The following is a 57,671-nucleotide window of genomic DNA, read 5'->3' on the forward strand; positions in this document are numbered from 1 at the left end:
CTCGCCGCCGGTAACGCCGGGATCGAAGCGGCCACCAACGAAGTGATCAAGGCGTCGGAGCTGACCATCCTGATCCTGGTGTACCTGTGCGTGGCCACCATGTGCATGATCACCTTCCGTTCCTGGGCGGCGACCCTGTGCATCGTGCTGCCGTTGGTGCTGACCTCGGTACTGGGCAACGCGCTGATGGCGTTCATGGGGATCGGCGTCAAGGTCGCGACCTTGCCGGTGGTGGCCCTGGGCGTGGGGATTGGCGTGGACTACGGCATCTACATCTACAGTCGCCTGGAAAGCTTCCTGCGCGCCGGCCTGCCACTGCAAGAGGCCTACTACCAGACGCTCAAGTCCACCGGCAAGGCCGTGCTGTTTACTGGCCTGTGCCTGGCGATCGGCGTGTGCACCTGGATCTTCTCGGCGATCAAGTTCCAGGCCGACATGGGCCTGATGCTGACCTTCATGCTGCTGTGGAACATGTTTGGCGCGCTGTGGCTGCTGCCGGCGCTGGCCCGCTTCCTGATCAAGCCCGAGAAACTGGCGGGGCAGAAGGGCAATTCGCTGTTTGCCCACTGAGCCCTGGGGTGAGGGCGTCTGGCCCTCACCCCAAGGTGGACCTTCAGGCCGGTATCACGGGTTCGCTCGCGGTAGCGGCGCGATCGCCAGGAAAATCTGGTCGACGGGAGGCGTGATCAGTACATAGACAATGTTGGTGACCGGTTCGCTGCCGGGGTCCCGGAGGTTGCGCAAGTAGGCTTGGACGTGTTCCTTGAGCAAATCCTTCTGGGTGAATTTGCGCTGTTCGGGCAGCTTCAAATGCGCCCGGGTGTAACGGGCGGGCGGGGCGTCGGCCGTGGCGTAGTGGAAGTGCGCGTACCACAACACCGCCGGCGGTTTTTTCGCCTTGTCGTAAACCGCGTATTCGGTGAAGAAGTCGCCGCTGAGGGTCGGACGTTGCGGGTCGGCCAGGCTCGTCAGGTTGATGTCGATTTCTTGATGCTCCCACAGGTAGTTGAGGCTCTCCGGTGTCGGCCATTGGCGCTTGTAGGCTTCACTGCACACGCGTTGAGCCTGCCGGTTCATATCCCGGGCCTGCGCGAGGTATTCGTCGACCAGGTCCTGGGCCGATAGCTTGTCGAGGTGATCGCGCTGTATTTCCTCGGCCAGTGCCGTGAGTTTTCTCGCATGGCCAGTGAGCAGTTCATCCCAGTCGCCCGGATTGACCTGCTGACGGGTGAGGGGCGAGTCGAGTTTTTGCTGGTCGGTCGCAATCGTGTGATCAATGCCTTTGCGCTGTTCGATCAGCGCCTGGCCAAGGCTTTTGAGGGTGGCGAGTGAGCGGCTCTGTGGTTCGGTTGGCACCGGGGCGGCAGGTTCGTCTTCGGTGGCTGCCCAGCCGTCTTCGTGTCGGCTGAAGGCGCTGACGGTTTCACCGGTCAGCGTATCGGTGATGGTGAAACGTTCCTCGGCGCCTTGTGCACCGGCAGGCTTGAGTTCGCCGATGAGGTATTGCTTCCTACGGGTTTTGAAGACACGTTTTGTCGGCAGTTTGGGGCGCAGGTTTTTTGACAGGGGCAGCTCCACGTCCAGCGCTTCCTGCTTGCGCACCACGGCTTCCAGCTCGTTTTGTGCAAGCGCCTTGGCATATTCGAGACCTTTGAGCAGGCGCTCGGACTCCGGGCGCAGTCGACGCGGGTTGATGACCTTGAGTGCGCGGATGGCCTCTTCATAGCGGTTGTACTGCTTGAGGACCGTCTCGTAGACATCCCGTTGTTCGGCCAGCGGGTATTCGGCGCTGCTGCGCACTTCAACGTGAGACAGCAGCACCTCGAACAGGTCGATGTGCTCAAGGCGCCTGATGTAGAGGTCTTCTTCGGGCGGCGGCACGGTATCGGTCATTTCCACGCTGACAGCGGCGAGATAATTCAGCGCATTGAGTTTCAGGTTGTCGGAAAAAAAATGCTGTGGGAAGGCGATTTCATCCAGCAGTTTTTGACGTACCACCCGCCCGGCCCGCGAGTCCTGTTCCAGCCGTTGAAGGGTGTTCTCCATGGCTGCCGAGACCTCGCCCATGTGCTGGCGGACGTTGGCCGACTCAATGGCGTTGCTGATGTATTCGTTGTAGACGGTGCGGTCGCCCAGCAAATTGTCGATAAACATCCTGCGCGCCATCTCTGCCATCGGCTCCCCCGCGCGGGAGAAGCGCATGGCGTTGAGCCGGCCCAATAGCAAGGTGTGAATGAACAGCTGTTGATCCCAGATGGTGTTGAGGATTTTCTCGCGGTCGCGCACGTGCGCACCCGCCCCACCGACTTTTTCCAGTTCCTGGCCCAGCGTGACCATTTCCAGGCGCGGGGGGAGCGACTGGGCAAACAAGACTTCCAGGTTTTGCAGCAGAATCTCGAATTCGCTACGCAGCGTCTGGTGCCTGAGGGTTTCCTGCAGGTGGCGTGCTTCCAGCCCCGGCCTTTGTGCATCAGTCGCCTTTTTCAGCAGCTCTGCCGTCAGTTGGACGATCTTGCGTTGATGCTTCAGGGCATCCAATGCGTTTTGTGTGGGTTTAAGCGATGCATCGAATGGCTCCAGCAGTTGCGGGACTTCTTGGCTGAGTGCCTGTACGCGCGCGAGCACCTGCTCTTTCTTGCGCCGGTTTTGCGCTTGCAGTTCGTCCTTTCTGCCGCCGCCCAACAGCTTCAGCCCAGGGTCGAGGGTCCAGCGGCCCCTCCCGTCGGTCTTGAGCTTGATACCGGGGTGGTCTGGATGCTCAGGGTGAATGATGAACACCTCGCCAAAGCCCGGAACAATACTGACCCTGAACAACAAGCCGCCGACGGAGGCATGCCATCGGCCGTCAATGCTATACAACCCCGCGTGGGGGCCGATCTTGACCGGCTCTGGTGCGGGCGTGGGCCAGGCGATGTTGACGGATCGCAGTTTGTCCAACAGCCTGGCCGAGGCGCTGTCGCTGGCCAGGGAATGGTCAAAATCCATCAGCGTGCGGCCACCCCCCGGTGGTTCCGCGGGCAGGCCGACAATGCCGCGCGCAACCACTGCTGTTCGCGTTGTTGCCGGGCCGGGCAGCGGGTGCCTGAAGGGCTCGAGGGTCAGGGCTTGTGCATCGAACGGTGGGGTGTCGGCAACGGGAGCCGGGGTGCCATGATGGACCATCAGCAGGCTGATGTTGAGCAACAGGTCGACCCACGCCAGCTCCCTCGCGGTGGGGTTGTCACTTTCCAGCGCCGGCAGGTCTTGGGTGAGGCCTTGCGCCAGTTGCAGGAGCCAACCGACTGCCGCCAAAGGCCCGCGCACGGCCATCAACAGCGTATTGAACCCCAGTTGCATACCTTCCAGGATCAGCGCCCAGCGGCTTTCGCGGTTGGACGTCGACTCACGCTCGGCCTGGTCCAACACCTGTCGGGTCTCACAACCAAACAGGTACTCCATGAGGTTGCCGTGGTTGAGTGACTGAAGCAGTTCGTCACCGCTTTCGTCGCCAGCCCCCGCCAGTTCTGCGGGCGTGGGTACCCTGGGCAGGCTGTCGAACTCCGAACCCATGCCGACACGCACGATGTGGGGTTGCGTAAAACCGCCATGGCTGTAGATCGCCCTGGCAGCGTCCGGTAACCAGGCCAGGACGCTGTCCTGCAGGGGGCCGGGCTGCACGATGGCTGCGAGCAATTGCTCGCGGCGGGCGAATTCGCGCAGTGAGTCGGGATAGGCTGGACGATAAAGCACGTGCGGCCCCAACTGGGTGTCGAGAGGCTCGATGATGAACATGTTTTGCACGACATCCGCCGTCGCCCCCGGCTTGCGCAGAAACGCCAGCGGGCGAATGACGATGGCGTTGCCGTCGATGCGACGCGCCATGGGGTCGGGATCGAGCACCGCGTTCACATATTGGACGCCTCGGGACGTCAGGCCCGCTTCGCCTTTGATTTTGTGCTCCAGCGCCCGGATTTTCAGGTGGACGGGCCGTTGCTGCTGGAACAGCCGCTGGCGTTTTTGCGCCGCCTCGGTGTCGCTCATCAGCGCCTGGCGCAGGTAGTTGGGGTAATTCTTACCGATGTCGACACGCTGGATCAGTTGGAGGATGTAGTCGGCGGTCAGCCAGGCTTCCACTTCCCGGCCCCAGCGGTGGCTTAGGGTCATGCGCCCTTTGGGTCTTCCCGAGAGGTTCTTCAGGGCCAGGTCCACCAGGGTCATGGAGACCGGCTCGATGTAACCGCCCTCCAGGCTGCCCACCGGGACATGAAAGGTCAGCTCCACGTCATCGGCGGCGTACCCGGCAGACAATGTCTCCTGGCTGCAGGTACGCACGCCGCCCAGGGCCTCGGCGCGGTCCAGGCACAGTTGGTGGTTCAAGTGCTGGGTCGCGTAGCTGCGCAGTGTTTCCAGGCCGTCGAAGTCGGCGTCGCCCAAGGTCAGGCGCCGGATCCCGGCTTGTTCGATCAGGCATTGGCGATAGGCCAGGCGGTCGGCGGCGCTGACGCGTTGCAGCCAGTCGGGCAGGGCGGTCTGGAGGGGCGACAGATTGGCCAGGGGCGTGGCGGCGGCGGTGAATAATCGGCCGGGGTTTACGGTGGTGGCGAACAACTGCTCGAGGGCGGTCACCGTAGACCTGGCGGGAAGTTCAATCGTGGCCAGGTCATCCAGTTGCTGGTTCAGTACCAGCGCGGCTTGTATCTCGAAGATATTGCCGTCGGGTTCATACTGCCGCCAGGTGATCTTGTCGGCCAGGAAACGTTGTTGCATGCGCTCGCCCCAGGCTTGGCCGAAGGCATCCAGGTCGGAGTATGAGTCGATCTTGCCGTCGAGGCTGCACAGCAACACCTGCGTTCGGCTGACGATCAGGATCTCGCTGGCTTGCAGCGTGAGTCGGGCGCCTGCCCGTTCCAGCTCCGTCTCCAGGGTATAGGCGCGTACTGCGTTCTCGGGCCAAGGGCGTGCGGCGCGGGTGGCTCTGTCGGGATAGCGGCTCAAGGTGCTGAGGATGTTCAGTGGTTGGGCTGCGTCACCGGCCTGGCGCGTGGCGGATTCGAGCAGCGAGCCTTGCAGCACATCGGCCAGCCATTTCCAGCGACTAACGCCGGCGTCACTGTCCTGGCTCCAATAGGTTGCCAATGCCTGTTGAAAATCGATGAACAGAAGCGTGGGCAGTTCGTTGATGACCCCTTCGATGACCTCCAGGTCATAGTCGCGACTGCGCCCATTGATGGGATAGGTCAGGCGGTTGCCGGTGACTCCGCTCAAGTAGCTGTCCAGGCCCAGGCGTGTCGATACATCGGGAAAGCTGCCATCAGCCAGGTAGCCCAGCGCGACCTCCAGCAAGGGGAGCAGGGTGCGACCGCCACCTTCACGGGGCACGGCTAATCGAAGGTCTGCGAGTGGGTAGGTCAGCGGCGGGTATTTTTCCTTGAGGTTGGTGGCGAGCAGTTGCGCGGTGACTGAGCGCAATGTCGGGCAGGTGCGGAACTGGGCTTCAACCGCTTGTCGGATCGGCTGTGCGGCAGGTGGGGTGTTTGGGGCAGGCATGGGAGTTCCTTTTCCGTTGAATGAAGACGCGCCCATGCACGTTAATGTGCCGTGTTCGGGGGAGGTGGTAGCCCGTTAGGGGGGAGGCGGCTTGCTAAGGGGGGCACGGTGGCGCGCGCATCCGGAGTGGCTGCGATGGCGACGTGTTTTGGCGGGCAAGCCGTAATGCCTTTGTAGGAGCGAGGGGGACGCCTAGTTCTTGCTCGCGAAAAACGTCAACGATAACGCGTGTTTCCTGAATCAACGCGGCGCCTGTGAGTTTTTCGCGAGCAAGAACTAGGCGTCCCCCTCGCTCCTACAGAAGGCGATGTTCGTTTTACTGACTGGCATCAGGGCAAACCGGCTCCTTGGGGCGGCTGGGTTAGAGCTTCAGGAACAGTTTTTCATCCAGTGGGGCTTTTATCTGGCTGCGCACGATGCTCTCGATGCGTTTGTTGTCCTGGCCGGCCTGGTTGATGAGGTCTTGTTGCGTCAGGAAGCGCTGTTCCGGGATCTTCAGGTGCGCCGCGCTGTGGTCGGCGCGTGGCGTGGTGGGGGTGGGGTAATGGAAGTGCGCATACCAGAGCACCTTGGGCCCATTTTTCTCGCGCACGGCATATTCGGTAAGGAAGTCACCGCCCTTGAGTTTTTTGCCACGGTTGACCAGGCCGATATCGACGCGTCCATGTGTCCACAGGTACTCGACGTTTTGTGCGCGGGGGGCCTGGCGCAGGTAGCCGTCACAGCGATGGGCAATGGCACGCCGGCGCATCTCCTTGGCTGCGTCCTGCCATTGCTGCACCCACGCCGCGGTTTCGCTGCGGGCGCCATGGCCGGCCTGAGCTTCCTGCGCAACTTGTTCCAGGCGTTGGGCCTGGGCTTCGAGCATGTCGCTCCAGTCGCTGGGGTTGACCGACTCTCGGCGCGTCGGGTCATCGAGTTTCTTTTTCTGGAACTGGATCGAGCGCTCGATGCCGGCCTGCTCGTCCATCAGCTTGCGAGCATTGCCGATCAAGGCTGATAACGGTTTAGGCGAGGGCACGGGCGCCGGTTTTATCGGTTCGGCCCGCACGATCTGCACCCACTCGCCCTCGGCCGGGTGCCAGCTGTAACTGGTCAACGCCTGGCCGTTGCGGCTGTCGAGGACATCGATGATCGGAATGTCCTGCCCGGCTTGCGCAGCCCTCAAGGTGCCGACCAGGGTCTGCTTGTCACGGGTCTTGAATACCCTTTTGTTGTTCGACTTGCGCGGCCGTTCCTGGCGCGCCCCCGCCACGGGCGGCAGGTGTTGCTCTTCGCGGATCAGATCGGCCAACTCGGCTTGGGCCTGGTCGATCACCCCTTGCAGGTAGTCGACGAACAACTTGCCGTACACCGGCCGCACGCTGACGGGGTCGACGTCCTGGAGTGCCTGGGTGTTGGTCAATTCGGCCCGGTATTGATCGATCAGGTGGCTGAGGACCGCGATACGTTCATCAGTGGTATAGTCTTCGTGCTGTTGCAGTTCGATATGGGAGGTCGCCACGCTATTGAGGTCTGCCCGGTTGAAGCGCGCCAGGAAGAAGGCAACCTCGGGAGACTGTGTGTCGACGCTGCGGTCGATGCTCAATTCGCGCAACGCGCTGAGGCGTTCCAGGTTGGCGTTGAATGGCTGGCCGGCCGGTGGCTGGCGCGTAGCCTTGATAAAGGCTTCGGCCTGTTTCTTGCTCGCGGGCGAATCGTTTTTCCACTCATCGAGTGCCTGGTTATACGCCTCGTTGGCCTTGATCAACCGTGTCAGGCGCTCAACCCGGTGGGCCAGGCTGTCGATGAACTCCGCGTAGGCCCCCGGTTCATTGTTGCGGGTGCGCTCGATCAGGCTGGTCAACGGTTCGCCGCTGATGGCGTGCGAGAGCTCATCGCCGACGTACAGGTAGTCGGTAGTATTGGCGCGCAGTGTTTCAGCGATCGCCTGGTATTCTTCGGCGCGCTTTTCCTTGAAGACGTTGAAGTCCTGGGCCGGGGTCTCGGCGGTGAGCACCTGGATCGCATGCTTGCGGTGGGCGATCAGGGTGTCGACGCTTTTTTGGTAGTCCTCCAGGCGAAGGCGTAACAAGGCGTCCAGGCCCTGGTTCTTCATGCGTTCCTGCTGGTAACGCGCGGTAAAGTCAGCTTTGCGCTCACCGTGGTTGGCCAGGCTCCATAGGGTCTTGAGGGTTTTGCCCGACGTTTGTAGGGCCTCTTGGGTTTCCTTGACACGCTTGCCTGCGGTTTCCATGGCACTCACCGCAGGCTTCATGCGGAACACTTCGTTCACGTACGTTGCGAGCTTCGCCTCGCTCAGTGCGTTGTTGCGCTCCAGCGTGGCTTTCATCCTCGCACTGGACTTGGGCATGCCGCCCTTGAGCTTGGGACGTATATCGAACTGCCATAGCCGCTGGGCATCGCGTGTCAGCGGCGGGCCGGTACGGGCCTTGTCCTGTTCATCGATCACGAAGACGCCGTCCAGGTCCCTCGCCACGCGGAACCAGCGGTTTTCAATACGTGCGTGCAATTTGTTGTCAATGAGGTACAGGCCCTCGGTCTCTCCGCTGCTGATGGGGGGCTCCGGCGTGGTTGGGCCGGGCACGCTGAACGAATCGATCAATGCGCGTTGGGCGGGGCTCAGTTGACGCGGGCTGGAAAAAGCAAAGTCGAAGGGGTGGTGACTGTCGGCAAGGCCATCGCCTGTCATTGTGGTGTCCTGCGTGACCACTGCCGGTGCCGACGAGGGTCCCCCGGCGGTACGGCGCAAGGCAATCGACACGTCCGGTCGCTGCGCAAATGGCAGGTGACCTACCGGCCGCTCCGGCGCCGTGTGTGTGTGGCTCAGTAAGGTGCTGACATTTACCAGCAGGTCGACCAGCGCTTGTGCCGGGTCGGGGTGACTGGGGTCGCTGGCTTGCTTGATATCGTTTTCAACGCTGGCCAGTTGTACCAACCAGCCCGCCATGGCGCCTGGGCCGCGCAGCACCGGGAGCAGTGTGTTGAATAACAACCAGCCCAGTTCTTTATGGGACGCCCAGCGGCTCTGGGCGTCGGAGACGGACTGGCCCTCGGCGAGCGTGACCAGGCTTCGCGCATTGGTACTGAACAGGTGTTGCATCAGCTGGCCGTCGAGCAACGCCTTGTCCAGTGCCTCGGCCGCGGCGTAGCCGTCGACGGCCAACGCCGTCGGCGCGGGCGTGTCGGGCGCATCGAACTCGTTGAACAGGCTGTAGTGCGTAATGTGCGGGGTCTTGAAACCATCGTTGGCGTAGATCGCACGGGTCTTGTCATCGGGCAGCCAGGCCAGGATGCTGTGTTGCAGCGGGCCAGGTGCCTGGACCGCAGCCAGCAGAGCGTCACGGCTGGCAAACTCCAGCAAGGGCGGTGCCAGCAGCGGGCGATACAGCAAGTGCGGGCCGCGTGTCGGGTCCTTGGGCTCGAGCAGGAACATATTGGCGACCACGTCCGGCGTCGCTCCGGGTTTGTGCAGGAAGGCCAGCGGCCGGACGGTGACGGGCTGCCCGTCGACTGTACGCGGGCCGCTGCCGGGCCGCGTCACCGCTTCGACCAGCCGGTAACCCCCGTCGGTTACGCCGGCTTCGCCCTTGAGCTTGAGTTCCAGGGCCTGCAGGGCCAGTTGCACAGGCACCTGCTCGGTAAACAAGGCGCTACGCTGCCGCGCCTGCTCGGTATCACTGAGTAGTTGCTGATTGAGCAGGGCCGGATAGTGTTGGCCGATATCGACGCTGCTGATCAGGTCCTTGAGCCTCTGCGGCATCTGCACGTCGTTCACCCGTTGCCCGCGCAGGCGAATCTCCATGGCGCCCTTGGGCAGGCCAGCAAGATTTTCCAGGGCCATGTCCACCAGGTTCATCTTGATCGGTTCGATATAACCGCTGCCGAGGTCGCCGACCGGCACGTTGAACGTGATCTCCAGGTCTTTGGCGGTATAGCCCTTGGGCGCCAAATGTGCGTTGAGCTGTTGCTCGGCATAGGTGCGCAGGTCGGGGATGTCGGTGAGGAAGGAGCGCCCCTGGTGGCGCTGCACACTGCTGGCCAGCGCCAGGGTCTGGCGTTGGTAGGTGAAACGGTCGGCGTCGCTGGCCTGGGTCAGCCATGGCGGCATCTTGCGTTGCATCTGCTCAAGCCGCGCCGCCGACGCCGTGTCACTGAACCAGTGCGAGGTGTCGCTGGCCTGGGTAAAGACCTGCTCCAGGTTGGTCACGTTGGTTTTGGCCGGCAGCTGTATCGCGTCCAGGTTCTGCAACTGTTGATCGAGCATGATGGCGGCCTGGGTATCGAACACGGTGCCATCCGACTCGGTGCGTTTCCAGGTCAGGTGATCGAACGTGAACCTTGCGCTGAGTTGGCGCTCCCAGGCTGTGGCGAAGGCTTCCAGGGAGGTATAAGGCGTGACGACGCCCTGGGCCGTCGCGTGCAGCACCAGGGTGCGTTCGCCCACCTGGCGTGTAATCAAAAGGTCCGGGCTGCTCACCGTAGATGCAGTGCCTTGATGCGTCAGGGTCGTGTCCACCCGGAATACCTTGGCGGCGCCCGCGCCGTACAGGGTGTTGCGTTCGCCCGCATCGGGGTAGCGGGTGATCTGGTCGAGGGTTTCGCGTTGCTGCGGGTCCAGGCCGGGTTGCTGGAGGCCGGCGATGCGCAGGGTGTTTTTCAATGTATCGCTGAGCCACAGCCAGCGGCTGGTGGCGCCAAAGGCCGGCTGGCCCCAGTACTGGCTCAACGCTTCGGCATAGGCAGGCTTGAGGTTGGGGCGCAGGCTGCGGATCGCCAGCTCGAGCGAATGGCTGTCCAGTGGGGCAGGGCTGCCGGTGTCGGACTTGACCCACTGGCGCGGGCCGGAAAAGTCCAGCTCGGCGCCGTTGGCCAGATGCTCAAGGGCAAGGTCCAGCAGGGGTGTCGGCCGGTCTGGCGAGGAACCGGCCAGGGCGGTGTTGGCGCTGTCGATTTTCAGCGCGTCGTCGAGCAGTTTGGCGACCACTGAACGCACGGTGGGGCGCGTGGCGAACTGGTTGGCCACCACCTTGGCGGGCGTGTCGGGCGGTGTGGGGGCTGGATGAGCGGCTGCGAGCTTGCCTTGCAGGCTCAGGGGCACTTTACCCCGCCCTGGGGAGAATAAGCGGGCGGTTCTTGTGGGTGTCGCGGGCTCGGGCGCCGGTGTAGCAGGTTGACGGCTGGCCGATGGCTCAGGTTCGATCGGCAACGAAAACGTGAACAGGCGGGGGTTGTTTCTGACCGATTGCATACAGGCACTTCCTTGGCTGGGGGAGACAAAAACAGGCTGGGAAAAATACCCGCCCGTTGCACGCCCAGCTTCGGCAATGCGTTATGAACTGTTTCCAGGTGCCGCGGGAACTCGGGCCCACGCCTTGAGTGGTGCGGGGCAGAGGCGTCTGTTTCGACGTATTTGTAACGCGCCCGGTAGCGAAACCGGCACCGTCCTGGGGCCCCTGGGCTATCATTGGCGTTTTCCCGTAGATGATTGACCTGCCATGACTGCCGAAAAACTGCCCGACGTCCTAGCCACCAGCGACATGCTTGAAATCGACGGGCTGCACGCCTTCGACTTCACGCTCAATGATGAGACATTGCAGATCATCGCCATGGACGGGCGTGCGGAAAAACGCTGGAGCTTCAGCCGGCAACAGGTGGAGACCGCCACCTTCGATGAGACCTTGCAAAGCTGGACCCTGATCGGTGACTCCGGCGAGCACCGCCTGGTCTGCATGAGCGCGGTCACCGGCAACAATAACGATGAGGATGAAGCGGATGATGATGCGTAAATTCTGGCCCCTGCTGATGGCGGGCAGTGTCGGTGCGATGTCGGTGCAGGCCGCGCCCGCCGACACCTATGAACTGCTGGTGGGCAGCTACACGGCGGGCAGCAGCGAAGGGATCTACCGCCTGCAATTCGATAGCCGTACTGGCCAGTTCAATGGCAAGCCGGTGCTGGCCGCGAAGGCCGCCAACCCGTCGTGGCTGACGCTCTCCAAAGACCAGAAGCACCTGTTTGTGGTCAACGAGAACGGTCCTGGCCAGAAAGACCCGGTTGGCCGCGTCAGCAGCTACAGCATCGACCCGCAGAGCCATCAGCTGACCCTGATCAACCAGGTGCAGAGCCTGGGCAACGAACCAACGCATTCCAGCGTCGCCGTGGATGGCCGCTACCTGTTCGTCGCCAACTATTCGGTCCTCGAAGATCCGGGCGGCAGCCTGGCGATCCTGCCGGTCGACGCGGGCGGCAAGCTGTCGGCACCGGTGCAACTGAGCGGGCACCCGGCCAGCCGTGTGAACCCCGAGCGCCAGGCCTCCAACCATGTGCATTCGGTGGTGTCATCGCCGGATGGCAAATATGTGTTTGTCCAGGACCTGGGCGCCGACAAGGTGTTTGCCTACCACTATGACCCCAAGGCCAACCACGAACTGCCATTGACCCCGGCGACCCCTGCGTCGGTGCCACTGCCACCCGGCAGCGGCCCGCGACACTTGCTGTTCAGCGCGGACGGCAAGCACGCCTGGCTGACCACCGAGATGAGCGCCCAGGTCGCGGTATTCGATTACAACGACGGTAAGCTCACCCAGACCCAACTGGTGGATTTCGCCGCCGGGCAACCGGTGTCGGACAAAGCGGGTGCCGCGCTGCACGCGTCCAGCGACGGCAAGTTCCTGTACGTGAGCAACCGGGGGACGGCCAATCAGGTGCTGGTGTTCAGCATCGACCCGACCACCGCGCACCTCAAGGAATTGCAGCGCCGCTCCGTGGAAGGCGACCACCCGCGTGAGTTCAGCCTGGACCCGAGCGGCAGGTTCCTGCTGATCGCCAACCAGAAAAGCAATGAAATCGTGGTGGTTGAACGCGACCCCAAGACCGGCCTGCTGGGTAAAACCGTGCAGAAATTGCCGATCGATGCCCCCAGCGACCTCAAGTTCCTGGTGCGTCAATAAGCCACAGGCCCCGCACCGCGGGGCCTGACCCTTTGTATTAATTCGATTAATAGCGGCTACTGTTTCAAAGCATTTCTAAGGCTTAGCCCTCGGGCGTAAGTTTGGTTCCAAGGCCTTCCCCGGCCACTCAACCAAACGAACACAAGGGTTACCGACATGAACTTCAATCTCTTCTCGATCATCGCCGCTTCCGCCGTTTCCGCCACCGTGGCCCTGCCAGCGGCCGCCAGCGTGGAACTCACCGGCAAAAAATCCAGCACCAGCGCCTACACCCAGAAATACCTGCAACAAAGCGCCAACTTCTATGCCGCCCTGGATCACAAAACCCAGCAGTGAGCGCTGATTGACCCTGCACACAAGCAGACGCCAAACCACTGGAACGTAGCCACTTGCGTTCGAGTGGTTTGGCGTTTGTGCGTCGGGAGGAAAAAAATAGAGGTAATGGCACAATGACATGTGTTTAAATTTGACGCTGAAATATTGACTCCTTTCTTCCTGGAATCGACAGCATGGCACTCCGACTGGCAGCAGTAATCCTGTTCCTCTATTCCGCCCCGATCCTGTCCTCCGTGCAGCTGGTGGACAACGAGCCGGAGATCGCCCGTGAGCGATTATTGAACTTGGTGGAAGGCTAAGCCTTCGCCATCACCCCGATAAACAGCGGCGATTGCAGGAGCGCGTCCAACCAGCGCTGCAACCCGCTGTAGGGGGTACCGGCAAACCATTCTCGATCGACATGCGCAAATTGCCGTACAAACGGCAGCAAGGCCATGTCCGCCAGGCTCGGATGGTCTGCGAGCAAATAGGCGCGATGCGCCAGCAACCCCTCCAGTTTCTGCAAGAACACTTCGCCCTCGGCCCGATGCGCTTCCATCGGTTGCTCCGGGTAGCGCTCGGCGTACTTGTATCGATTCAAGTGATGCTTGAATACCTGATCGTTCTCGGCAATCAGTGCCAGCACCGCCGGATCACCCTGCAGCAACCAGTCCTCCGGGTCGTGCTGCGCCAACGCCCATTGCATGATCGCCAGGCTTTCATCGATCACCTGAGCGTCCACACTCAACACTGGCACCGTGCCTTTTGGGGACAGTGCCAGCATTTCAGCGGGCTTGGCTTTCAGGCTGACTTCGATGATGCGTACGGGCACGCCGGAATAACCCAAGGCCAGGCGCGCGCGCATCGCATACGGGCAGCGCCGGAATGAATACAGCAGCGCTTCGCTCACTTGACCTCCAGGGTGCTCAGGCCGTTGCCCTGGCGCTTGACCTGGATCTGCACCGGGATGCGTTCGTGCATTTCCTGCACGTGGGAGATCACCGCCACCTTGCGGCCCTGGGCCTGCAAGCCGTCCAGGGCGTCCATCGCCAGTTGCAGCGACTCAGGGTCGAGGCTGCCGAAGCCTTCGTCGATAAACAGCGATTCGATCTTCAACGTACTCGACGCCATCGACGCCAGGCCCAATGCCAGTGCCAGCGACACCAGGAATGTCTCGCCGCCGGACAGCGAATGCACCGAGCGCAGTTCGTCGCCCATTTCGGTGTCCATCACCAGTAGCCCGAGCATGCTGCCACCGCGCTTGAGGCGGTAGCGGCGCACCAGCTGGCGCAATTGCACGTTGGCATGGTGCACGAGCAAGTCCAGGTTATAGGCCTGGGCGATCTTGCGGAACGTGTCACCGGTGGCCGAGCCGATCAGCGCATTCAGGCGCGCCCAGCGTTGCCACTCGTCATAGGCTCTGGCGATTTGCTCGGCCAGGGCGTGGTTGGCGTCCTGGCGACGTTGGTCGTCGGCTTGGCGCGCACGCAACTCGGCGCACTGTTTTTCGCCCTCGGCCAATTGCTGGTTGAGGGCGGCCAGGGCGCTGTCGAGCGCTTCGGCTTCCAGGTTGCCGTTGTGCAAGGCCAGGTGTTCGGCCAGGCGTTGCTCGCGCTCTTGCAGCAAAACCTTGGCTTGTTCGACGGCTTTTTCGCTGTGTTGCACCTGCTGGCGCAGTTCGCTGACCTGCTTGTCGTCGAACGCCAGCAGGCGGGCCAGGCCGTGGTCATCCAGTTCGGGGTGCAGGGCGCGCCATTCGTTGGTGCGGGCGTCGAGGGTGTGCTGTTCGGCTTCGAAGGATTGCTGGCGCTCCTGCTGGGCCTTGAGGTCGGCGGCCAGTTGGATCAGTTGGTTGCGGATGTCCTGCAACTGCTGGTTGGCGTCGGCCTCGCTCTGGCGTGACTGCACCACCACCTGTTCCAGCTGCTGCTGCCAGTGTTCGGCGCTGGTGTGCTCGCCCAGCAGCGCGGTGAGCGTCGCCTGGGCGGCCTGCTGTTGCTCGCTCAACTCGGTGACCTGCTGATGCAAGACGTCGAGCTGCTGTTGGCGATGCTGCTGGTGCGTGTGTTCTTTCTCGATGGCCTGCTGGCGTTCCTGCTGCTCGGCCAGCTCGTCATGTTGATGACCAAGCTGCTCAAGGCGCTGGCTGACCTGCTGGTCCAATTGCATGAAGGTCGCGGCCGGGTCGCTGCGCAAGCCTTCCAGGGTGTCGGCGGGCAGCAGGCTGGCGAAGGCGTTGAGTTCTTCGTCGAGGCGCTCGCGGTCGTTGGACAGCTCGCGCTGCTGGTCGACCAGCAATTGGCGTGCCTGCTGGCTCGCGTCCTGGGCGGCTTGCAGTTGTTGCTGCAAGCGCCCGGCGTTTTGCTGCAGGTTGAGCAGGGCGCCCTGGCGCTGTTCGTCCTGGGTGATGCTTTGGGTCAGTTGGCTGAGTTGCTGGGCCAACCAATGGCTGCGTTTGGCTTCGTCCTGATTGAACAGCGAGGCCGCCAGTGGGTGCGCGTCCAGGCTGGGCTGGAGCGCGTGCTGTTGGGTTGCCAGGTGTTCCTGTTGTTGCAGGAATTCTTTTTGCTGGGCGATCAGGCCGCCCACTTCGCCACGTAGCTCGGTGAGTTTTTCCTTGAGGGTGTCGACGGCTTTCTGCGCCGTGGCCTCTTCGCTTTCATCATGGCGACCCAGGCTTTGCAGCAGGGCCTCGGGCTGGTGATACGGATGCTCATGGCTGCCGCACACCGGGCAGGGCTGGCCGTCCTGCAATTGCTCGCGCAATTCCTCGACGCTGGCACTGCGCGCCAGGCGCTGGCGTTCCAGCAGTTGCTTGGTCACCGTCAGGGTTTGTTCGGCGACGGCCAGTTCGGCCTTGGTTTGCAGGCCGGTCTGGTTCAGTTGTTCGCGCTGCTGCTGGGCATCTGCGAGTTTTTGCGTCAGGGCTGCGGCTTGCTGGTCCAGCTGTTGTTGGCTGTCCCACAGGCGAGTCAGGTCTTCGAAGGCGCGTTGCTGCTTGCGATTGTCTTGCAGCAGGCTGGCCAGCAATTGGATCTGCTCGGCCACGGCGTGCGGCTCGGCACCGGCTTCCTGGTACAGCAGGTCGAGCGCGTCACGTTGTTGGGCGAACTTTTCCGCGGCGGTCGTGGCGCGCTGTTCCAGTTGCGGCAGTTCGGACTGGCCTTTCTTCAGGCGATTACCGATCAGCATCAGCTGTTGCAGGCGGTCGCGGTAGGCGCCCCAGGCCTCGCTGAGCGGGGCGAGGGCGCTGCTGCGTTCAAGTTCGGCGGCCAGGCGTTGCAAGCGCTCGGCAACGTGGGTGTGCTTGTCCTGCAAGCCCTTGAGCAGCGCCTGGCCTTCGGCGCAGGCGGTTTCGTGTTGCTGTTTGTCCTCGGTGCGCTTGGCCAGGTCTCTGGTCAAGTGGGCGAGGGTGCTTTGTGCTTCAAAGGCCTGGCGCAGCAACGGCACGGCGTCGCCCTGGGCCTTGAGGGCTTCGGCCAGTGCCGCCTGGGCCGATATCTGCTGTTGTTGGGCCTGGGCCTGGCGGGTATGCAACTCGGCCTGTTGCTCGATGTGCGCCTGAATCTGCGCGGCCAGCGGCGCCAGCAAGGTGAGGAGTTCTGCCCTGCGCGCAAACTGATGGCGTTGCGGTGCCAGTTGATCGAGGCGGCTCAGGTCCTGGCGCTGCGTGGCCTGGTTGTCCCACTCCGCTTGCGCACGCTGGAGCTGCTCGGTGGCACTGCGCTGGCGCTCCTGCCATTCGCGCAGTTCCTTGAGCCAGGTGTGCTGCAATTCCAGCTGTTTGAGCTGGTTTTGTTGGGTTTTGAGCTGTTGCTGCGCGTCGGCCAGTTGCTGGTCGAGTTCGGCGCGGGCTTCAGGCGCCAGGGGCACCACGCCAGTGGCCTGGTCTTGCAGCTGCTTGTGCGCGTCCTTGGCGTCCTTGGCCTTGTCGAAGGCCCGACGGCCCAACTGGGTGTAGAGCGCGGTGTCGGTGAGTTTTTCCAGCAGCTCGCTGCGCTCGTTGTCGTTGGCCTTGAGGAACGCACTGAACTCGCTTTGCGCCAGCAACACCGCGCGGGTGAATTGCTCGAAATTCAGGCCCAGGGCCAGTTCCAGCTGGGTCTTGTATTCGGTTTTCTGGCTGGCCAGCAGTTGGTCGCTGTCCAGGTCGATCAGGCTTTGCCGGCTGTTTTGCAGCTTGCCGCTGGCTTTGTCACGTGCGCGGTTGGCTTCCCAGCGCGCGCGGTAGCGACGGCCATTGACGCCGACGAAGTCCACCTCGGCATAACCGCCGCCGGTGCCGCGACGGATCAGGGTACGCGGGTCACCGATGGAGATATCGGTATCAGCGTCGGGCATCTTGGCCTGGCCGGTATCGCCCAGGCGCGGCACCGCGCCGAACAGCGCCAGGCACAGGGCATCGAGCAGGGTACTTTTACCGGCGCCGGTTGGCCCGGTGATGGCGAACAGCCCGGCGCTGGCCAGGGGCTCGGCGGTAAAGTCGATCTCGAACGGGCCGGCCAGGGAGGCGAGGTTTTTCAGGCGGATGGCGAGGATCTTCATGGCTGTTCGCCCTCCTGTTGTACTTCCTGGAGCAGCACGGCGAAATCCTTCAAGGTCTGTTCATCCACTTCACTGCCGTAGCTGTCCTGCCAGGCGCGACTGAACAGCTCCTGGGGAGTGAGCTGGTCGAGTTCGATCAGGTGTTGATCGTCCGTGTCGTCGCTGCCGCGTTTGCCGGCGTATTCGGCAGCGATGCGCACCAGGCGCACGGCCTTGCCTTGCAGGGCGGTTTCGATTTGCTGGCGCAGGTCGGGTTGCGGCTCGTCCAGGCGTACCCGCACCTCCAGCCAGGGATGGCGCTGGGTTTCGGCCAACAGGTCGATGTCGGGCAGCTCGGCCAGTTGCTTGAGGATGTCGGCCAGGGGCGCCGCTTCCAGGCGTTGCAGGTTGACCGAACGCGGGATCAGGAGCGGCTCGACGCTGACCAGTCGTTCGCCCTGGAACGTCACGTCGAGAATCTGGTGCTTGTAGCCAATTTCGGAAAACGACAGTGGAATCGGCGAGCCGCTGTAGCGAATGCGCTCTTCGCCATTCACCTTTTGCGGCTTGTGCAAATGGCCGAGGGCGACATAGCCGACACTTTTATCGAACAGTTTGGCCGGCAGCGCCTCGGCATTGCCGATGATCAGGCTGCGCTCGGAGTCTTCCGACACCGAGCCGCCGGCCATGTGCGCATGGCTGATGGCAATCAGCGCCTGGCCTTTTTTGCGTTTGGCGTTGGCGGCGGCGATCAGCCATTCATGGACCTGGCCGATGCCGTGCAGGTAGTCGTCGCCCAGGTGCGCCCCGGTGACTTCCGCCGGGCGCAGGAACGGCAGCGCCAGGCACCACGCGGCAACCTTGCCCTTGGCATTCGGCAGGGGAATCAGCAGGCGTTCGGCGTCCAGTTGGCCGTCGTCCAGCCATAGCACGCGGCCCAGGGCATGGGTGTGCAAGCGCCGCATCAACGGGGCGGGCAGTTCGATCCGCGAGCCGGAGTCGTGGTTGCCGGCGATCATTACTATGGTGAGGTCGGGGTTTTGTTCGTGGGCGCTGATGATGAAGTCGTACAGACGCTCCTGGGCCTTGAGCGGTGGGTTGACCGTGTCGAAGATGTCGCCGGCGATCAACAGCGCATCAGGTTGGTGGGCATGGAGCTGGCGCAGCAGCCACTCAAGGAAACAGGCATGTTCGAAGTCGCGTTCCTGGCCGTGCAGGTTTTGCCCAAGGTGCCAGTCGGAGGTGTGGAACAGACGCAAGGCGAACTCCGCGGAGAAGATGAAAAGGAGGGGAGTTTACCTGTATTGCGAACACGCTGCTTCAGACGACGCATAACCCCCCTTTGGCAATCAGGCAGTTGTGACAAGCGGGCAGCCGTGGCGAGCAGGCTTGCCCTGCGTTGGGCCGCGAAGCGGCCCCTGACAAAGACACCTGCGCTGTGTCAGGCGCGCCTCAGTGGCTGGTTTTGGGGCCGCTTCGCAGCCCAACGCAGGGCAAGCCTGCTCGCCACAGCAGCCCTGTCTGCCGGGCGTTCAGCGTCGAGCCAACCCATCGCAATCAGGGGCAAGTCGAATCGTCGCACGGCCCCTCCCATATTTTGATTTGTGGAGTGTCAGGGATGCAGCGGGGCTTATTTGGGATACAGCGGCGGCAAGCTGGTGGTATCCGTCGCGGGGTCCTGCTCACGCTCGGCCATCGGGATGGCTTTCACCGCACGCCACAGGTCTTCGCCGACCCAATAGTGACCGCTCTCGCTGTAGAGCGCGCCGTTCAACCCATCCAGCGCATCCGACAGCGGCACGAACCGCGCCGCCATGTCGGCCAGGGTTTCCGGCTGTTGCCGCGCCCACGCATCCAGCGCCTGGCGGGTGGCCTGGGGGTCGTTGGCCTGGGCGGCGCGCTTGAGGTCGTCGAGCAGGGTGCGCGGGCTCGGGCCGGTCTGGGCGGCGCGCAATACGGCCGGCTGCCAGCGTGCCCGCCACCACAGGCCGAAGCCGAGCAGGGTGGTGCAAGCCAGGATCAAGGTGCTCAGTTGCCACAGCCACAGGCGGCTATCGTCGGGGGCGGTGATGATGGTGGGGGTGGCGGGGGTGTCCACCACCAGGCTCGGGTTGTTCGCGACTTGCAGGGTGCGGGCCGGCAGGCTGGTGCGTTCCAGGTGATCTTCGTGGGTGTTCCACCACACCACTTCCACCGGTGGCAGCTCAAGGGCGCCGACGTGGGTGGGCACCAGCGCTTCGCGGTCTTCGCGGCTGCCGATCAGGCCGCGGTCGTTGTTCTGGTTGGCGAGCACCGGTTGGTCCGGGTAGCGGCGCAGGCCGTTGATGTCGGTGCTGGGCAGGGCCGGCAGCTGCGCGCTGGACAAGCCTTCGGCCTTGAGCGTGAGGCTGCGGGTCAGGGAGTCGCCGACCTGCACGTGGGTCGGCTCGGGGTTCCAGTTTTCGCTCAAGGTCAGGCTGCGTGCCGGTAACCAGGGGGCGTCGGCCGGGTAGAGTTCCGGCTTCGGCTTGACCGTCAGTTGCAGCGGCGCGGAGCTGACGTGAATCAGCTTGCCGGGCTTGGTGCCTTGCAAGCTGTTCTCTTGCTGTGGACGCGACTCCACCAACGTGGCGCTGAAGGTCTGCGTGGGTATCGCCAGGTTGCCGCTATGCTGCGGGTAGATGGCATAGCGGGTTTCGATCACACCGTGGCGAATGCTGTTGATGACCTTTTCGTAGGTGCGTGACTCGCCCAGTTGCTCGATGCGCGCATCGGGGATCTGCAACGGCGTGAGGCTGCTGTCGTCGTACAGCGACACCGAGTGGTAGACGCGCAGTGTTAACAGGGCCTGGGCCTGGACGTACACGGTGGACTGGTCGAGGTTGGCTTCGACAAAGACCGGCGCGAGTTCGGCATTGGTGTCCTGGCTGCTGGTTTCCACGACTTGCAGGGTAATGGGCTGGGTCTTGTATTCACCCACTTGCAACGGTGGAATCACCACGTTGCCGTTTTCCTTGGGCAGCAGGGTAATGATCCAGCGCGTGGTGGCGTGATTGTCGCCACCCAAGGTGGTGAGCTGGTTGATCTGCCGGGTGCCGCTGACTTCGAACTGCGCATCCAGGGGGGACAGGTCCGGCTTGCCGAACTGGGTGACGTCGCTGGATTCCACCGTCAGTTCTACCGTTTCCCCGGAGTTGAGGCGGCTGCGGTCGACGCTGGCGACCAGGCTCGCCGCCTGGGCGTGGCCTGCCGATAACGCGAGCAGAAGCAGAAGGGTGGTGCGGCGGCTCATCGAGTCTTGTCCTGATGCTGTTGCTGTTCGTACCAGAATTTGCGCCGCAGCAGTTCGCCGGGGTTGTCCGGGATCTCCTGCAGCCATTGTTCCAGGGCCTGGCGGCGTTCACCGTCAAGGCTGGTGTCCGTGGGGCGCAAGGGCGGGGTGGTGGTCTGCTCATCCCCCAGCTCGCTGCCCGGCACGTCATTGCCACCGGCCTGCGGCGTGGCGCCGGCCTGGGTATCATGGGTGCCGGTTTCACCCTGGGCAGGGGATGACTCCTCGCCTCCTGTGGCACTTTGCCCAGTGGCGCCCGGTTGCGCAGTTTGGCCGGGTTGGGTGGTTTCGTCATCCTCGTTTTTTGCCGGCTGAGTCGGCTCGGGCTGGGCCTGTTGCTGGATCAGGCTCTCCACCAGGGCTTTGTTCTTCAGGGCCGGTTGCAGGTCGGGCTGGGCTTCCAGCGCCTGTTCATAGGCGTCGATAGCCGCTTCCAGTTCGCCGGACTTGGCCAGGGCATTGCCGCGATTGTAGTGGGAATAGGCGTCGCTGCCCTCGGCGAAACGCTTGATGGCCTCGGCGTAGTTACCGGCCTCGTACAGCGCCACGCCTTGCCATTGTGGGTCTTCGAAACGCTCGGCGGCTTCGGCGGGGTGCTTTTTCTTCAGCAGGTACTGGCCTTGCTGGTCAGGGCGCAGCCAGAGGTCCTGGAATTCGAACGCGTAGCTGGGCTGCGGCGCGCCCAACAGCAGCAACGGCAGGCAGAACAGCCAGCCCCGGCGCCCGGCGCAGGCGGCCAGCAGCAACAGCGGCAGAAGCAGCCAGTAGCCCTGGTCGGCCCAGGTGTCGAGGTGCAGCAGTTGGCCGTCGTTGCGCAGGGCTTGGGGCGTGTCGAGTACGCCAAGTTGGCGCAGGTCCTTGTCGTCCAGGCGCGCGGCGCGGTAACGGCCGCCCATCTCGCTGGCGAACGCCTTGAGCGTCGGGCTGTCGAGGCGCGGCACCAGGATCGCGCCCTGTTCGTCCTTGAGGAACTCGCCGCTTTCCTGGGTCACCGGCGTGCCTTCGCGGCTGCCAACGCCGAGGATCGACAGGCTGGGCGCCTGGCTGCCTTGCAGCAGCAAGCGAATGCCCTGGCGTTCCTGTTTGGACAGCGAGGAGCCAATCAGCAACAGGCGCCCCTGGCCGAGACCGCCTTGCTTGAGCAGGCCCAGGGCTTTGTCCACGGCCAGGTCGGCGCGATGGCCGGGCTCGGGCATCAGCGAGGGGCGCAGGGCTTCGAGCAGGTTGCGGCTGGTGGCCAGGTCGTCCGACAGCGGCACCAGTATGTGCGCACTGCCGGCATACACGACGATGGCGGTTTGCGCGTCGCTGCGCGCCTGCAACAAGTCATACAGTTTGCGCCGAGCCTGTTCCAGGCGGCTGGGCGGGCTGTCGGTGGCGAGCATCTCCGGGGTCAGTTCCAGCAGCACCACCAGCGGGTCGGACGGTTTCTGACTGGTTTGTTCCACCCGTTGCCAGCTGGGGCCGAGCAAGGCGAGAAGCGCGAGCAGCCAGGCGATGCCGAGGATCACCCAGGGCGATTTGCTTTCGCGCCCGTTGCCGCCGCTGAGCAGCACGGCGTGGAAGGCCGGTGGCAGGATCATCTGCCAGCGCCCGGCGCGTTTTTGCCGATGCCACAGTTGCCACAGCAACCAGCCGAGCAGCGGCAGCAGCAACAGCCACCAGGGACGGAACCAGTGCGGCCACAAGTCGATCATCGACGCCTCCGCAAACGCAGGCGGTTCAGGCGCTGGCGCCATTCAGGGTGCTGTTGCAGGAAATGGCCCTTGGTGGAGAGTTTGTTGAACAAGCGTTGCAAGGCGTTGTTGGGCCAGCGTTCCTGGATCACCAGCAACAGGCTGAGGATCAGCGCCAATGCCAGGGGGGCGCTGTAGAGCGCCTGGGCGGGGCGGGCCTGGGTGGGTTGTTGCTCGACCGGTTCGAGTTGATCGAGGGTGTCCTTGATCGCTTGCAGTTCCTCGCCGTCGCGCGCGCGGAAGTAGCGCCCGCCGGTGGCCTCGGCGATTGCCTTGAGCGCCGGTTCGTCGAGGTCCAGGCTCGGGTTGACGCCCAGGATCCCCAGGGAGCCGGTTTGTTCGGGGTCGGCACCGATGCCGATGGGGTAGATCTTCACGCCTTCCTCAGCCGCCAGGCGCGCGGCGGTCAGCGGGTCGATCTGCCCGGCATTGTTGGCGCCGTCGGTGACCAGGATCAGCACGCGGCTTTGCGCCGGACGCTGGCGCAGGCGTTTCAGGGCCAGGCCGATGGCGTCGCCGATGGCGGTGTTCTTGCCGGCGATGCCGATGCGCGCTTCATCCAGCCAGGTGCGTACGGTGCGGCGGTCGAAGGTCAGCGGCGCTTGCAGGTAGGCTTGGCTGCCGAACAGGATCAGGCCCACGCGGTCACCTTCGCGCGCTTCTAGGAAGTCGCCGAGCAGGTGCTGGACCAGGCTCAGGCGGCTGACGTCCTCGTCCTGCCAGTGCATGTCGGGAAAGTCCATGGAACCGGACACGTCCACCGCCACCAGTAGATCGCGGCCACTGGCGGCAATCGGCAGCGGTTCGCCGAGCCACTCGGGCCGGGCGGCGGCCGTCAGCAGCAGCAGCCACAGCAGCACGAACGGGGCCTGCTGGCGCCAGCCGGGCAGGTTGACCCGCGCGCGGCGGCGGGCGAGGCCTTCGAGGTCGCTGAGGTAGCTGACTTTCAACGCCGGCTCGCCGCTGTCGGCCGCCGGCAATATAAGCCGCATCACCCAGGGCAATGGCAACAGGGCGAAGATCCACGGCCAGGCGAACTCAAACATGTTTGCGAATCCAGGTGTCGACGGCTTGGGTCAGGCCCGCGATGGCTTTGTCATCGAGTTTGCATTCGGGTTTATAGGCGCCTTCCACCAGCACCATCCAGCGCGTGAGGCCGGCGGCGGGGCAGCGGTTATCGAGGAACGCCAGCCATTTGCGGCCGTTGAGGGTGTGGCTCTGGCTGTAGGGATAGTCGTTGCGGCACAAGCGCTTGAGCAGGCCATTGAGCTGCTGCAGCCAGGCGCCGGCGGGGGCGCCGTCATAGGGTTTGGGCATCAGGGCGAGTTCCGCCAGGGCCGCGATGCGCAGCGGGTCGAGCGGTTGTTCGGCGCGAGCCAAGGGGCGCCGCGCGGGCACAAAGCGGCGCAACGACCACAGGCCCCAGCCCAGCAGCGGGATGATCAGCAGCAACAGCCACCAGCCGGGCGCGGGTGGCCAGAAGCCAATGCTCGGCGGGGCGATCAAAGGTTGCAGTTGGTCGAGGCTGCTCATTGCTTTTTAACCGGGCGTTGCGGGTTGAGGTATTCGCGCAGTTGCTCGACCATTTCACTCTGGGTGCTCAACGGCATCAACAGTATTCGCAGTTTCTGCGCGAGCAATTCCCAGCGGGCGATGCGCGCTTCGGCCTGGGCCTTGTAGGCTTGGCGCAAGTCGAAATTCAATGTGTCCAGTTCCAACTGTGCGCCTCTTTGCGCGAAACGCAGCAGCCCGGCGGCGGGCAGGGCATGGTCCAGCGGGTCGGAGATCGGCATCAGCAGCAAGTCGCAATGGCGTGACAGCAGGCTCAGTTGTTGTTCTGCACCTTCGGTGAGGGCGCGTTCATCACAGATCACGATCACCAGGCTGCCCGGGCGCAGGACTTCACGCCCACGGCGCAGGGCCATGCCCAGGGCGTCGGCTTCGGGGCGGCTCTCGGTGTTGAGGCTCTGGTTGACCCGCACCAGGCGGTTGAGCAATTGCAGCAGGCTTTGCTTGCTGCGCCGGGGTTTGATTTCGTAGTGCTCGTTGTCACCGAACACCAGCCCGCCGACGCGGTCGTTATGCCCCAGGGCTGCCCAGCCGATCAGGCTGGCGGCCTGGGCCGCCAGCACCGACTTGAACATCTGCCCCGAACCGAAAAACAGCCGGCAGCTTTGCTCCACCATGATAAAGATCGGGCGTTCGCGTTCTTCGTGGAACAGCTTGGTATGCGGTTCCTGGGTGCGCGCGGTCACACGCCAGTCGATGGTGCGCACGTCGTCCCCGGCCTGGTACACGCGCACCTGGTCGAAGTCGACGCCGCGCCCGCGCAGCTTGGAGTGGTGCAGGCCAATCAGCGGGCTGCGCTGGCTCGGCGTGGAAAACAGCTGCACTTCGCGCACGCGGTGGCGCATCTCAATCAATTCGCTGAGGGTGACGCGGATTCCATCGCTGGCGTTCATCGACTTCAAGCGACGGCAACGACGTCGAGAATGCGTTGTACCACGCGGTCCTGGTCGATCCCGGCGGCTTCGGCTTCGAAGGACAGGATGATGCGGTGGCGCAGCACGTCGAACAGCACCGCCTGGATATCCTCCGGGCTGACAAAGTCACGCCCGGCCAGCCAGGCATGGGCACGGGCGCAGCGGTCGAGGGCGATGGAGCCGCGCGGGCTGGCGCCGTAGGCGATCCATTCGGCCATCTCCGGGTCGAACTTGGCCGGGGTGCGCGTGGCCATGACCAACTGCACCAGGTATTCCTCCACCGCATCGGCCATGTACAGGCCGAGGATTTCCTTGCGCGCGGCAAAGATCGCCTGCTGGCTGACGCGGCGTTCAGGCTTGGTTTCGCCGTTGAGCGCTTCGCCCCGCGCCTGTTGCAGGATGCGCCGCTCCACGGCGGCGTCCGGGAAGCCGATCTTGACATGCATCAGGAAACGGTCGAGCTGGGCTTCGGGCAACGGGTAGGTGCCTTCCTGCTCGATGGGGTTCTGCGTGGCCATCACCAGAAACAGCGGCGACAACTCATAGGTGCTGCGCCCGACACTGACCTGGCGCTCGGCCATGGCCTCCAGCAAGGCGGATTGCACCTTGGCCGGGGCACGGTTGATTTCGTCGGCCAGCACCAGGTTGTGGAAGATCGGCCCCTGTTGGAACACGAAGCTGCCGGTTTCCGGGCGATAGATCTCGGTGCCGGTGATATCGGCCGGCAACAGGTCGGGAGTGAACTGGATGCGATGGAACTGCGCTTCGATGCCTTCGGCCAGCTCTTTGATCGCCTTGGTCTTGGCCAGGCCCGGCGCGCCTTCCACCAGCATGTGGCCGTCGGCGAGCAGGGCGATGAGCAGGCGATCGATGAGTTTTTCCTGGCCGAGAATCTGCGTAGAAAGAAAGGTTCGCAGCGCAAGCAGCGCTTCACGATGTTCCATCGATGACGGTTCCTGGAGAGATGAGCCTGGTGGTCGAGCGCGAGCGCCAGGCTTGGGAGGCTTACTTTAATGCATCGAAGGGGGTGGCGACTAACGGCGTCACGGGTATTTTCAGAAAAACTTGTAGGGTTTTTGTGTGGGAACACAGTCAATGTGGGAGGGGGCTACACCCCGATGGCGGCGCGTCAGTCACAGATGTATTAACTGACCCGATGCTATCGGGGGTAGGCCCCCTCCCACATTTGATCGATGGTGCAGCTTAAATCCGGATGAAAGTGCCGGTGCCTTTGAGGATGTTTTGCAGGGTTTGCTCGACTTCGGCCAAGTCCGAGGCGGCTGTGGCATGGGTGATTGCCAGGTGGTCCTTGCCGCCCAGGGCGTCGGCGTCGCCTGCGGCGAGTTCTACCTGCAGCGTGGTATCACTCAGGGTGACCTTGAGGCCGTCCAGGGTCGACGGCTCGTAATCCCAGGTCAGCTCGACTTCGTTTTCATCCGGATACCGGGTCAACATGAACATCTCGCCGTTTTTGCCGTGGCAGCAGAGCATGGCCATGTTGTCTTCTTCGTCGTCGCACGGGGTGGCCATCAATGCGTCGGTTTTCAGCTGCAGCATGGGGAATCCTGTGTGGGGGAGGGTGTTGCGTGGACAATTGTGCCATTGCGGCGAATTTTGTGCTGCATCCTGTGTCAGACCCAGTGCATGACCTGATGGGCAAGATCGGTCATTTCTGGTACTCGCTGCGGCGAAAACAGCCGGTTTTTCTGCGGGAAAATCCGGGTTGTCCAAGTCGCAACCGCAAGCTTGCTTACCGATGACCGAATATGTCGCAGCACCGCAAGCAGCGGTCTTCCTACACTCGTTAAGCTGCGCAACGGATGTGCCCTGTGCCGGGAGCCTGACCTGCCCGTCGTACCGTCGCCCGGCAAGGTGTACGTTCAATGGACGTTGTATGTGACCTGACTGTCTTGTCCAGCTTCACCCACCTGTCACCCTGATTCGTTTAAGGTGCTTAACTCGTTACCTGCGAACAGAGCTGACGGTCTCCCCGCAAGGGGATAACACGCGACGCTTCCATCAATAACAAGCCCAAGCGGAGTACCACAGATGGCGTTCTTCACCGCAGCCAGCAAGGCCGACTTCCAGCATCAACTGCAAGCGGCACTGGCGCAGCACATCAGTGAACAGGCACTGCCACAAGTGGCGCTGTTCGCTGAGCAATTCTTCGGCATTATTTCCCTGGACGAACTGACCCAGCGTCGCCTTTCCGACCTGGCCGGTTGCACCCTGTCTGCCTGGCGCCTGCTTGAGCGCTTTGATCACACTGAATCGCAAGTGCGGGTCTATAACCCCGATTATGAACGTCATGGCTGGCAGTCGACCCACACTGCGGTCGAAGTGCTGCACCATGACCTGCCATTTCTGGTGGACTCGGTACGCACCGAGCTGAACCGCCGTGGCTACAGTATTCACACCCTGCAAACCACCGTGCTCAGCGTACGCCGTGGCAGCAAGGGCGAATTGCTGGAAATCCTGCCTAAAGGCACCCAGGGCGAAGGCATCCAGCAAGAATCGCTGATGTACCTGGAAATCGACCGCTGCGCCAACGCCGCCGAACTCAACGTGCTGAGCAAAGAGCTGGAGCAGGTATTGGGCGAAGTGCGCGTGGCCGTGGCCGATTTCGAGCCGATGAAGGCCAAGGTCCAGCAGCTGCTGGAAAGCATCGACGCCAGCCCGTTCGGTATCGACGGCGAAGAAAAGGCCGAGATCAAGAACTTCCTGGAATGGCTGGTGGGCAACCACTTCACGTTCCTGGGCTATGAGGAATTCGTGGTACGTGACGAGGCGGATGGCGGTCATATCGAATATGACGCCAGCTCGTTCCTCGGCCTGACCAAGCTGCTGCGCGCCGGCCTGACCGCCGACGACCTGCGCATCGAAGACTACGCCGTGTCCTACCTGCGCGAGCCGACCGTGCTGTCGTTCGCCAAGGCCGCGCACCCGAGCCGCGTACACCGCCCGGCGTACCCGGACTACGTGTCGATCCGCCAGATCGATGCCGACGGCAAGGTCGTCAAGGAATGCCGCTTCATGGGCCTGTACACCTCGTCGGTGTATGGCGAAAGCGTGCGGGTGATCCCTTATATCCGTCGCAAGGTCGCGGAAATCGAACGCCGTTCGGGCTTCCAGGCCAAGGCGCACCTGGGCAAGGAGCTGGCCCAGGTCGTTGAAGTATTGCCCCGTGACGACCTGTTCCAGACCCCGGTCGACGAGCTGTTCAGCACCGTGATGTCGATCGTGCAGATCCAGGAGCGCAACAAGATCCGCGTGTTCCTGCGCAAAGACCCGTACGGTCGTTTCTGCTACTGCCTGGCCTATGTGCCACGCGACATCTATTCCACCGAAGTGCGCCAGAAGATCCAGCAAGTGCTGATGGATCGCCTGAAAGCCTCGGACTGCGAATTCTGGACCTTCTTCTCCGAATCCGTGTTGGCCCGTGTACAACTGATTCTGCGGGTCGACCCGAAGAACCGCCTGGACATCGACCCGCTGCAACTGGAAAAAGAAGTGGTGCAGGCCTGCCGCAGCTGGCAGGACGACTACTCCAGCCTGGTCGTGGAAAGCTTCGGCGAAGCCCACGGCACCAACGTGCTGGCCGACTTCCCGAAAGGCTTCCCGGCCGGTTACCGCGAGCGTTTCGCGGCGCATTCGGCCGTGGTCGACATGCAGCACCTGCTCAGCCTCACCGAAGGCAACCCGCTGGTGATGAGTTTCTACCAGCCGTTGGGCCAGGTGTCCGGCCAGCGCGAGCTGCATTGCAAGCTCTACCACGCGGATACCCCGCTGGCCCTGTCCGACGTCCTGCCGATCCTGGAAAACCTGGGCCTGCGCGTGCTGGGTGAATTCCCGTATCGCCTGCGCCATGCCAATGGCCGCGAGTTCTGGATCCACGATTTTGCGTTCATCGCCGCCGAAGGCGTGAACCTGGACATCCAGCAGCTCAACGACACCCTGCAGGACGCGTTCGTGCATATCGTGCATGGCGATGCCGAGAACGATGCGTTCAACCGCCTGGTGCTCACCGCTGGCCTGCCATGGCGTGACGTCGCGCTGCTGCGTGCCTATGCCCGTTACCTCAAGCAGATTCGCCTGGGCTTCGACCTGGGCTACATCGCCAGTACCCTGAACAACCACACCGACATCGCCCGCGAGTTGACCCGGTTGTTCAAGACCCGCTTCTACCTGGCGCGCAAGCTCAACGCCGACGACCTGGAAGACAAGCAGCAACGTCTGGAGCAGGCGATCCTCACGGCCCTGGACGACGTCCAGGTGCTCAACGAAGACCGCATCCTGCGTCGCTACCTGGACCTGATCAAGGCCACCCTGCGCACCAACTTCTACCAGACCGACGCCAACGGCCAGAACAAGTCGTACTTCAGCTTCAAGTTCGACCCGCGCGCGATTCCCGAGCTGCCCAAGCCGGTGCCGAAGTTTGAAATCTTCGTCTACTCGCCACGGGTCGAAGGCGTGCACCTGCGCTTTGGCAACGTTGCCCGTGGCGGCCTGCGCTGGTCCGATCGTGAAGAAGACTTCCGTACCGAAGTGCTCGGCCTGGTAAAAGCCCAGCAAGTGAAGAACTCGGTGATCGTGCCGGTGGGCGCCAAGGGCGGTTTCCTGCCGCGTCGCCTGCCATTGGGCGGCTCCCGTGACGAGATCGCGGCCGAAGGCATTGCCTGCTACCGCATCTTCATCTCCGGGCTGCTGGACATCACCGATAACCTGAAGGACGGCGCCCTGGTGCCGCCGGCCAACGTGGTGCGGCATGACGGCGATGACCCGTACCTGGTGGTCGCGGCGGACAAGGGCACTGCGACCTTCTCCGACATCGCCAACGGCATCGCTATCGACTACGGCTTCTGGCTGGGCGATGCGTTCGCCTCCGGTGGCTCGGCCGGTTACGACCACAAGAAAATGGGGATCACCGCCAAGGGCGCGTGGGTCGGCGTGCAGCGTCACTTCCGTGAGCGCGGCATCAATGTGCAGGAAGACAGCATCACCGTGGTGGGCATCGGCGACATGGCCGGTGACGTATTCGGTAACGGCCTGTTGATGTCCGACAAGCTGCAACTGGTCGCGGCCTTCAACCACCTGCATATCTTCATCGATCCAAACCCGAACCCGGCCACCAGCTTTGTCGAACGCCAGCGCATGTTCGAGCTGCCGCGTTCGGCGTGGAGCGACTACGACACCAGCATCATGTCCGAAGGCGGCGGTATCTTCTCGCGCAGCGCGAAGAGCATTGCCATCTCGCCCCAGATGAAAGAACGCTTCGACATCCAGGCCGACAAGCTGACCCCGACCGAACTGCTCAACGCCTTGCTCAAGGCGCCGGTGGACCTGTTGTGGAACGGTGGTATCGGCACTTACGTCAAGGCCAGCACCGAAAGCCATGCCGATGTGGGCGACAAGGCCAACGATGCGCTGCGCGTCAACGGCAACGAGCTGCGCTGCAAGGTGGTGGGCGAGGGCGGTAACCTCGGCATGACCCAACTGGGTCGTGTGGAGTTCGGCCTCAATGGCGGCGGCTCCAACACCGACTTCATCGACAACGCCGGTGGTGTGGACTGCTCCGACCACGAAGTGAACATCAAGATCCTGCTCAACGAAGTGGTGCAGGCCGGCGACATGACCGACAAGCAACGCAACCAGTTGCTGGCGAGCATGACCGACGAAGTCGGCAGCCTGGTGTTGGGCAACAACTACAAGCAGACCCAGGCCCTGTCCCTGGCCGCGCGCCGTGCCTACGAGCGTGCCGCCGAGTACAAGCGCCTGATGAGCGACCTGGAAAGCCGTGGCAAGCTGGACCGCGCCATCGAGTACCTGCCGACCGAGGAACAGCTCACCGAGCGCGCTTCCGCCGGCAAGGGCCTGACCCGTCCGGAGCTGTCGGTGTTGATCTCGTACAGCAAGATCGACCTCAAGGAAGCACTGCTCAAGTCGCTGGTGCCGGATGACGAGTACCTGACCCGTGACATGGAGACCGCGTTCCCACCGAGCCTGGTCGCCAAGTTCGGTGAAGCGATGCGTCGCCACCGCCTCAAGCGTGAGATCGTCAGCACCCAGATCGCCAACGACCTGGTCAACCACATGGGCATCACCTTCGTTCAACGCCTCAAAGAGTCGACCGGCATGAGCCCGGCGAACGTGGCGGGGGCCTATGTGATCGTGCGGGACATCTTCCATCTCCCGCACTGGTTCCGTCAGATCGAAGCCCTGGACCACCAGGTCTCCGCCGACGTGCAACTGGAGCTGATGGACGAACTGATGCGCCTGGGCCGCCGCGCGACGCGCTGGTTCCTGCGCAGCCGTCGCAACGAACAGGATGCTGGCCGCGATACCGCACACTTCGGTCCGCACCTGGCCGCGCTGGGCCTCAAGCTCGACGAACTGCTGGAAGGCCCGACCCGTGAAGGTTGGCAGACCCGCTACCAGGCCTACACCGAAGCCGGCGTGCCGGAATTGTTGGCGCGCATGGTTGCAGGCACGACTCACCTGTACACCTTGCTGCCGATCATCGAAGCCGCCGACGTTACCGGGCATGACGCCGCCGAAGTGGCCAAGGCCTACTTCGCTGTCGGCAGCGCCTTGGACTTGCCGTGGTACCTGCAGCAGATCAGCGATCTGCCGGTGGCCAACAACTGGCAGGCCCAGGCTCGCGAAGCGTTCCGCGACGACGTGGACTGGCAGCAGCGGGCGATCACCATCTCGGTACTGCAAATGGCCGACGCGCCACAAGACATGGAAGCCCGCGTGGCCCTGTGGCTTGAGCAGCACCAGGACATGGCTGATCGCTGGCGCGCCATGATGGTGGAAATCCGTGCTGCGGTCGGCACGGACTACGCCATGTATGCGGTGGCCAACCGTGAGTTGCTGGACCTGGCGTTGAGTGGTCAGTCGGTGCTGCAACCGGCTTGATTTAGCGCCTGAAACAAAAGCCCCTGCATTGTGAGATGCAGGGGCTTTTTGTTGGAATGCCCTTTATCAAACACCCCAAAAACTGTGGGAGGGGGCTTGCCCCCGATAGCAGAGTGTCAGCCAGCCTCTTCATGACTGGCCCACCGCTATCGGGGGCAAGCCCCCTCCCACATTTTGATCTCGTTTTATCTGGAGATTAATGGTGTTTCAGCAACTTGGCTTCTAGGTGATCCAGGTGCTGGGTCATCAGGGCCACTGCGGTGCTTGAGTCGCGTTGCTCCACCGCATCCACAATCGCCTCATGCTCCTGCCACGCGCAATACGTGCAGGCTTTCGTTTCGTACTGGGCAATGATCAGCGACGTCAACGGCACCAGGCTGTTGAGAAACTGCGCCAGTGGCCCATTCCCGGCAATGGCCGCCAAATTCAGGTGAAACTCCCCCGACAAGCGAATCGCCGGCCCACGCAGGTCCCGTTCGATGCCGTCACGCTCGCGTGCGATCAATTCGCGCAACTGCCGGATTTGCATCGGCGTGGCTTGGGCGCAGGCCAGTTGCACCACGGTGATTTCGGTCAGTCGCCGCGCTTCCAGGATCTGCCGTGTTTGCTGCGCGTCCGGCGCCGCCACCTGGGCGCGTTGGTTGGGGCGCAGGATGATCACTTGTTGATGGGAAAGCTTGGCCAGCACGCGACGAATCACACTGCGGCTGACGCCAAAGGTTTCGCCCAGGCCCTCTTCGGTAAAGCGGCTGGAGGGGGCGATGCGTTGTTCGAGGATGGCGTCGAACAGCCGTGGGTAGATGTCATCCACCGAGGTTTTTTTAGCGCCCACCAGGCGCATGCTGGGCAGGGCAGTGACAAGGGGGGCACGTTGCAAGGCGTGGGCGGTCATGGCCGGTCTCCAAAAAAATCAACTGCCCAGATGGTCGTCCGGGATGTTCAAGCGAATGCCCATGCGCAGGCCTTCCTGGAGGATGTGCCGGCGCATTTCGGCACTGGCCAGGGCGCTGTTCTTGTTGCGGATGGCGCGTACTACGGCTTCGTTTTCCTGAAGGCGTTCGGCCAGGTGCTCGGGGGAATTGCGCAGCACCTGGGCGCTTTGCTTGAGGGCGTTGCTGGTTTGTTGCACCACGTTCTGGAAGATCGGGTTGGAGGTGAGCGCAAACAGTTCTTCGTGAAAATCGAGGTAGGCGTTCATGCCGGCTTCGGCATCCCCGGCGTCGAGGGCTTCGCGCATGTCCATCAGGGTCAGGCGCAGTTGGCCGACTTCCTTGCTGCTGATGGACTGGGCCACCAGGCCGACGATGAAAGGTTCGAGGGTGTAGCGCAGTTGCAGGATGTCTTCCAGGCTGGCGTCGGCCACAGCGTCGCTCGATTGCGGTTCGCTGATGCTGGTTTCCAGCACGACCACGCCTTTGCCGGGCATGGAACGCACCAGGCCGAGGGTTTCCAGCACAATCACGGCCTCGCGCAGGCTGGGGCGGCTGATGCCCATCTGTTCGGCCAGTTCACGCTGGCCGGGCAACATTTCGCCCCGGCGCCACTGACCCCGCGCCAAGGCGGCGCGGAGTTTTTCTACGACTGAATTGACGACGGTTGAGGTGCTGATCACGTCGTGCGCTCCTTAAAAATGAATAATCCCTGCACTGTAGGAGCGAGCTTGCTCGCGAAAAACTTCAAGTCACCGCGTGCATCCAGAATGCCCGCGTTATCGTTGACGATCTTCGCGAGCAAGCTCGCTCCTACAGTGGAAGGCGTTAGCGTTCTAGAATTCCTGATGCGCTGGCACTACCGGCTTTTTAGTCTGGAAGGCATAACCCTGCTGGCCGTCCAGCACTTTGTTGGCGCGCTGGATGTCGATGTCTTTTTCCCAGCGGGCGATGGCCACGGTGGCGACGCAGTTGCCGATCAGGTTGGTTAACGCACGGCCGATGCCCATGAACCAATCCACCGCCAATACCAGCACCAGGCCGACCACCGGAATCGCCGGGATGGCCGTAAGGGTGGCCGCCAGAATCACCAGCGCCGAGCCGGGAATCCCATGGGCGCCCTTGGAGGTGATCAGCGACACCAGCAAGATCGTCAGCAGGTCGGTCATCGACAGTGGCGTGCCGGTGGCGTTGGCGATAAACACGATGGCCAGGGTCAGGTAGATCGAGAAACCGTCGAGGTTGAACGAATACCCGGTCGGAATCACCAGGCCCACGGTGGAGCTGCCAATGCCCAGGTGTTCGAGTTTGCGCATGACCTGCGGCAGCACCGCATCGGAGGAGGCGGTGCCCATCACGATCAGCAGCTCTTCACGCAGGTACTTGAGCAACGGCAACATGCGCAGGCCCGACAGGCGCATCACCAGGCCGAGGATCAGCGCGACAAACGCAAAGCAGGTCAGGTAGAACAGGCCCACCAGGCTGCCCAGGTGTTGCAGGGAGTCCAGCCCGTAGGTGCTGGTGGTGAAGGCGATCGCGCCAAACACGCCGATCGGCGCCAGGCGCACGATCATGCCCATGATGCGGAAAATCACGTGGCTCAGTTCATTGATCAGCCGAGTGATACCGGAAGCCGCTTCGCCCACCAGGTTCAACGCGCTGCCGAACAACACCGAAAACAGCAGCACTTGCAGCACATTGTTATCGGCAAAGGCGCCAATCACCGAGTTGGGGATCAGGTCCATCAGGAACTGGCTGGTGCCCTTGATGTGCTGGCCCTTGTCGGCCAGTTCATGCAGGCCCGCGGAGGAGAGCTGTTCCAGGTGGATATTGGCTCCGGTGCCGATGCCGGTGCTGAAGGCCATGACCAGGCCGATCACCAGGGCAACCGTGGTCAGCACTTCAAAGTAGATCACCGACTTGAGGCCGATGCGCCCGACTTTCTTCAAGTCACCGGCGCCGGAGATACCGCTGACCACCACGCAGAACACGATCAGGCCGATCAGCATCTTGATCAGCTTGATAAAGCCGTCACCCAGGGGTTTGAGTTGCGAGGAGAATTCGGGAAGGGCAAGGCCGCAGGCGATGCCGAGCATCAGGCCAATCACGACTTGCAGGAAAATCGAACGCGAGCACCATCTGAGCATGGGAGTGATCTCTATTCGGTGCCCCGGTGGTTCCAGGGCTTAATTGTTGTGGTCATACCGGTAAGTCCAGTGCGTCGCCAGTCTAGGCCAGGTATTTTTGAAATAACAAGTCATTCTTCGTCGGTTGACAGGTCCCGGTCTGACCAGTTGGTCGTGGAGGGCGGCGCTTGAGCGGTTGGCCGCGTGGAAATTTTTTCGCTTATCATCCGCGACCTGGCATGTGAGGTGATGGATGGATACACCAGGACTGAGCACCGATGAGACCGGACAGGTCTACTGCACCTGGCGCACGGCGGCGCCGGAATACCCTCGATACCACGACCGCGAGTGGGGCGTGCCGGTGGCGGATGATGTTCAGCTGTACGAGAAGATTTGCCTGGAAGGCTTTCAGGCGGGCATGGCGTGGATCACCATCCTGCGCAAGCGTGAGCAGTTTCGGGTGGCGTTCGAGGGCTTTGATTTTCGCCGGGTGGCGCAGTACGGCGCGGCGGATATCGAGCGCTTGATGCAAGATCCGGGCATCGTGCGTAATCGGGCGAAGATCGTTTCCACGATCAACAATGCACGCCGGGCGTGTGAGCTGGTTGACGAGACCGGCTCGCTGGCGCAGTGGTTGTGGGCGTTCGAACCCGGCCCTGAAGAGCGTCCGGCAGTGGTGGACCTGGCCTACTGGACCGGCAATCCGACTTCACCCGCCTCGGTGCGCTTATCCAAGGCCTTGAAGAAACGCGGCTGGACGTTTGTGGGCCCGACCACGATGTATGCGCTGATGCAGGCGATGGGGATGGTCAACGATCACCTTGATGGGTGTGCGTGCCGCCCAAAGATCGAAGAATTGCGCCGCCAGTTCAAACGCCCGTGAGCCACAGACAAACCGCAGTTAAAAAATGTGGGAGGGGCGGTGCGACGATTCGGCTTGCCCCCGATGAGGGAGTGTCAGTCACTTATTTGTTAACTGACCCACCGCCATCGGGGGCAAGCCCCCTCCCACATTCAGCACCCCACCCAAACTTCTGATTGGGGGTGCGGCTGATTATTTTGGAAGAGGGGTCAGCACTTCGGCCTTGTCGTCCAGCACTATCACCACCAGCAACTTGGCCGGCTGGGTCTGGCTGGCATTGCTGGATTCAAAGTGTCGCGAGCCGGCCGGCTCGTAGAACGATTCGCCGACCTTGTAGGTTTTCGCTTTCTCATCATTGACCCGCGAAGTGATCGCGCCTTCGAGCACGTAGGCCACGGCTGTGCCCGTGTGGCTATGGGGCACGGTGGCTTGGCCGGGGGCGTAGTCCACGGTGAGCATGAGGGTTTTCTTGCCGGGCACATTGGTCAGCGCGTGTTCTTGCAGGACCTTGATCGATTCCTGGTTGTACACGGGCTCGTGGGCAAAGGCGCTGAGCGAGGCGAGCATCAGGGTGGTGGCGAGCAGGCGTTTCATGGCGACGTTTCCGAGAAGTTCGAGACCTGCCCACCGTACGCCGGGATTTTCGTGCGACCAATGACCAATCCGGTGGAAAACCCCTTAGCCAATCTGCTGGAGGATATCGCGCACCTTATCCAGCGCCGGGTCGATGTCGAGGATTTCGATGGCGCCGAAACCAATGATCAAGCCCTGGCGAATCGGTGTGTCATGGAAGAACACATTCAGCGGATAGAGGCCCACTTCGACCTGGCGCGCCAATGCCATCAGCAAGGGGATATCCACCGGCACCTTGCACAACGCCGCCATATGAAAGCCGGCCACGGTGGGCACCGCTTCGAACCACGGCGCAAGGTCGCCCGCCAGGCGCTGCAAGATGCGCTCGCGGCGCCCGGCATATACGGTGTGGCAGCGGCGAATATGCTTGAGCAAATAGCCTTCGCTGATGAACTTGGCCAGCGCCCATTGCGGCAATGTGGAGCTGTGCTGGTCGGTCAATTGCTTGGCCTTGAGCACCGCACCGTAGATCGCCGGGGGCAGCACCGCATAACCCAGGCGCAGCTCGGGCAGCAGGGTTTTGGAGAAGGTGCCGACGTAGGTGACCACGCCACGGGTGTCCAGGCTTTGCAGGGAATCGGTGGGGCGGCCTTCGTAGCGGAACTCGCTGTCGTAGTCATCCTCGATGATGATCGCCCCCAGCTCGAATGCGCGGGCCAGCAAGGCTTCGCGACGTGCCAGGCTCATGGGCATGCCGAGTGGGAATTGGTGCGACGGCGTGACATAGATCAGTCGCGTGCCATCGGGGATCCGGTCGACCTGGATGCCGTGTTCATCGACGGGAACGCCAATAACCAAGGCCCCCATCGCCATGAACAATTGGCGCGCGGGGCTGTAGCCGGGGTCTTCCATGGCGACGATGCTGCCCGGTTCCAGCACCACACGGGCGATCAGGTCCAACGCCTGTTGCGCACCGTTGGTGACCACGATGTCGCTGTCGCGGCATTTGACCCCACGGGAAAACGCGATATGCCCGGCAATGGCGCTGCGCAGGGCCGGCAACCCTTCGGGCTGGCTGTAGAACCCGCTGTCCTGGGCGATGCGCCGCAACGCGTCCTGGGTGCAACGCCGCCATTCATCCTGGGGGAATTGGTTGCGGCTGGTGGCGCCGCCGATAAACTCACAGCGCAACGTGCTGTCGCGAGTGGGGTGGCGCATGGGCGAAGGCAGTGACTGCCACTTTTTCAGGTTGGCGGCGCAGGCCAGGTCGGTAGCGGTTTGCAGGCGCTCGGTCTGCGGCGTACGGGCGTTGACGAAGGTGCCGCGGCCAGTCTTGCCGACCAGCAGGCCTTCGTAGGTCAGGGTGGCGTAGGTGTCGGATACGGTCTTGCGTGATACCCCCAGTTGTTCGGCGAGCAAGCGGCTGGGCGGCAGTTGCGCGCCGGCGGCCAGGCGGCCGGAGACAATGGCTTCGTGCAACTGCTGGTACAGCTGTTCGGCCAGATCCTTGCGGCCATTGATGATGACGTGCAGTTCCATGTTTCATCCCGGGGTCTTGGTTCTGTGCCAAGGTTACTCGCTCGCGAGGCGCGCTCAAAATGGTCCCTGGGTAAACCGTCGAATTGGCTATAGGGCTTATACCGTGAGGGTTCTAGGCTGAGGTGTCATTGCCCGAGAACTGCCCCATGGAATCCCGTCTGGACTACTACACCGCGTCACCACAAGCGCTCAAGGGTATGTTGCTGCTGGAGGCGAACACCTTTGGCCTGTCCATCGAGCGGCCGCTGCTGGAACTCATCAAGATCCGCGTTTCGCAGCTCAACCACTGCGGCTTTTGCACCGATATGCATTCGATGGCGGCGCGTCAGCGCGGCGAGACGGAGCGACGTTTGTTCGCGCTGTGCGTATGGCGTGACTCGCCGTTCTTTACGCCGCGGGAGAAGGCGGCATTGGCCTGGTGCGAATCGGTGGCGATGCTGCCGACTTCCAGTGTTTCAGACGAACTCTTCAGCGCCGTGCGCGTGGAGTTCAGCGAGCAGGAACTGGTGGACCTGACCATGGCGGTATCCAGCATCAGTGGCTGGAACCGCCTGGCGGTGAGTTTTCGCCAGCAACCGCCGAACGCTTGATCGGGATATTCACCAGCGCTCTACGTATACACCTCAGGTTCATGCCTCAACACTTCAGTATCGACGCAGTGCGCGCACAGGGTGTTCGCGTTGATAACGACGAAGCGTTCTTCGTCAGTGACTGGAGTACCGTAATGGAAGAATTGCAGGACGAAGGCGCGTCTGCCTTACAGCTGCGTCAAAAGACCTTGATGGATCTGGATGCAGCATGGGGATCGATGCGTATCGGTGAGATCTCGGTTGGCCGCGTGGCCCTGGATAATATGGGCGCGCGCGTGGAGGGCGCGGACCTTGACGTGGCGCGGTATCGTGTCAAGGAAGCTGATCAGGCATTGATCGATCAGATCACGTTTTCTGCTGTGCACCTTAAGGACTATCTGGCGTCCGCCAGCAGTGCAACCTGTGACCAGGCCACCGCCGCACTGTTTGAACTGGCGTCATTACGTTCGGATTGGGCGCCCGCTATGTTGAGCACGCCTGATGTTTCGGACGGGGCGATTGTCAAGCTCGATCGACTGCTGCGGCGGGTACAGGACGTCAACCTCAACGACGTGGGTGCCATGGAAAGCCTGCCCGGCTGGGCCGATAAGCTTAGAAGCGGGAGTGCCCAAACCTTGGGAGCCGGGCTGCAGCTCTACGGTTTTTACAGTGCCATTCGAGGAATAGGCGAAGCGCTCAGAACGGGGGATGCGGGCGAGCTGTTGTTCGAGGGCAGCGCCTTTTCCGCAGAAATGACGTCCCTCGGCGTGGAGTTGGCGCTGGAGCGTATCGGCCAGAAAATGATGAGCGCCGGCCATACGGTTTATCGCGGGTTCTGTGCATCACGCGCGGGATTGCTGTTACGCCGTGGTGCTGGATTGATCGCCTCGGTATTGACCGTGCCGTTTGACCTTGCCCAGGCGGGCATTGCGCTTTCAAACGCGCTGAAAGCAGAAGGCAAACAGGCGCAGGATCTCTACGTCGAGGCCGGTTTCAGTCTCGTCAGCGCAACCCTCAGTCTTGCACTGGGCGTCTCGGCGTTGGCCGGCTTCAGCGCGACCGGGCCCGTAGGCCTTATCGCCGCAGCGGTGCTGATTGTCGGTACCCGGATTTATGCCGCGTGCCGGGTGGTGGATGATATCGATGATTACATCGAGTTGAGCACCCATGAGCGCCTGCGCAGCGGCTGGTTCGCGTTTACCGGTATTGACTTGGATGAAGGCGTACTCGATCGCTACACGACCAGCCGCGCGCGCACTGTATACGCAGAAAGCCTCAAGGCCCAAGCCAGGGCATTGCTTGGCGGTGAGATGAAGAACAGTGTGCAGGCCATCGTCAATGGCACGTTCGAGGTCCACCTGCAGACGATACGGCACTGGAAACATCAATGGGATGAGCAGGCGGGTGAGGCCCCCCACACGTTGGTCCGTGAACCGGTCATCCACGAGGTGGATGACCACTTCGATGCGACCAAGGAAGGGGCCGTCGATTTATTGCCCGAGGCCACCTGGGGGACGAAGGGGCCCGAAAAAGGTGTGCTCTGGCTGCTGGGTGGCGGGGATGACACGGTGTTGGGGGTGCCCACCCGCCCGAACCACTTTCGCTACAGCGGTGGCCGCAAGTACCTGGTGGGCGGCAGCCAGGACGACGAATTCATGTTCGAGGTACCGCCGGATACTTTTTCTGGCGCAGAAGGGCGGGTGCCGATCTCGGTGTTGGTGGGCGGTACCGGGGCTGACACCCTGAGCTTTCTCGGCGAGTCGACATGGCCGCGTGCAGCAGGCTTCAACGTCAACCTGGGGGCGGGCAGCGTGACATTGATGACCGACAATGGCCGAGACGGTCTCAAGTGCATGGGGTTGTGGAGCATTGAGAATGTTGCGTCCCTTGCCGGCGCTTCCAGCGTGATTACCGGCAGTAACGAGGCCAACCGTATTGTCTTGAAGGGGGAGCACGACAAGGCCCACGCAATGGCCGGAGACGACCAGTTGTTGATACAGCGGGGCAGTGCCAGGGTGAATGGCGGTCCAGGCGCCGACTACTTCGAGATTCTTGAGAGCGCCAAGGATGTCGTCATCGAGGAGGACGGCCAGCAGCGGAGCCTCATCATGCTCAACTGGCCCTTCAGCCGGATTCAACGCTGGTGGATCTCGGGCAACGCTCTGAAGGTGGAGTCTACCCTGGGGCTGGACGGTGAACTGCCAGGCCCTTGTGTCGGAATCGAAAATGTCTACACGCTGCGTGAGGGTAAACGCCATCTGGTCAACGAACTTTTCAGCTTTCTCACGCAGGACGGCTATCGAATAACGCCCTTGTTGCCTGAAGCGTTGGAACCGACCGGGGAGCCGCAAGTGAGCATGGAAGTGCTGGCGCCTCCCGGACCCAGGATCTCCCCGATTATTCTGGGCCCCGGTCAGTCGGTTGCCTTGGCGGCAGGCACGTCCAGTTACTTTGTCAGTCGCGGCCACGGGATGACGGCCATTGATGCCCATGCAAGCCAGGAGCAGGACCGATGCTGTGTGTATGTGGACTATGACAACCAGGAATTGGCAGGGGTGTATACCACCTATCATGTGGCCACGCGACGCGTGAGCAACTTCGACTACCTGGATTACACGGGCGCGAAGATAAAGTTTGAGTGGGCTGATGGCCGCACGCTTTATCTGGACGAATACGCGGCGCAATCCTCAGCGACGTGGACGAGCGTGGGCGGTTCATTGCAAGCGTCAGCCTTGAAGTTGAAGGCTGAGTTCGTCGTGGTGATGCGTGATGGTGTTTCGTACCGGCTATTACCGCCGGTGCAGTCTTACGTCGGTGATTTCGCCACTCCAGGTTATAGAATCAAGGACGGAATGGCTTCGTTGAACCTGAGGCACGGGCATTACCCGTTCTTGAGGCCGCGCACGCCTAAAAGCATAAATCTGACCGCTCACTCACAACGGGTGCACCTGGGCGCGGCGCCTCAGCTGGCAACCTGTGTGCTATGCGGACGGGGCGGGGTATACGAAATCTATCTGACGTCCTGGGCGACCGTTGAACTATCGACACCGCAGGCGCTGAGTAAAGAGTCCGATGCATCGACCTGGGACTTCTTTTGTACAGCGCTGGCGGAAGATATTCAGCTCGACAGCATTGTTGTCAGCCCTGGCCACATCAAGGTGGGCAGCGTGTCGATTAGGGTCCCCAAGTATGACGACCCCGACGTTCCCTTGGAAAACATCCGGATTCATTCAAAGGACGGCGGACGTTTCGACGTCAGGCTGGACCTTGGCAAGGTGTATCTCGCCAGGGTCGCCGCTTCGGGCAATAGTTCGATTGCGCAACTGTTGAAGGCCTTGCGTCACTGCCGACAAAGAGCCGCAGTGTTTACGCCACGCGTTAACGTGACGGGCATCGGCATGGCCGATGGGACAACGGGCACTGTTTATTACGACGTCATGGCTGATTGCTGGAGATTGGACGCTGACAGGCATCGGCAGGTATCCAGTGATGAGCTGGCTGTTTCAACTTGAATCCATAAGCTGCCGAGGTGGTTCTTCCGGGCGGCTGAACAACATAGTCTAAGGACATTCTATGAAGCAATTTACTTCCCCTTCCGTGCAACCGGTAGCAGGGCGCCCGGTCGATCGACCCAGTGGCGCGGCACCCAGTGCGCGTACTGCGTTTCCTGTCGTTGACTTCGCTGGCGGGCCCCTGCCGCCTGAAGCAATACCCGTGCGCAACAGGCCAGCCGCAGCTGTTCCGAGCGCGACTTATCAGCGCATTACCGATCTGCCGACGACCCCCGCCGTAACCCGAGACGCTATTTTTGCCCCCGACGGTGACCCCATACCCGCACCTGATCCAGCGACTGGATTGCGTGAATATGAATCGCGCAGTTACCTGAACCTGGATGACGGGACGACCGTTCTGGCGGTGCGTGATCCGCAGACCGGGGAATGGCGTGAAAGAGCGCCGGATTCACGCTTGCCACGAGGTCCTGCACTTCACCGGGTGCCGCAGACGAACACCTGGCGCAGTCATTCTGCGGCCAGTTCGTCTTCTTCTTCCCCGAGCCTCAGTCATAGCTCATCGGCATCGTCATTGAGCCACAGTGCTTCGTCTTCCTCGCTTACCGCCACACCGAGCCCTGTGAGCTTGTCGGCGACCCTGCGTATTGATCCGGTATGGAATCTGGGGCTCTACACGTTGCCGGTGAGTCCGGCCCCCGCCGACACCCTGACGTTCCCCGGCAAGAGAGCCTTCATGATCGGGGCTGAGCAATATTTTATGGATGCCAATTTTGGCAACCCATCAGGTGCTGTGCCGAATGCGCGACCCCATCTGTTTTCTGTGGGGGCGGGAGGCAATCTGGTAAGCGCCGGGCGTATCGAACTGGATGGCTTGTTCAGGTTAAACGACAACCGACATTATTTGCCGGTGGGCACAGGCTTTTGCACAGTGAACTTCGATAGCGCATGGCTGCGTTGGAAGGTGGTAGATGCAGGCGGTCATGGCAGGGCAGAGATTTTAATTGAAATGGGTGGCGCGCCCGATAGCTGGGTGCCGATGCTGGCTGTTGATCAACTCTCGGATCTTTTTCAATCGGTCCGGAATATCAAAGGTTATGCCGGGCATGTGGGGGCGGTCGATCTGAGGAATAGCAGTATCGACCAGTGGGTTTATCGCTATATGCAGGGCTACTTGCGTCAAATAGTCGGGTTTTGCGAGCCGGCTATCCGCAGTGCGCCAACGGCGCAAAAAGGGGCGCTGATCGATGCCTATATCTGGCGCAATGGTTACCCGTATGACTGTCTGGCTTCCATCTGCAGCGCCTTGGAAAACCGCCGCCCATTGCCTCCGGGGATGCCGATATTCGATGCGTTTCAAGGTTTGGGCACGGTCACGTGCTCAAAAGACGGTAACTTCAATGTGGCGCGTATCAGCCGAGCGATGCAACTGCATTATCCCGATAGACGACGGTCGTTGGTCGAAGAGAGCTTACTGAAGATATGGCAGGAAAAAGACGCTGCCCGGGACAATAGGCGCAAGGGCGAAGTGAATGAAGCGATGTATGAGGCCCGGTTGACGGAAGATGGCTATACGGTGCTTCCAGGCGGAACCTACGGAGGCGGGCAGAATGGCTTTGATCGGGTGTTTGAAGGCCCGGCAGGCGATATCTACATTCTGGAAGCCAAGCATGTCAGTTATACCCCTACCGGCGAGCTTGCCAGTGTCAGCCTGGGAGGGACGACAAGCTCACGTCAAATGACCGACAGTTGGGTGCGGCAAGTACTGGCGTTATCCCAACCCGATACGCTGGCGGCCAAGCGCGTTTCCGACGCGTTGAGGCGTGGCCAGTTATTCAAGTTATTAGGTGCGACGTCCAAGGATGGCAAACTTGTCATGTTCAAGATTGACATGAGCCCCGTGGACTTCTAGCCGTGCCGGTATGCCTGGGAGCAAGCGCCCTTGTTCCCAGGCATGTGTTCAGGACAGGAAGCCGCCATCCACATTCAGCGACACACCGGTGGTGTAGCTCGACGCATCGCTGGCCAGGTACAGCACGGCGCCGGCCATCTCGCTTGGGTCGGCCACGCGCTTGAGCGGGATCTGCGCCAGGGCCATTTTCAGGATGGCGTCGTTCTTCACCAGCGCCGAGGCGAACTTGGTATCGGTCAGGCCCGGTAGCAGGGCGTTGCAGCGAATGCCGAATTCGGCGCATTCCTTGGCGAACACCTTGGTCATGTTGATCACGGCGGCCTTGGTTACCGAGTAGATGCCCTGGAACACGCCCGGCGAAATGCCGTTGATCGAGGCCACGTTGATGATGCTGCCGCCGCCGTTCTCGCGCATCAGCTTGCCGGCTTCCACCGACATGAAGAAGTAGCCGCGAATGTTCACGTCAACGGTCTTCTGGAAGGCCCCGAGGTCGGTGTCCAGTACGTTGCAGAACTGCGGGTTGGTCGCGGCGTTGTTGACCAGGATGTCCAGGCGCCCGAACTGCTCGCGGATGCCGGCGAACACCTGGGTGATCTGCTCCATTTCGCCAATGTGGCAGGCGACTGCGGTGGCCTTGCCGCCGTCGGCGATGATCGCGTCCGCCACGTGCTGGCAGCCTTCGAGCTTGCGGCTGGACACAATCACATGGGCGCCTTGCTGGGCCAACAACTTGGCGATGGCTTCACCGATGCCACGGCTGGCGCCGGACACAAAAGCAATCTTGCCATCGAGGTCGAACAGGTGGGTCTTGGACATGGGGACTCCTTGTTATAGGCGATCAGAGCGCGGATTTGCCGATGACATTCAGGCTCATCTGCTCCAGCAGCGTGTTCATTTGGATGAATTGCGCAAAGCGTTTGTCCTGGGTCTGGCCGTGGAAAAAACGGTAGTAGATCTGCTGCACGATGCCGGCGAGGCGGAACAGGCCGTAGGTGTAGTAGAAGTCGAAGTTGTCGATCTCAAGGCCCGAGCGCTCGGCGTAGTAGTCGACAAACTGGCGACGGGTGAGCATGCCGGGGGCGTTACTCGGCTGGCGGCGCATCCGTTGCACGGGCGCCGGGTCGGCGGCTTCGATCCAGTAGGCGAGGGTGTTGCCCAGGTCCATCAACGGGTCGCCCAGGGTGGTCAGTTCCCAATCCAGCACGCCGATGATCTGCATCGGGTTGTGCGGGTCGAGGATCACGTTATCGAAGCGGTAGTCGTTGTGCACGATGCTGGAGGTCGGGTGGTCGGCCGGCATCTTGTCGTTAAGCCAGGCGCGCACGGCCTCCCAGCGCGGAGCGTCGGGGGTCAGGGCTTTTTCATAGCGGTCGCTCCAGCCACGAATCTGCCGCGCCACATAGCCTTCGGGCTTGCCCAGGTCGGCCAGGCCACAGGCGGCGTAGTCCACCTGGTGCAGCTCGACGAACTTGTCGATAAAGCTTTTGCACAAGGCTTCGGTCTTGGTCGCGTCCAGGCCCAGCTCGGCCGGCAGCTCAGAGCGCAGGATGATGCCGTTGACACGCTCCATCACGTAGAACTCGGCGCCGATCACCGACTCGTCGGTGCAATGCACGTAGGCCTTGGGGCAATACGGGAAGCCATCCTTGAGCTGGTTGAGAATGCGGTATTCACGGCCCATGTCGTGGGCGGACTTGGCCTTGTGGCCGAAGGGCGGGCGACGCAGGACGAATTCCTGGCCAGGGTATTCCAGCAGATAGGTCAGGTTGGACGCACCGCCGGGGAACTGACTGATGGTGGGCGTGCCGCTCAGGCCAGGGATGTGGGCCTTGAGGTAGGGATCGATCAGGCTGGCATCAAGTTCTTCGCCTGGGCGAATCTGGGTCGATTGGTCGTTCAGCGCCATGCTTATCCCTTCTGCTTATTCTAAAGGCCTTGGACTATTTCCTAATCTAATGCGCACAGCCGCCCAACGACAAGGTCGGGGCGGCTTAATAGGTTAGCGTGTTGGATGATGATCAGCGTGCCTGATCGGTCATTTATTGGGCGGCGGCAAGGTCACTGGCGTCAGTACCGGTCGGCCGGCGAAGAATTCCACCAGGTTGTCAGCCACCCGCTGCACGGTGTCGTGGGCCGCTTCCGGCGACAGGCCGGCCACGTGGGAGGTCAGCACGGTATTGCCGAGGCGCTTGAGGGCATCCGGGACCTTGGGTTCATCGTCGAAGACGTCCAGTGCCGCGCCGCCGATACGGCGCTGTTCAAGGGCGGCAATCAGATCGGCGGTCACCACCACACTGCCACGCCCGACATTGACCAGGTAGCCGTTGGGGCCCAGCGCATCCAAGGCGATGCGATCGATCAGATGGCGAGTTCCGGCGCCACCGGGTGTGGCCAGGATCAGGAAGTCCGAGGTGCGCGCCAGTTCCACCGCGCTGGCGCAGTAGGTGTAGTCCACGTCATCGCGCGGCTGGCGATTGTGGTAACTCACCTGCATGTCGAACCCCAGGGCGGCACGCTTGGCGATCTCCAGGCCCACGGCGCCGAGCCCGAGAATGCCCAGTTGCTTGCCGCCCAGGGAAGGGCGCATCACCTTGGGCCATTCACTGCGCCGCACCGCCGCGTCCGTCTGCGGAATGCCGCGCACCAGCGACAGCAGCAAGGCCATGGCGTGGTCGGCCACCGACGGTGCGTTCACCCCGGCACCGTTGGTGACCACAATCCCGCGGTTGCTCGCCGCCTGCAGGTCCACGTGTTCGTAGCCGGCGCCGATCACGCAAATGATCTCCAGCAACGGCAGCGCGGCGATTTCCTCGGCATACAGCCCCAGCGGGCCACGGGTCAGCACGGCCTTGATCTGCCCGCCGTGGGTCTTGATGGCCTGGGCGCGTTCGGCGGGCGTCGGTGCCAGGATCACATGAAAGTCGTTGCTCTCGATGATTTGCAGGTATTCGTTGATGGTTTCAACCAGAACCAGAACAGTGGTGGTCATCGGAAGGCTCTTCCTGAAGGGTTTGAGGGCATGAGTATGCGGGATTTGCAGGACGGCGCGTTTTGTCTGGATGGAAAAATTACTGTAGGCGCGAGCTTGTTCGCGAAAAACCTGGTGGGAGGGGCCGTCAGGTTTCGCGTGATAGCGTTTACGATTGTCGCAAGCAAGCTCGCTCCTATAGGGTTTGTATTGTCAGAACGCTATCTCGATCGCTCTCACCCGTTTTACAAATGCCCCCGCCAACGTTGCATTGTGATGCTCGATGATTTCCTGGGCCGACAGTGTCGGGGTGTCCATGCAGGTATGTCCGTCTTCGGGCAGTAGCACCGAGAACCCCAGTTCTGCCGCCACCCGGCAGGTGGTGTCGATACAGAACTGGGTTTTCATCCCCACGATCACCAGTTGATTGACCTGTGCAGCGTGCAGTTGCTGCGCCAGGTCCGTGCCCAGGAAGCAACTGGGGCGGGTTTTATTGAACAGGTGGTCGCGCGCTTCATCGACATCCAGCGCGGGCCATACCTGCCAAGGCGGGCTGCCCGCTTCGATGGGGGAGCCCGCAGGGCCGGTGTGGCGGGCCACGAAGATCGGAGCGCCGGCATTGCGGGCGGCTTGGATCAGGTGGTTGATGGTGCCCAGTACGCGTTCGCGCTCGAAGGGTTTGTCCGGGCCATCGTACAAGCCGGTTTGCATATCGATGATCAGTAGGGCGTCAGTCATTGTAGTGCTCCTGGTGGTGGCCGGAGGACGGAGCAATAAAAAGGCCCCGTCCATTGCTGGCGGGGCCTTGGGTTGATTCTGTGTGTGGCTAGTTCAAGCACCCACGGCAACCGCACGACCCGCCTTGAGCGGTCGTGGTGGTGGTACGGGTGAGGCATTGCTGAGTCAGGTTCATGCCCCGATCATGCTGGGATGGACGTGGGGCTGTCAACGGGCAGTCATTGCGTGCGCCAGGCTGCTGCCGTGCGACGCTCATTCACAAGACAGGTATGTGGCCCCAATAGAATTGTGCACGGCCGGATTATCCTGCGTCACGCCAGAGCCCTTTAAAACCGCCGCCTGTAGCCGCCCCTGCGCGTCTGCGTCGCATAACCGTTCCTCAGCTAAGTCTTTGCTTCTTCAGGAGAATCCCGGACAATCGCGCCCCTGTTATGGCTGGGGCGCTGCCTGTCAGGTTTTTCTGACTCGTCCCGGCTGTGGAAATGCGGAGATCCGACCGGATGAATGATCAGGCCAATAGCGTCGACGAACGCTATGCAACGACACCTGCAACCCTCACAAACTGGAGCCACCAGGACACCACTTGGATGCTCGGTCTGTTCGGCACCGCCATTGGCGCCGGCACCTTGTTCTTGCCGATCAACGCGGGCCTGGGGGGCTTCTGGCCGCTGGTGATCCTGGCGCTGCTGGCCTTCCCGATGACGTTCTTTGCCCACCGTGGCCTGACCCGTTTCGTCTTGTCCGGCCGCGAAGGCTCCGACATTACCGATGTGGTCGAAGAGCACTTCGGCGTCAAGGCCGGTGCCCTGATCACCTTGCTGTACTTCTTCGCAATTTTCCCGATCCTGCTGATCTACAGCGTGGCGTTGACCAACACCGTCAGCAGTTTCATGGAGCACCAGTTGCACATCATGCCGCCGCCCCGGGCGATCCTGGCATTCGTGCTGATCCTCGGCCTGCTGGCAGTGGTTCGCTGCGGTGAGCAGGTGATCGTCAAGGCCATGAGCCTGATGGTGTATCCGTTTATCGTCGCCTTGCTGTTCCTGGCGGTGTACCTGATCCCCCATTGGACCGGCGGCATTCTCAGCACGGCAAGCGTGGTCCCGGCACCGTCGGCTTTGCTCAATACCCTGTGGCTGGCGATTCCGGTGATGGTGTTCTCGTTCAACCACTCGCCGATCATCTCGGCCTTTGCGGTGGACCAGAAGCGCCAGTACGGCGCCCATGCCGATGAGCGCAGCTCGCAGATCCTGTCCCGTGCGCACCTGTTGATGGTGGTGATGGTGCTGTTTTTCGTGTTCAGCTGCGTGCTGACCCTGTCGCCGGCACAGCTGGCTGAAGCGAAGGCACAAAACCTGTCGATCCTGTCGTACCTGGCCAACCACTTCGACAACCCGACCATCGCCTTCGCGGCGCCGTTGATTGCGTTCGTGGCGATTGCCAAGTCGTTCCTGGGCCACTACATCGGTGCCAGCGAAGGCTTGAAAGGCCTGGTGGTCAAGAGCGGCCGCCGCCCTGCAGCCAAGACCCTGGACCGCATGACCGCCGCCTTCATGCTGGTGGTGTGCTGGATGGTGGCCACGCTCAACCCCAGCATCCTCGGCATGATCGAGACCCTGGGGGGGCCGATCATTGCGTCGATCCTGTTCCTGATGCCGATGTATGCGATCCGCAAGGTGCCGGCCATGGCCAAGTACCGTGGGCAGGCGTCCAACGTATTCGTCACGGCCGTCGGCCTGGTGGCGATTACCGCGCTGATTTACTCGCTGCTGTCCTGACACCCGGCTGTACCCCACAAGGTCGATTCGCGCACACCGCGAATCGGCTTTTTTTTGCGCGTGCAAAACCTGACGGGGCTCAACCACGACACGCCAATGAGCGCTAAGCTGGAGCACGTTTTTGCCAGGAGGAGTGGGGCCGCTTGAAAACTGCAACCGAGACGCCCGTTGTCATACCGCCGAATCGCACCCAGGACATTCTCGCCGGCTTATCCATTGCCGGTTTGCTGCTGCCGGAAGCGGTGGCCTATTCCAGCATTGCCGCACTGCCACCCCAGGCCGGGGTGATTGCCTTGTTTGCCGGGCTGGTGTGCTACGGCCTGTTTGGCAGCAGCCGCTTTGCGATTGTCTCGGCCACCTCATCGTCGGCGGCGGTGCTGGCGGCGGCCACGGCCAGCCTGGCCGGTGACGACCCGGCGCTGAGGCTTTCCCTGGCCTTTGGGCTGGTGCTGATCATTGGGGTATTTTTTCTCCTGGCCGGGCTGTTCAAGCTCGGCGGCGTCACCTCGTTCATCGCCAAGCCGGTGTTGCGCGGCTTTGCCTTCGGCCTGGCGTTGACCATCATCCTCAAGCAAGTGGCCAATGTGGTGGGCGTCCATCTCACCGATAACAACCTGATCCGCTTCCTGCCGCAACTGCTCGAACAGTTGCCACGCTGGAACTGGCCCGCCGCGCTGGTGGCGGCGGCGGCGTTGCTGGTGTTGCGGCTGTGCGCACGCTTGCCACGGGTGCCCGGTGGCCTGGTGGTCGTGGTGCTGGGCATCGTGGCCGGGCAGTTACTGGGCCTGCAGGCCCAGGGCGTGGCGCTGATCGGCATGATCGACCTGCGCCTGGAACTCGGGCATTTGCCGGTACTGCCGTTTGCCGACTGGTTGCGCCTGGGCGAACTGGCATTTGCCTTGGTGATGATTTTGTACGCAGAGTCCTACGGCTCCATCAGTTCATTCGCCCTCAAGCATGGCGACCGAGTGTCATCCAACCGTGATTTGCTGGCGCTGGGGGCGGCCAACCTGGTGTCGGGGTTGTTCCACGGCATGCCGGCGGGGGCCGGGTATTCGGCGACATCGGCCAATGAGGCGGCCGGCGCCTATTCACGGTTCGCGGGGATCGTTGCGGCGCTGGTGATATTGGTGATCGTGCTGACGGTGCTGCCGTATGTGGCGCTGACGCCGGAGCCGGTGCTCGCGGCGGTAGTCATCTATGCCTTGGGGCGTGGTTTGAGTCTGCAGCCCCTGGGGCGCTATTTCCTGTGGCGACGCGATCGCTTGCTGGTGGTCTGCGCGGTGACGGCAGTGCTGGTGTTGGGTGTGCTGGATGGCTTGTTGCTCGCCGTGGCGATCAGCGTGATGTTGATGTTGCGCCAGATGTCCTCAGCGGACATCCAGGTGCTCGGGCGCCTGGGTGACAGTCATGATTTTGTCGATCGCCAGCACCATGCCGATGCTGTGGAAGTGCCAGGCGTGCTGATCGTGCGGCCCAGTGAAGCGCTGTTTTTCGCGAACGCCGAGCGCATCCTGGGGGCGGCCTTGCGCCTGATGCGCCAGGCACCCGTTCAGGCGGTGGTACTGAGCCTGGAAGAGTCGCCCGACCTCGATGGCACCAGTATCGAAGCGCTGGCGGTGTTTTTTGCCCAGGTGCGGGGGGAGGGCAAGCGCCTGGTGCTGGCCCGTGTGCGGCATGATGCCCGCGAGGTGTTGCAGGTACTGCCTGAAGCGTTGGCGCCGCATGTACTGCTCAGCGGCTTGAGTGTCGACGACGCGGTGCAGTTGGCGCGTGAGGCGAGCAACGCGTGACGCAGGCATGGTGTGGGAGGGCTTGCGCGTAGTGTGGGAGGGGGCGAGCCCCCTCCCACAGTATTCCAGGCACAAAAAAACGCCGCGTACCTTGCGATACGCGGCGTCCTTTACATCAACACACCTTAGGCTTGAATCACCGGGATGTTGGCGCTTGCTGCGATTTTGCGGAACTCGGCGATCTGGTCGAAGTTCAGGTAGCGGTAGACGTCACTGGCCATGGTGTCCAGTTTCGCTGCGTAGCCCATGTACTCTTCGACGGTCGGCAGGCGACCGAGGGTGGAGGCCACTGCCGCCAGCTCAGCCGACGCCAGGTAGACGTTCGCGCCATCACCCAGACGGTTCGGGAAGTTGCGGGTGGAGGTCGATACGACGGTCGAGTTCGGCTCTACACGTGCCTGGTTACCCATGCACAGCGAGCAGCCCGGCATTTCCATGCGCGCGCCAGCCTTGCCGTAGATGCCGTAGTAGCCTTCTTCGGTCAGCTGGTGAGCGTCCATCTTGGTCGGCGGCGACAGCCACAGACGAGTTGGCAGCTGACCCTTGACCTGCTCCAGCAGCTTACCGGCAGCACGGAAGTGACCGATGTTGGTCATGCACGAACCGATGAACACTTCGTCGATCTTCTCGCCGGCAACGCTGGACAACAGACGGGCGTCGTCCGGGTCGTTCGGTGCGCAGAGGATCGGCTCGTTGATTTCGGCCAGGTCGATCTCGATGACTTCGGCGTATTCCGCGTCGGCATCGGCTTCCATCAGTTCCGGGTTGGCAACCCAGGCTTCCATCGCTTGGGCGCGACGTTCCAGGGTGCGTGCGTCGCCGTAGCCTTCACCGATCATCCAGCGCAGCAGGGTGATGTTGGAGTTCAGGTACTCGGTGACGGATTCTTTCGACAGCTTGATGGTGCAACCGGCAGCCGAACGTTCGGCCGAGGCGTCGGACAGCTCGAAAGCCTGCTCCAGCGTCAGGTCGTTCAGGCCTTCGATTTCCAGGATGCGGCCGGAGAAGGCGTTTTTCTTGCCTTTCTTCTCTACGGTCAGCAGGCCAGCCTGGATCGCGTAGTAAGGAATGGCATGAACCAGGTCACGCAGGGTGATGCCAGGTTTCATTTTGCCTTTGAAGCGCACCAGGATCGATTCCGGCATGTCCAGTGGCATAACGCCAGTGGCTGCGGCGAACGCGACCAGACCGGAACCGGCCGGGAACGAGATGCCCATCGGGAAACGGGTGTGGGAGTCACCACCGGTGCCGACGGTATCCGGCAGCAGCATGCGGTTCAGCCAGCTGTGGATGATGCCGTCGCCTGGACGCAGCGATACACCGCCACGGGTCATGATGAAGTCAGGCAGGGTGTGGTGGGTGGTCACGTCGATCGGCTTTGGATAAGCCGCGGTGTGGCAGAAGGACTGCATCACCAGGTCGGTCGAGAAGCCCAGGCACGCCAGGTCTTTCAGTTCGTCACGGGTCATCGGACCGGTGGTGTCCTGGGAACCCACGGTGGTCATCTTCGGTTCGCAGTAAGTCCCTGGGCGAACGCCTTTGCCTTCCGGCAGGCCGCACGCCTTGCCGACCATTTTCTGGGCCAGGGTGAAACCCTTGCCAGTGTCGACCGGTGCTTCAGGCAGCTTGAACAGGTCGGTAGGGCCCAGACCCAGCTCGGCGCGAGCCTTGTCGGTCAGGCCACGGCCGATGATCAGCGGGATACGGCCGCCGGCGCGAACTTCGTCCAACAGGACCGGGGTCTTCATTTCGAAGGTGGTCAGGACTTCGTCGGTGCCGTGTTTGCAGACTTTGCCAGCATGCGGGTACAGGTCGATCACGTCGCCCATGTTCATGTTGGTGACGTCGAATTCGATCGGCAGTGCGCCGGCATCTTCCATGGTGTTGTAGAAGATTGGAGCGATCTTGCTGCCGAAGCAGAAGCCGCCGGCGCGCTTGTTCGGCACGTAAGGAACGTCGTCGCCGAAGAACCACAGTACCGAGTTGGTCGCGGATTTACGCGAAGAACCGGTACCGACCACGTCACCGACGTAGGCGATCGGGAAGCCTTGGCCGCGCATTTCTTCGATCTGCTTCATCGGGCCGGTCTTGCCTTGTTCGTCCGGCACAATGCCTTCGCGCGCCATTTTCAGCATGGCCAGGGCGTGCAGCGGGATATCAGGGCGGGACCAGGCGTCCGGGGCAGGGGACAGGTCGTCGGTGTTGGTTTCGCCGGTGACCTTGAATACGCGCAGGCTGATCTTGTCGGCCAGGGTCGGGCGGTTCTTGAACCACTCGCCGTCGGCCCAGGACTGGATCACGGCTTTGGCGTGTTCGTTGCCGTTGCGGGCTTTCTCGGCCACGTCGTGGAACGCATCGAACATCAGCAGGGTGTGCTTGAGTTGGGCGGCGGCGACAGGTGCCAGCTCGGCGTCGTCCAGCAGCTCGACCAACGTCACGATGTTGTAGCCGCCTTGCATGGTGCCGAGCAGTTCAACAGCGCGTTTCTTGTCGATCAGGGGAGAAGTGGCTTCGCCCTTGGCCAGGGCAGACAGGAAACCGGCCTTGACGTAGGCAGCTTCGTCAACGCCTGGTGGAATGCGGTTGGTGATCAGGTCAACGAGGAGTTCTTCTTCGCCAGCCGGAGGATTCTTCAGCAGCTCGACCAGGCCTGCGGTTTGTTCGGCGTTAAGCGGCTGGGGAACGATACCCAGTGCTGCACGCTCTTCGATATGTTTGCGGTAGGCTTCAAGCACAGTTATTACCCTCATCAGTGGTCCCACGGGACGCTCATCCAGAAATGAACGGCACGCATGCGCTCGGGGGCTTTTTGGGCCGCAAAGCCAGCGCTGCCGGCATTCCTCACAGAAGCTGCTTTCAAAGTTTTACGCCTGCAGAACGGAGCTGATGAGGGTTGGCGCTGGGACTACCTACCGGGTAATCACCATCGCCAACACCGTTCTGAAGGAACGACTGTGCTCGTGACGCTTTGAAAACAGCTTCCAGCGGATTGTTTGGCGCCTTACAAGGCCGGATGATTCTACGGCAAAAAATTTCTAAAGGTAAGTTGCCTGACTAAGTTTGCTGGGTGATCAACCTTAGACAAAGGGCTAACATGGCGCACTGTTTCGCTGATTTGTGTGTTGCCACCCATGTCCAATCAAACCATCAAGACCCCCTGCGTAGGCCTGTGCTCAACGGTTTACGGCGATCTCGTGTGCCGCGGCTGCAAGCGCTTCCACCACGAAGTGATCCAATGGAATGGGTATAACGAAGAGCAAAAACGCGCGGTATGGCTAAGGCTTGAGCAGCTGCTGGTACAGGTGATGGCCGGCAAGCTGGAGGTTTTCGACCCCAAGACCCTGCGTGGGCAACTGGAGCAACGCAAGATTCGCTTTGTGCCGCACCAGTCCGAGTACTGCTGGGCGTACCAGTTGATTGCCCGTGGGGCGCGGGTGATCAACAACCTGGAGGCTTATGGCATGGTGGTGCTGCCGGAGTTTCGCGACTGGGCGCTCCCAGAGCTGCGCGATGCCATCGACCGTGAGTTCTTCATCCTGTCCGAGGCGCACTACCAGCGCTATATCGCGCCGGCGTTCCTGAGGGATGCGTTCGCCGACTGACAACACAAATCCAAATGTGGGAGGGGGCTTGCCCTAATGCCATTCAGTTAAGCGTACATCGCCTTCTGTAGGAGCGAGCTTGCTCGCGAAAAACGTCAACGATAACGCGTGTTTCCTGAATGAACGCGGCGCCTGTAAGTTCTTCGCGAGCAAGCTCGCTCCTACAAAAAAGCCTTAACTGAACGGCATTAGGGCTTGCCCCCTCCCACATTGGATCTCGGTTGCCTTCGAGGATCAGCGTCAGGCCGTGGTTGCGAGTTCTTCCAGCTGATCCATCAACGCCTGCGGCTTGAGCACCAGCACGTCACTCTCCAGCGCATCCAGCACCACTTCGGCGGTGTTGCCGATCAGCGCTCCGGAAATCCCGGTGCGTGCGACAGTGCCGATGATCGTCACCGCGGCCTGGAGCGCGTGCGCCGTATGCGGGATCAGCACATCTGCCGGGCCTTCCTTGATATGAAGGTGCGCGTCATCCACGTCGAATTCGGCCTGGAACGCCTGGCATTGCTCGCGATAGCGCGCCTCGATGGTTTCCTTGAGCTGGAAGGTCGGATCCGCCGCCGACAGCATGGGCGACGGATGGGCGCTGATCACATGCAGTTGGGCCTTGGCCAGGCTGGCGATATCAAAACCGTGGTCAATGATCGAGTGGTGCAGTGCGCGGTGTTCGACATCGCTGTTGCCCACGTCGATGGCCGCGAGGATTACGCCGTCGGCCCACGGCGTCGAGGTCTTGACCAGTAGGACCGGCGTCGGGCAATAGCGCAGCAGCTTCCAGTCCGCGGGCGTCAGCAGGGCCTTTTTCAACGGGCTGTCGGGATAGTGCTGCTTGATCACCAGCCCACAGCCTTCGGCCTGCTGCACGTCGATGATGGTTTTGTGCAGGCTGTCATTCCAGGCTTGCTCGGTGGTGACGCTATAGCCGTCACCCTGCAAACCGGTCTTGAGCAGGCTCAAGAGCGCCGAATGCTCGTGTTTCCTGTCGCAGACCAGCAAGTGCAGGTGCGCGTCGGTGACCCCGGCGATCAGCTTGGCGCGCTTGAGGGCCAGGCTTTCCGAATGCTCGGGCTCGATGACCACCAGGATGCTGCGGATAGCTTGCATGGTCGGGATCTCCAGAAAAGGGGCGTTAGACAACTATAGTTGCTGCTCGCCAGCCGTCATGTTGATGCACATCAAGGCCAGTGGCTGGTGGTCTGCGGCGTGGTCGGTATAATCGGCGCCCTTTTGTGACCCTTTGCCCGTGAGCCCGATGAACCTGCCCGAAATCCACGAATTCCTCGGTTGCCCCACCCCCGACGCCTGGGTGCAGGCCGCGCTGGCCGATCAGGACACCCTGCTGATCGACCACAAGAACTGCGAATTCAAGGCCGCCAGCACTGCCCTGAGCCTGATCGCCAAGTACCACGGCCATGTGGACCTGATCAACATGATGTCGCGCCTGGCCCGGGAAGAGCTGGTGCACCACGAGCAAGTGATGCGCCTGATGAAGAAGCGCAAGGTCGAGTTGCGCCAGTTGCATGCTGGGCGTTACGCCTCCGGGTTGCGCAAGGTTGTGCGTAGCCATGAACCGGTCAAGCTGGTGGATACCCTGGTGGTCGGCGCGTTTATCGAGGCGCGCAGTTGCGAGCGTTTCGAAGCCCTGGTACCGCATCTGGACGAGGAACTCGGCAAGTTTTACTTCGGCTTGCTCAAGAGCGAAGCGCGGCACTACCAGGGTTACCTGAAGCTGGCCTACCAGTATGGCGACGCCAAGGACATCGCCCAGGTGATCGAGCGGGTGCGGGCGGCCGAGCAGGCACTGATCGAGTCACCCGACGTCGAGTTCCGCTTTCACAGTGGCGTGCCAGCCTGAGGCCACGGCGATGCCGATCAGCGCGGTGATCCCGGTCAACAGCAGGATCACCGTTTGCGTGCCCCAGGGCGCCGCCAGCAACGCGATCAGCAAGCCCGCCAGCGGTTGGGCCAGGTTGTTGAGCAGGGTGAGCACGCCCACCGTCTTGCCAAAGTCCTGCACTGGTATCACGCGTTGGCGGGTGCTGCGCAGGTACACGTTGAACATTTTGTCGAAACCGGTGATCAGCAAGAAGCCCACGGCGTAGGTCATGAGCCCGGGGCTGAGCGCGGTGATCAGCGCCCCGAGTGCAATCATCGAATACGACAACCCACCCAGTACCTTCAACGGCAGGCTGCAGCGCGCCAGGTAAAACAGAATCGCGATGGTCACCACGGCCCCCGCGGCTTGCAGCAACGCATAGGCATCCTTGTCGGCGGCAAAGTGCCCCGTGACCATTGCCGCCGAAGTCGCCAGCGTCACACCGATGATCAGGTTGACGCCGACCGCCAGGGTGATGATCCGCTTCAATTGCGTCAGGTTGCGGATATGCCGGAAGGCAATGCGCAGCGGTTGCAGCCAGATATCCTGGTGTTGCTCGAAGGTTTCCAGGTGCACCCGGCTATGGCGTTGCCAGATCAGCATCGCCAGGTCTGCCAGGACAAACAGCCCGGCAACCCCCAGTACCACCCAATGCCAGGCCCACACTTGCAGCATCAGCGCCGCGACCAAGGGGCCCAGCACCAGGCCGCTCTGGTCGGCAATCTGCGAATAGGACAACGTCTTGGTATAGCTGTACTGCCTGAAGATGTGCGGCATCAGCACTTCCCGCGCCATGATGCCCTGGGTGGTCAACACCCCGCACAGCGCCGACAGCAGCACAATCCAGTAAATGCCGTCGAACACCCCGTACAGCGCCACCGCGACCACACAGGCCAGTGCTCGGTAGACCTGGCTGATATGCAGGATGCGGACTGGCGAGAACTTGTCGCACAATGCCCCGCACACCGGGAACGCCAGGTAGCGCGGTAGCGACTCGAGAAAAAATGCCAGGCCCGCCCAGCTCACGCTGTTGGTGGTCTGGAACACGATGAGCGGCACGATAAACAGCAGAATCTGGTCCGCCAGCCGTGACAGGAACAGCGAAACGAAGAACGCCAGGTAATCCTTGCGCAT

General features: G+C 62.1%; 38 protein-coding genes and 1 pseudogene (1 of these 39 cut by a window edge). 14 read left to right on the forward strand and 25 right to left on the reverse strand.

From position 1 onward, the window contains the following. Window positions 1–570: the 3' portion of an efflux RND transporter permease subunit gene (locus AC1Q6I_RS11575; protein ID WP_024075923.1), read on the forward strand. 1,806 nt of this gene lie to the left of the window's left edge; the window shows 570 of its 2,376 coding nt (coding positions 1,807–2,376); its start codon lies off the left edge, out of view; the stop codon is at window positions 568–570. Between the two features lie 54 nt (window positions 571–624). Here the strand turns inward: AC1Q6I_RS11575 and AC1Q6I_RS11580 are convergent, their stop codons facing one another. Both AC1Q6I_RS11580 and AC1Q6I_RS11585 read right to left on the reverse strand, forming a co-directional pair. After that, the gene (locus tag AC1Q6I_RS11580; RefSeq protein ID WP_102625100.1) at window positions 625–5,526 is read right to left on the reverse strand and encodes a dermonecrotic toxin domain-containing protein; all 4,902 of its coding nucleotides are present in this window, start codon (window positions 5,524–5,526) and stop codon (window positions 625–627) included. Window positions 5,527–5,887: 361 nt separating this feature from the next. Then, window positions 5,888–10,777, reverse strand: coding sequence for a hypothetical protein (locus tag AC1Q6I_RS11585; RefSeq protein WP_256581321.1), 4,890 nt, complete (start codon window positions 10,775–10,777; stop codon window positions 5,888–5,890). Window positions 10,778–11,024: 247 nt separating this feature from the next. Between AC1Q6I_RS11585 and AC1Q6I_RS11590 the strand changes: the two genes are divergently transcribed. The 4 genes from AC1Q6I_RS11590 (at window position 11,025) to AC1Q6I_RS11605 (ending at window position 13,112) form a co-directional block, all read left to right on the forward strand. Then, entirely contained in the window at window positions 11,025–11,315 is a 291-nt protein-coding gene (locus AC1Q6I_RS11590; RefSeq protein WP_069076319.1) for a DUF5629 family protein, read from the forward strand. After that, complete coding sequence (locus tag AC1Q6I_RS11595) at window positions 11,302–12,477, forward strand: lactonase family protein (RefSeq protein WP_102624357.1); 1,176 nt, start codon at window positions 11,302–11,304, stop codon at window positions 12,475–12,477. Before AC1Q6I_RS11590 ends, AC1Q6I_RS11595 begins: the two co-directional genes overlap by 14 nt. A gap of 156 nt (window positions 12,478–12,633) precedes the next feature. After that, window positions 12,634–12,813: a hypothetical protein gene (locus AC1Q6I_RS11600; RefSeq protein ID WP_024075918.1), complete on the forward strand. Its 180-nt coding sequence runs from the start codon at window positions 12,634–12,636 to the stop codon at window positions 12,811–12,813. 173 nt (window positions 12,814–12,986) lie between these two features. Next, a complete protein-coding gene (locus AC1Q6I_RS11605) occupies window positions 12,987–13,112 on the forward strand; it encodes a hypothetical protein (protein WP_024075917.1) in 126 nt (41 codons plus the stop codon). On the opposite strand, the gene AC1Q6I_RS11610 is transcribed toward AC1Q6I_RS11605, so the two are convergent. The 10 genes from AC1Q6I_RS11610 to AC1Q6I_RS11655 form a co-directional block, all read right to left on the reverse strand. Beyond that, window positions 13,109–13,702: a glutathione S-transferase gene (locus AC1Q6I_RS11610; RefSeq protein WP_102624356.1), complete on the reverse strand. Its 594-nt coding sequence runs from the start codon at window positions 13,700–13,702 to the stop codon at window positions 13,109–13,111. The two genes, AC1Q6I_RS11605 and AC1Q6I_RS11610, sit on opposite strands and share 4 nt — an antisense overlap. Beyond that, window positions 13,699–17,337, reverse strand: coding sequence for an AAA family ATPase (locus tag AC1Q6I_RS11615; protein WP_102624355.1), 3,639 nt, complete (start codon window positions 17,335–17,337; stop codon window positions 13,699–13,701). The genes AC1Q6I_RS11610 and AC1Q6I_RS11615 overlap by 4 nt, the downstream gene beginning before the upstream one ends. Next, window positions 17,334–18,575, reverse strand: coding sequence for an exonuclease SbcCD subunit D C-terminal domain-containing protein (locus AC1Q6I_RS11620; protein ID WP_024075914.1), 1,242 nt, complete (start codon window positions 18,573–18,575; stop codon window positions 17,334–17,336). Before AC1Q6I_RS11620 ends, AC1Q6I_RS11615 begins: the two co-directional genes overlap by 4 nt. 371 nt (window positions 18,576–18,946) lie before the next feature. After that, window positions 18,947–20,587, reverse strand: a complete 1,641-nt coding sequence (locus tag AC1Q6I_RS11625) for a BatD family protein (RefSeq protein WP_024075913.1) — start codon at window positions 20,585–20,587, stop codon at window positions 18,947–18,949. Further along, entirely contained in the window at window positions 20,584–22,323 is a 1,740-nt protein-coding gene (locus AC1Q6I_RS11630) for a tetratricopeptide repeat protein (RefSeq protein WP_024075912.1), read from the reverse strand. Before AC1Q6I_RS11630 ends, AC1Q6I_RS11625 begins: the two co-directional genes overlap by 4 nt. Continuing rightward, window positions 22,320–23,408 (reverse strand): vWA domain-containing protein, encoded by a 1,089-nt coding sequence (locus AC1Q6I_RS11635; RefSeq protein WP_069076314.1) that lies wholly within the window; start codon window positions 23,406–23,408, stop codon window positions 22,320–22,322. Before AC1Q6I_RS11635 ends, AC1Q6I_RS11630 begins: the two co-directional genes overlap by 4 nt. Beyond that, window positions 23,401–23,895, reverse strand: a complete 495-nt coding sequence (locus AC1Q6I_RS11640) for a DUF4381 domain-containing protein (protein WP_024075910.1) — start codon at window positions 23,893–23,895, stop codon at window positions 23,401–23,403. The genes AC1Q6I_RS11635 and AC1Q6I_RS11640 overlap by 8 nt, the downstream gene beginning before the upstream one ends. Then, the gene (locus tag AC1Q6I_RS11645; RefSeq protein WP_024075909.1) at window positions 23,892–24,824 is read right to left on the reverse strand and encodes a DUF58 domain-containing protein; all 933 of its coding nucleotides are present in this window, start codon (window positions 24,822–24,824) and stop codon (window positions 23,892–23,894) included. The genes AC1Q6I_RS11640 and AC1Q6I_RS11645 overlap by 4 nt, the downstream gene beginning before the upstream one ends. Window positions 24,825–24,829: 5 nt before the next feature. Next, complete coding sequence (locus AC1Q6I_RS11650) at window positions 24,830–25,789, reverse strand: AAA family ATPase (protein ID WP_017739127.1); 960 nt, start codon at window positions 25,787–25,789, stop codon at window positions 24,830–24,832. A gap of 259 nt (window positions 25,790–26,048) precedes the next feature. Beyond that, the gene (locus AC1Q6I_RS11655; protein ID WP_024075908.1) at window positions 26,049–26,402 is read right to left on the reverse strand and encodes a hypothetical protein; all 354 of its coding nucleotides are present in this window, start codon (window positions 26,400–26,402) and stop codon (window positions 26,049–26,051) included. 492 nt (window positions 26,403–26,894) lie between these two features. Here AC1Q6I_RS11655 and AC1Q6I_RS11660 point away from each other — a divergent pair, with 492 nt between their 5' ends. Further along, entirely contained in the window at window positions 26,895–31,763 is a 4,869-nt protein-coding gene (locus AC1Q6I_RS11660) for an NAD-glutamate dehydrogenase (RefSeq protein ID WP_102624353.1), read from the forward strand. A 196-nt stretch (window positions 31,764–31,959) separates the two neighbouring features. On the opposite strand, the gene AC1Q6I_RS11665 is transcribed toward AC1Q6I_RS11660, so the two are convergent. The 4 genes and pseudogenes from AC1Q6I_RS11665 to AC1Q6I_RS11680 form a co-directional block, all read right to left on the reverse strand. Further along, window positions 31,960–32,655 (reverse strand): GntR family transcriptional regulator, encoded by a 696-nt coding sequence (locus AC1Q6I_RS11665; protein ID WP_069076312.1) that lies wholly within the window; start codon window positions 32,653–32,655, stop codon window positions 31,960–31,962. Window positions 32,656–32,673: 18 nt separating this feature from the next. Then, window positions 32,674–33,375: a FadR/GntR family transcriptional regulator gene (locus AC1Q6I_RS11670; protein WP_024075905.1), complete on the reverse strand. Its 702-nt coding sequence runs from the start codon at window positions 33,373–33,375 to the stop codon at window positions 32,674–32,676. A gap of 32 nt (window positions 33,376–33,407) precedes the next feature. Further along, window positions 33,408–33,497 (reverse strand): annotated as a pseudogene (locus AC1Q6I_RS11675) (outer membrane lipoprotein carrier protein LolA); the annotation flags it as partial. A gap of 31 nt (window positions 33,498–33,528) precedes the next feature. Next, window positions 33,529–34,839, reverse strand: coding sequence for a C4-dicarboxylate transporter DctA (locus tag AC1Q6I_RS11680; RefSeq protein ID WP_102624352.1), 1,311 nt, complete (start codon window positions 34,837–34,839; stop codon window positions 33,529–33,531). A 232-nt stretch (window positions 34,840–35,071) separates the two neighbouring features. Here AC1Q6I_RS11680 and AC1Q6I_RS11685 point away from each other — a divergent pair, with 232 nt between their 5' ends. Beyond that, the gene (locus AC1Q6I_RS11685; RefSeq protein ID WP_102624351.1) at window positions 35,072–35,701 is read left to right on the forward strand and encodes a DNA-3-methyladenine glycosylase I; all 630 of its coding nucleotides are present in this window, start codon (window positions 35,072–35,074) and stop codon (window positions 35,699–35,701) included. A 171-nt stretch (window positions 35,702–35,872) separates the two neighbouring features. Here the strand turns inward: AC1Q6I_RS11685 and AC1Q6I_RS11690 are convergent, their stop codons facing one another. Together AC1Q6I_RS11690 and pdxR are read right to left on the reverse strand one after the other, a co-directional pair. Then, window positions 35,873–36,274: a cupin domain-containing protein gene (locus AC1Q6I_RS11690; protein WP_024075901.1), complete on the reverse strand. Its 402-nt coding sequence runs from the start codon at window positions 36,272–36,274 to the stop codon at window positions 35,873–35,875. A gap of 84 nt (window positions 36,275–36,358) precedes the next feature. Beyond that, complete coding sequence (gene pdxR / locus AC1Q6I_RS11695) at window positions 36,359–37,792, reverse strand: MocR-like pyridoxine biosynthesis transcription factor PdxR (RefSeq protein ID WP_102624349.1); 1,434 nt, start codon at window positions 37,790–37,792, stop codon at window positions 36,359–36,361. Between the two features lie 146 nt (window positions 37,793–37,938). Here pdxR and AC1Q6I_RS11700 point away from each other — a divergent pair, with 146 nt between their 5' ends. The 3 genes from AC1Q6I_RS11700 to AC1Q6I_RS11710 all read left to right on the forward strand — a co-directional run bounded on the left by AC1Q6I_RS11700 (window position 37,939) and on the right by AC1Q6I_RS11710 (window position 43,782). After that, window positions 37,939–38,382 carry a carboxymuconolactone decarboxylase family protein gene (locus tag AC1Q6I_RS11700; RefSeq protein WP_024075899.1) on the forward strand — a complete coding sequence of 148 codons (444 nt, stop codon included), beginning with the start codon at window positions 37,939–37,941 and terminating at the stop codon, window positions 38,380–38,382. Window positions 38,383–38,516: 134 nt separating this feature from the next. Further along, window positions 38,517–41,873: a hypothetical protein gene (locus AC1Q6I_RS11705; protein ID WP_102624348.1), complete on the forward strand. Its 3,357-nt coding sequence runs from the start codon at window positions 38,517–38,519 to the stop codon at window positions 41,871–41,873. Between the two features lie 343 nt (window positions 41,874–42,216). Beyond that, window positions 42,217–43,782 carry a hypothetical protein gene (locus tag AC1Q6I_RS11710; RefSeq protein ID WP_146015771.1) on the forward strand — a complete coding sequence of 522 codons (1,566 nt, stop codon included), beginning with the start codon at window positions 42,217–42,219 and terminating at the stop codon, window positions 43,780–43,782. Between the two features lie 48 nt (window positions 43,783–43,830). On the opposite strand, the gene AC1Q6I_RS11715 is transcribed toward AC1Q6I_RS11710, so the two are convergent. The 4 genes from AC1Q6I_RS11715 to AC1Q6I_RS11730 form a co-directional block, all read right to left on the reverse strand. After that, complete coding sequence (locus tag AC1Q6I_RS11715) at window positions 43,831–44,598, reverse strand: SDR family oxidoreductase (protein WP_024075896.1); 768 nt, start codon at window positions 44,596–44,598, stop codon at window positions 43,831–43,833. A 22-nt stretch (window positions 44,599–44,620) separates the two neighbouring features. Beyond that, complete coding sequence (locus AC1Q6I_RS11720) at window positions 44,621–45,688, reverse strand: phosphotransferase family protein (protein ID WP_102624346.1); 1,068 nt, start codon at window positions 45,686–45,688, stop codon at window positions 44,621–44,623. A 129-nt stretch (window positions 45,689–45,817) separates the two neighbouring features. Next, a complete protein-coding gene (locus AC1Q6I_RS11725; RefSeq protein ID WP_069076306.1) occupies window positions 45,818–46,771 on the reverse strand; it encodes a 2-hydroxyacid dehydrogenase in 954 nt (317 codons plus the stop codon). A 192-nt stretch (window positions 46,772–46,963) separates the two neighbouring features. Further along, on the reverse strand, window positions 46,964–47,488 hold the full coding sequence (locus tag AC1Q6I_RS11730; RefSeq protein ID WP_102624345.1) for a cysteine hydrolase family protein: 525 nt from the start codon (window positions 47,486–47,488) through the stop codon (window positions 46,964–46,966). A 500-nt stretch (window positions 47,489–47,988) separates the two neighbouring features. Here AC1Q6I_RS11730 and AC1Q6I_RS11735 point away from each other — a divergent pair, with 500 nt between their 5' ends. After that, complete coding sequence (locus AC1Q6I_RS11735; protein ID WP_024075893.1) at window positions 47,989–49,266, forward strand: serine/threonine transporter; 1,278 nt, start codon at window positions 47,989–47,991, stop codon at window positions 49,264–49,266. A 143-nt stretch (window positions 49,267–49,409) separates the two neighbouring features. Next, window positions 49,410–51,059, forward strand: coding sequence for a SulP family inorganic anion transporter (locus AC1Q6I_RS11740; protein ID WP_102624344.1), 1,650 nt, complete (start codon window positions 49,410–49,412; stop codon window positions 51,057–51,059). A 125-nt stretch (window positions 51,060–51,184) separates the two neighbouring features. Here the strand turns inward: AC1Q6I_RS11740 and acnB are convergent, their stop codons facing one another. Further along, a complete protein-coding gene (gene acnB, locus AC1Q6I_RS11745) occupies window positions 51,185–53,794 on the reverse strand; it encodes a bifunctional aconitate hydratase 2/2-methylisocitrate dehydratase (RefSeq protein WP_069076303.1) in 2,610 nt (869 codons plus the stop codon). Between the two features lie 396 nt (window positions 53,795–54,190). On the opposite strand from acnB, the gene AC1Q6I_RS11750 reads away from it, so the two are divergent. Next, the gene (locus tag AC1Q6I_RS11750) at window positions 54,191–54,661 is read left to right on the forward strand and encodes a DUF1289 domain-containing protein (RefSeq protein WP_102624343.1); all 471 of its coding nucleotides are present in this window, start codon (window positions 54,191–54,193) and stop codon (window positions 54,659–54,661) included. Between the two features lie 240 nt (window positions 54,662–54,901). Here AC1Q6I_RS11750 and AC1Q6I_RS11755 read toward each other — a convergent pair whose 3' ends face one another. Next, on the reverse strand, window positions 54,902–55,765 hold the full coding sequence (locus AC1Q6I_RS11755) for a universal stress protein (protein ID WP_024075889.1): 864 nt from the start codon (window positions 55,763–55,765) through the stop codon (window positions 54,902–54,904). Between the two features lie 148 nt (window positions 55,766–55,913). On the opposite strand from AC1Q6I_RS11755, the gene AC1Q6I_RS11760 reads away from it, so the two are divergent. After that, a complete protein-coding gene (locus tag AC1Q6I_RS11760) occupies window positions 55,914–56,516 on the forward strand; it encodes a MiaE family protein (protein ID WP_024075888.1) in 603 nt (200 codons plus the stop codon). Here the strand turns inward: AC1Q6I_RS11760 and AC1Q6I_RS11765 are convergent. Then, window positions 56,472–57,671, reverse strand: a complete 1,200-nt coding sequence (locus tag AC1Q6I_RS11765) for an MFS transporter (protein ID WP_102624342.1) — start codon at window positions 57,669–57,671, stop codon at window positions 56,472–56,474. The two genes, AC1Q6I_RS11760 and AC1Q6I_RS11765, sit on opposite strands and share 45 nt — an antisense overlap.

The organism is Pseudomonas sp. MPR-R2A5 (genome assembly GCF_058793055.1).

Excerpts from the sequence above, each read along its gene's own strand:
- AC1Q6I_RS11580 (WP_102625100.1), bottom strand. The coding sequence starts at position 5,526 with ATGCCTGCCCCAAACACCCCACCTGCCGCACAGCCGATCCGACAAGCG.
- AC1Q6I_RS11585 (WP_256581321.1), bottom strand. The coding sequence starts at position 10,777 with ATGCAATCGGTCAGAAACAACCCCCGCCTGTTCACGTTTTCGTTGCCG.
- AC1Q6I_RS11590 (WP_069076319.1), top strand. The coding sequence starts at position 11,025 with ATGACTGCCGAAAAACTGCCCGACGTCCTAGCCACCAGCGACATGCTT.
- AC1Q6I_RS11595 (WP_102624357.1), top strand. The coding sequence starts at position 11,302 with ATGATGATGCGTAAATTCTGGCCCCTGCTGATGGCGGGCAGTGTCGGT.
- AC1Q6I_RS11600 (WP_024075918.1), top strand. The coding sequence starts at position 12,634 with ATGAACTTCAATCTCTTCTCGATCATCGCCGCTTCCGCCGTTTCCGCC.
- AC1Q6I_RS11605 (WP_024075917.1), top strand. The coding sequence starts at position 12,987 with ATGGCACTCCGACTGGCAGCAGTAATCCTGTTCCTCTATTCCGCCCCG.
- AC1Q6I_RS11615 (WP_102624355.1), bottom strand. The coding sequence starts at position 17,337 with ATGAAGATCCTCGCCATCCGCCTGAAAAACCTCGCCTCCCTGGCCGGC.
- AC1Q6I_RS11625 (WP_024075913.1), bottom strand. The coding sequence starts at position 20,587 with ATGAGCCGCCGCACCACCCTTCTGCTTCTGCTCGCGTTATCGGCAGGC.
- AC1Q6I_RS11630 (WP_024075912.1), bottom strand. The coding sequence starts at position 22,323 with ATGATCGACTTGTGGCCGCACTGGTTCCGTCCCTGGTGGCTGTTGCTG.
- AC1Q6I_RS11635 (WP_069076314.1), bottom strand. The coding sequence starts at position 23,408 with ATGTTTGAGTTCGCCTGGCCGTGGATCTTCGCCCTGTTGCCATTGCCC.
- AC1Q6I_RS11640 (WP_024075910.1), bottom strand. The coding sequence starts at position 23,895 with ATGAGCAGCCTCGACCAACTGCAACCTTTGATCGCCCCGCCGAGCATT.
- AC1Q6I_RS11645 (WP_024075909.1), bottom strand. The coding sequence starts at position 24,824 with ATGAACGCCAGCGATGGAATCCGCGTCACCCTCAGCGAATTGATTGAG.
- AC1Q6I_RS11650 (WP_017739127.1), bottom strand. The coding sequence starts at position 25,789 with ATGGAACATCGTGAAGCGCTGCTTGCGCTGCGAACCTTTCTTTCTACG.
- AC1Q6I_RS11655 (WP_024075908.1), bottom strand. The coding sequence starts at position 26,402 with ATGCTGCAGCTGAAAACCGACGCATTGATGGCCACCCCGTGCGACGAC.
- AC1Q6I_RS11660 (WP_102624353.1), top strand. The coding sequence starts at position 26,895 with ATGGCGTTCTTCACCGCAGCCAGCAAGGCCGACTTCCAGCATCAACTG.
- AC1Q6I_RS11665 (WP_069076312.1), bottom strand. The coding sequence starts at position 32,655 with ATGACCGCCCACGCCTTGCAACGTGCCCCCCTTGTCACTGCCCTGCCC.
- AC1Q6I_RS11680 (WP_102624352.1), bottom strand. The coding sequence starts at position 34,839 with ATGCTCAGATGGTGCTCGCGTTCGATTTTCCTGCAAGTCGTGATTGGC.
- AC1Q6I_RS11685 (WP_102624351.1), top strand. The coding sequence starts at position 35,072 with ATGGATACACCAGGACTGAGCACCGATGAGACCGGACAGGTCTACTGC.
- AC1Q6I_RS11690 (WP_024075901.1), bottom strand. The coding sequence starts at position 36,274 with ATGAAACGCCTGCTCGCCACCACCCTGATGCTCGCCTCGCTCAGCGCC.
- pdxR (WP_102624349.1), bottom strand. The coding sequence starts at position 37,792 with ATGGAACTGCACGTCATCATCAATGGCCGCAAGGATCTGGCCGAACAG.
- AC1Q6I_RS11700 (WP_024075899.1), top strand. The coding sequence starts at position 37,939 with ATGGAATCCCGTCTGGACTACTACACCGCGTCACCACAAGCGCTCAAG.
- AC1Q6I_RS11705 (WP_102624348.1), top strand. The coding sequence starts at position 38,517 with ATGGAAGAATTGCAGGACGAAGGCGCGTCTGCCTTACAGCTGCGTCAA.
- AC1Q6I_RS11715 (WP_024075896.1), bottom strand. The coding sequence starts at position 44,598 with ATGTCCAAGACCCACCTGTTCGACCTCGATGGCAAGATTGCTTTTGTG.
- AC1Q6I_RS11720 (WP_102624346.1), bottom strand. The coding sequence starts at position 45,688 with ATGGCGCTGAACGACCAATCGACCCAGATTCGCCCAGGCGAAGAACTT.
- AC1Q6I_RS11725 (WP_069076306.1), bottom strand. The coding sequence starts at position 46,771 with ATGACCACCACTGTTCTGGTTCTGGTTGAAACCATCAACGAATACCTG.
- AC1Q6I_RS11730 (WP_102624345.1), bottom strand. The coding sequence starts at position 47,488 with ATGACTGACGCCCTACTGATCATCGATATGCAAACCGGCTTGTACGAT.
- AC1Q6I_RS11735 (WP_024075893.1), top strand. The coding sequence starts at position 47,989 with ATGAATGATCAGGCCAATAGCGTCGACGAACGCTATGCAACGACACCT.
- AC1Q6I_RS11750 (WP_102624343.1), top strand. The coding sequence starts at position 54,191 with ATGTCCAATCAAACCATCAAGACCCCCTGCGTAGGCCTGTGCTCAACG.
- AC1Q6I_RS11755 (WP_024075889.1), bottom strand. The coding sequence starts at position 55,765 with ATGCAAGCTATCCGCAGCATCCTGGTGGTCATCGAGCCCGAGCATTCG.
- AC1Q6I_RS11760 (WP_024075888.1), top strand. The coding sequence starts at position 55,914 with ATGAACCTGCCCGAAATCCACGAATTCCTCGGTTGCCCCACCCCCGAC.
- AC1Q6I_RS11765 (WP_102624342.1), bottom strand. The coding sequence starts at position 57,671 with ATGCGCAAGGATTACCTGGCGTTCTTCGTTTCGCTGTTCCTGTCACGG.